The sequence below is a fragment of the Streptomyces sp. NPDC006140 genome (assembly GCF_040628815.1).
Classification (GTDB): domain Bacteria; phylum Actinomycetota; class Actinomycetes; order Streptomycetales; family Streptomycetaceae; genus Streptomyces.
In genome coordinates, this window is record NZ_JBEXTS010000007.1 from 1 (window position 1) to 57,671 (window position 57,671).

At 70.1% G+C, this 57,671-nt stretch carries 42 protein-coding genes and 3 pseudogenes (1 of these 45 running past the window's edge); 30 read left to right on the forward strand and 15 right to left on the reverse strand.

Annotation, left to right across the window (positions count from 1 at the left end):
- Positions 1 to 204 precede the first annotated feature (204 nt).
- A pseudogene (locus tag ABZ386_RS19410) lies at positions 205 to 369 on the forward strand (pirin family protein); the annotation flags it as partial.
- 470 nt (positions 370 to 839) lie between these two features.
- Here the strand turns inward: ABZ386_RS19410 and ABZ386_RS19415 are convergent.
- From ABZ386_RS19415 to ABZ386_RS19425, 3 genes are all read right to left on the reverse strand, one after another.
- Positions 840 to 1,187, reverse strand: a complete 348-nt coding sequence (locus ABZ386_RS19415; protein WP_356620134.1) for a DUF4333 domain-containing protein — start codon at positions 1,185 to 1,187, stop codon at positions 840 to 842.
- Positions 1,188 to 1,319: 132 nt separating this feature from the next.
- Positions 1,320 to 2,021 (reverse strand): response regulator transcription factor, encoded by a 702-nt coding sequence (locus ABZ386_RS19420; RefSeq protein WP_355719957.1) that lies wholly within the window; start codon positions 2,019 to 2,021, stop codon positions 1,320 to 1,322.
- The gene (locus ABZ386_RS19425) at positions 2,018 to 3,214 is read right to left on the reverse strand and encodes a histidine kinase (protein WP_356504879.1); all 1,197 of its coding nucleotides are present in this window, start codon (positions 3,212 to 3,214) and stop codon (positions 2,018 to 2,020) included. Before ABZ386_RS19425 ends, ABZ386_RS19420 begins: the two co-directional genes overlap by 4 nt.
- A gap of 27 nt (positions 3,215 to 3,241) precedes the next feature.
- Here ABZ386_RS19425 and ABZ386_RS19430 point away from each other — a divergent pair, with 27 nt between their 5' ends.
- From ABZ386_RS19430 to ABZ386_RS19460, 7 genes and pseudogenes are all read left to right on the forward strand, one after another.
- Positions 3,242 to 3,430: a hypothetical protein gene (locus ABZ386_RS19430; RefSeq protein ID WP_356620130.1), complete on the forward strand. Its 189-nt coding sequence runs from the start codon at positions 3,242 to 3,244 to the stop codon at positions 3,428 to 3,430.
- A gap of 37 nt (positions 3,431 to 3,467) precedes the next feature.
- A pseudogene (locus ABZ386_RS19435) lies at positions 3,468 to 4,112 on the forward strand (ABC transporter ATP-binding protein); the annotation flags it as partial.
- 128 nt (positions 4,113 to 4,240) lie between these two features.
- Entirely contained in the window at positions 4,241 to 6,283 is a 2,043-nt protein-coding gene (locus tag ABZ386_RS19440; RefSeq protein ID WP_358965301.1) for an FtsX-like permease family protein, read from the forward strand.
- Positions 6,284 to 6,353: 70 nt separating this feature from the next.
- Positions 6,354 to 7,364 (forward strand): YdcF family protein, encoded by a 1,011-nt coding sequence (locus tag ABZ386_RS19445; protein ID WP_358965303.1) that lies wholly within the window; start codon positions 6,354 to 6,356, stop codon positions 7,362 to 7,364.
- A 228-nt stretch (positions 7,365 to 7,592) separates the two neighbouring features.
- Positions 7,593 to 9,053, forward strand: a complete 1,461-nt coding sequence (locus ABZ386_RS19450) for an alpha/beta fold hydrolase (protein WP_358965305.1) — start codon at positions 7,593 to 7,595, stop codon at positions 9,051 to 9,053.
- A 1,074-nt stretch (positions 9,054 to 10,127) separates the two neighbouring features.
- A pseudogene (locus ABZ386_RS19455) lies at positions 10,128 to 10,316 on the forward strand (hypothetical protein); the annotation flags it as partial.
- A gap of 69 nt (positions 10,317 to 10,385) precedes the next feature.
- Entirely contained in the window at positions 10,386 to 10,775 is a 390-nt protein-coding gene (locus ABZ386_RS19460; RefSeq protein WP_358965525.1) for a hypothetical protein, read from the forward strand.
- Between the two features lie 42 nt (positions 10,776 to 10,817).
- Here the strand turns inward: ABZ386_RS19460 and ABZ386_RS19465 are convergent, their stop codons facing one another.
- The 6 genes from ABZ386_RS19465 to ABZ386_RS19490 form a co-directional block, all read right to left on the reverse strand.
- On the reverse strand, positions 10,818 to 11,606 hold the full coding sequence (locus tag ABZ386_RS19465) for an NPP1 family protein (protein ID WP_351333062.1): 789 nt from the start codon (positions 11,604 to 11,606) through the stop codon (positions 10,818 to 10,820).
- 301 nt (positions 11,607 to 11,907) lie between these two features.
- The gene (locus ABZ386_RS19470) at positions 11,908 to 14,427 is read right to left on the reverse strand and encodes an FtsX-like permease family protein (RefSeq protein ID WP_358965306.1); all 2,520 of its coding nucleotides are present in this window, start codon (positions 14,425 to 14,427) and stop codon (positions 11,908 to 11,910) included.
- The gene (locus tag ABZ386_RS19475; protein WP_358965308.1) at positions 14,427 to 15,251 is read right to left on the reverse strand and encodes an ABC transporter ATP-binding protein; all 825 of its coding nucleotides are present in this window, start codon (positions 15,249 to 15,251) and stop codon (positions 14,427 to 14,429) included. The genes ABZ386_RS19470 and ABZ386_RS19475 overlap by 1 nt, the downstream gene beginning before the upstream one ends.
- A gap of 309 nt (positions 15,252 to 15,560) precedes the next feature.
- Positions 15,561 to 17,162 carry an endo-1,4-beta-xylanase gene (locus ABZ386_RS19480; RefSeq protein WP_358965309.1) on the reverse strand — a complete coding sequence of 534 codons (1,602 nt, stop codon included), beginning with the start codon at positions 17,160 to 17,162 and terminating at the stop codon, positions 15,561 to 15,563.
- A 119-nt stretch (positions 17,163 to 17,281) separates the two neighbouring features.
- The gene (locus tag ABZ386_RS19485) at positions 17,282 to 18,715 is read right to left on the reverse strand and encodes a GH1 family beta-glucosidase (protein ID WP_358965310.1); all 1,434 of its coding nucleotides are present in this window, start codon (positions 18,713 to 18,715) and stop codon (positions 17,282 to 17,284) included.
- A 291-nt stretch (positions 18,716 to 19,006) separates the two neighbouring features.
- Positions 19,007 to 19,657, reverse strand: a complete 651-nt coding sequence (locus ABZ386_RS19490; RefSeq protein ID WP_358965311.1) for a TetR/AcrR family transcriptional regulator — start codon at positions 19,655 to 19,657, stop codon at positions 19,007 to 19,009.
- Between the two features lie 267 nt (positions 19,658 to 19,924).
- On the opposite strand from ABZ386_RS19490, the gene ABZ386_RS19495 reads away from it, so the two are divergent.
- The 7 genes from ABZ386_RS19495 (at position 19,925) to ABZ386_RS19525 (ending at position 31,250) form a co-directional block, all read left to right on the forward strand.
- Complete coding sequence (locus ABZ386_RS19495) at positions 19,925 to 21,199, forward strand: extracellular solute-binding protein (RefSeq protein WP_358965313.1); 1,275 nt, start codon at positions 19,925 to 19,927, stop codon at positions 21,197 to 21,199.
- 71 nt (positions 21,200 to 21,270) lie between these two features.
- Entirely contained in the window at positions 21,271 to 22,350 is a 1,080-nt protein-coding gene (locus tag ABZ386_RS19500) for a sugar ABC transporter permease (protein WP_358965315.1), read from the forward strand.
- Positions 22,347 to 23,261: a carbohydrate ABC transporter permease gene (locus ABZ386_RS19505; RefSeq protein ID WP_358965316.1), complete on the forward strand. Its 915-nt coding sequence runs from the start codon at positions 22,347 to 22,349 to the stop codon at positions 23,259 to 23,261. The genes ABZ386_RS19500 and ABZ386_RS19505 overlap by 4 nt, the downstream gene beginning before the upstream one ends.
- A 130-nt stretch (positions 23,262 to 23,391) precedes the next feature.
- On the forward strand, positions 23,392 to 25,227 hold the full coding sequence (locus ABZ386_RS19510; RefSeq protein ID WP_358965318.1) for a glycoside hydrolase family 3 N-terminal domain-containing protein: 1,836 nt from the start codon (positions 23,392 to 23,394) through the stop codon (positions 25,225 to 25,227).
- 41 nt (positions 25,228 to 25,268) lie between these two features.
- Positions 25,269 to 27,680 carry a glycoside hydrolase family 3 N-terminal domain-containing protein gene (locus ABZ386_RS19515; protein ID WP_358965319.1) on the forward strand — a complete coding sequence of 804 codons (2,412 nt, stop codon included), beginning with the start codon at positions 25,269 to 25,271 and terminating at the stop codon, positions 27,678 to 27,680.
- Between the two features lie 363 nt (positions 27,681 to 28,043).
- The gene (locus tag ABZ386_RS19520) at positions 28,044 to 30,131 is read left to right on the forward strand and encodes an RICIN domain-containing protein (protein WP_358965511.1); all 2,088 of its coding nucleotides are present in this window, start codon (positions 28,044 to 28,046) and stop codon (positions 30,129 to 30,131) included.
- Positions 30,132 to 30,218: 87 nt separating this feature from the next.
- Positions 30,219 to 31,250: a LacI family DNA-binding transcriptional regulator gene (locus ABZ386_RS19525; protein ID WP_351336148.1), complete on the forward strand. Its 1,032-nt coding sequence runs from the start codon at positions 30,219 to 30,221 to the stop codon at positions 31,248 to 31,250.
- 7 nt (positions 31,251 to 31,257) lie between these two features.
- On the opposite strand, the gene ABZ386_RS19530 is transcribed toward ABZ386_RS19525, so the two are convergent.
- The 5 genes from ABZ386_RS19530 to ABZ386_RS19550 form a co-directional block, all read right to left on the reverse strand.
- The gene (locus tag ABZ386_RS19530; protein ID WP_358965321.1) at positions 31,258 to 33,603 is read right to left on the reverse strand and encodes a glycoside hydrolase family 3 N-terminal domain-containing protein; all 2,346 of its coding nucleotides are present in this window, start codon (positions 33,601 to 33,603) and stop codon (positions 31,258 to 31,260) included.
- A 126-nt stretch (positions 33,604 to 33,729) separates the two neighbouring features.
- Entirely contained in the window at positions 33,730 to 34,560 is an 831-nt protein-coding gene (locus ABZ386_RS19535; RefSeq protein WP_356504916.1) for a carbohydrate ABC transporter permease, read from the reverse strand.
- Entirely contained in the window at positions 34,557 to 35,408 is an 852-nt protein-coding gene (locus tag ABZ386_RS19540) for a sugar ABC transporter permease (protein WP_356505019.1), read from the reverse strand. The genes ABZ386_RS19535 and ABZ386_RS19540 overlap by 4 nt, the downstream gene beginning before the upstream one ends.
- Positions 35,409 to 35,503: 95 nt before the next feature.
- Positions 35,504 to 36,850: an extracellular solute-binding protein gene (locus tag ABZ386_RS19545; protein WP_358965323.1), complete on the reverse strand. Its 1,347-nt coding sequence runs from the start codon at positions 36,848 to 36,850 to the stop codon at positions 35,504 to 35,506.
- A gap of 323 nt (positions 36,851 to 37,173) precedes the next feature.
- A complete protein-coding gene (locus tag ABZ386_RS19550; RefSeq protein ID WP_358965325.1) occupies positions 37,174 to 38,601 on the reverse strand; it encodes an RICIN domain-containing protein in 1,428 nt (475 codons plus the stop codon).
- Positions 38,602 to 39,069: 468 nt separating this feature from the next.
- On the opposite strand from ABZ386_RS19550, the gene ABZ386_RS19555 reads away from it, so the two are divergent.
- The 14 genes from ABZ386_RS19555 (at position 39,070) to aspA (ending at position 56,165) form a co-directional block, all read left to right on the forward strand.
- The gene (locus ABZ386_RS19555; RefSeq protein WP_358965326.1) at positions 39,070 to 41,271 is read left to right on the forward strand and encodes a LuxR C-terminal-related transcriptional regulator; all 2,202 of its coding nucleotides are present in this window, start codon (positions 39,070 to 39,072) and stop codon (positions 41,269 to 41,271) included.
- 364 nt (positions 41,272 to 41,635) lie between these two features.
- Positions 41,636 to 42,382 carry an IclR family transcriptional regulator gene (locus ABZ386_RS19560; protein WP_351336132.1) on the forward strand — a complete coding sequence of 249 codons (747 nt, stop codon included), beginning with the start codon at positions 41,636 to 41,638 and terminating at the stop codon, positions 42,380 to 42,382.
- A gap of 120 nt (positions 42,383 to 42,502) precedes the next feature.
- Positions 42,503 to 43,636, forward strand: coding sequence for an N-methyl-L-tryptophan oxidase (gene solA, locus ABZ386_RS19565; RefSeq protein WP_358965328.1), 1,134 nt, complete (start codon positions 42,503 to 42,505; stop codon positions 43,634 to 43,636).
- Between the two features lie 53 nt (positions 43,637 to 43,689).
- Entirely contained in the window at positions 43,690 to 44,826 is a 1,137-nt protein-coding gene (gene solA, locus ABZ386_RS19570; RefSeq protein WP_358965330.1) for an N-methyl-L-tryptophan oxidase, read from the forward strand.
- A 12-nt stretch (positions 44,827 to 44,838) separates the two neighbouring features.
- Positions 44,839 to 45,810, forward strand: coding sequence for a succinylglutamate desuccinylase/aspartoacylase family protein (locus ABZ386_RS19575; protein ID WP_356674904.1), 972 nt, complete (start codon positions 44,839 to 44,841; stop codon positions 45,808 to 45,810).
- A 112-nt stretch (positions 45,811 to 45,922) separates the two neighbouring features.
- Positions 45,923 to 47,023 (forward strand): ABC transporter substrate-binding protein, encoded by a 1,101-nt coding sequence (locus ABZ386_RS19580; RefSeq protein WP_358965332.1) that lies wholly within the window; start codon positions 45,923 to 45,925, stop codon positions 47,021 to 47,023.
- Positions 47,016 to 48,155: an ABC transporter ATP-binding protein gene (locus tag ABZ386_RS19585; protein ID WP_358965334.1), complete on the forward strand. Its 1,140-nt coding sequence runs from the start codon at positions 47,016 to 47,018 to the stop codon at positions 48,153 to 48,155. The genes ABZ386_RS19580 and ABZ386_RS19585 overlap by 8 nt, the downstream gene beginning before the upstream one ends.
- Before the next feature lie 3 nt (positions 48,156 to 48,158).
- Positions 48,159 to 49,055, forward strand: a complete 897-nt coding sequence (locus tag ABZ386_RS19590; protein WP_356524376.1) for an ABC transporter permease — start codon at positions 48,159 to 48,161, stop codon at positions 49,053 to 49,055.
- Positions 49,052 to 49,918, forward strand: coding sequence for an ABC transporter permease (locus ABZ386_RS19595; protein WP_358965336.1), 867 nt, complete (start codon positions 49,052 to 49,054; stop codon positions 49,916 to 49,918). Before ABZ386_RS19590 ends, ABZ386_RS19595 begins: the two co-directional genes overlap by 4 nt.
- On the forward strand, positions 49,915 to 51,270 hold the full coding sequence (locus tag ABZ386_RS19600) for an aminotransferase class III-fold pyridoxal phosphate-dependent enzyme (protein WP_358965338.1): 1,356 nt from the start codon (positions 49,915 to 49,917) through the stop codon (positions 51,268 to 51,270). Before ABZ386_RS19595 ends, ABZ386_RS19600 begins: the two co-directional genes overlap by 4 nt.
- Positions 51,271 to 51,300: 30 nt before the next feature.
- Positions 51,301 to 52,254, forward strand: a complete 954-nt coding sequence (locus tag ABZ386_RS19605) for a M14 family metallopeptidase (RefSeq protein WP_351336107.1) — start codon at positions 51,301 to 51,303, stop codon at positions 52,252 to 52,254.
- On the forward strand, positions 52,251 to 53,705 hold the full coding sequence (locus ABZ386_RS19610; RefSeq protein WP_358965339.1) for an aldehyde dehydrogenase family protein: 1,455 nt from the start codon (positions 52,251 to 52,253) through the stop codon (positions 53,703 to 53,705). The genes ABZ386_RS19605 and ABZ386_RS19610 overlap by 4 nt, the downstream gene beginning before the upstream one ends.
- Entirely contained in the window at positions 53,702 to 54,640 is a 939-nt protein-coding gene (locus ABZ386_RS19615) for an aldo/keto reductase (protein WP_358965341.1), read from the forward strand. The genes ABZ386_RS19610 and ABZ386_RS19615 overlap by 4 nt, the downstream gene beginning before the upstream one ends.
- A gap of 112 nt (positions 54,641 to 54,752) precedes the next feature.
- Positions 54,753 to 56,165: an aspartate ammonia-lyase gene (gene aspA / locus ABZ386_RS19620; RefSeq protein WP_356617548.1), complete on the forward strand. Its 1,413-nt coding sequence runs from the start codon at positions 54,753 to 54,755 to the stop codon at positions 56,163 to 56,165.
- 137 nt (positions 56,166 to 56,302) lie between these two features.
- Here aspA and ABZ386_RS19625 read toward each other — a convergent pair whose 3' ends face one another.
- The gene (locus tag ABZ386_RS19625) at positions 56,303 to 56,860 is read right to left on the reverse strand and encodes a PadR family transcriptional regulator (RefSeq protein WP_358965343.1); all 558 of its coding nucleotides are present in this window, start codon (positions 56,858 to 56,860) and stop codon (positions 56,303 to 56,305) included.
- A 117-nt stretch (positions 56,861 to 56,977) separates the two neighbouring features.
- On the opposite strand from ABZ386_RS19625, the gene ABZ386_RS19630 reads away from it, so the two are divergent.
- Positions 56,978 to 57,671, forward strand: the 5' portion of a protein-coding gene (locus tag ABZ386_RS19630; RefSeq protein WP_351336094.1) for an alkyl sulfatase dimerization domain-containing protein. Its footprint extends 1,253 nt past the window's final position; 694 of the gene's 1,947 nt are visible here — the first part of the coding sequence; it begins with the start codon at positions 56,978 to 56,980; its stop codon lies beyond the right edge, outside the window.

Here is a 57,671-nt window from a genome sequence, read left to right on the forward strand (position 1 = left end):
GACCGATACCGGACCTTGTACGGATGAGGACACTTCGACCACCGCGACCGCGGATGCTCACACTCCTTGAAAAACGACCCCATCCCACGAACCAAGGCATTGGAACTCACGGTGGCAGACTCCTCCAGGACCGATGCTGACAGTTTGCTAACCGTCAGCGGTCCGGAACGCTGCTGACCGGCGCTGAAGCGCGCGGGATTCGCTATGTTCTGGAACTGGATCGGACGCTCGCAGGAGGAGATCGAGCAGGCGCGGCGGGACTGGATGGAAGGCTCCCGGTTCGGGGAGGTGAAGGGGTACGACGGGGCTCCACTGCCCGCACCGGAACTGCCGCCGGTGCCGTTGAAACCACGGGGAAGAGTGCGCTGACCTGCGGAAACGCGCGAGCGTTGCTGGCCGGAGGTCGGAAAGCCGGCTGGCTCAGGCCGGTGCGGTTGGCGATTCCACGGTGTGGCTGTCTGCGGGTGGCTGTGGCAGGACTCTTGCTGACCTGATGCTGACTTCCGAAAGGTGCTGCGCCGGAGAGTGACTAGCAGGTTCTTCGTCTGCTGGTGGTGCACGGCTCGGAGGCCCCCGGGGCATGGTCGCAGAACCACGGTTCGAAGGGGCGGCTCCGGCGCACAGTGGCTGTGAGTGCGTATCCGCCACGCCGCGCTCGCCGACCTCGCGTACGGCGCGGCCATCCTCGACGAGCTGCTCGCGAAGGACACCGACCGCACGGGTGGACGGCGACCGTCCGGACCTCGACACGCTGCTCGGCCTGCTCGGCACGTTCACCGGCGCGCTCGAGGTCGGCCCGGCCGCCCGGGGCTTCGGCCTGAAGTGCCAGGCGGAGCAACCTAGTCGCCCAGCACCACGTAGTCGTACGAGACTTCGTTGCCCTCGACCTTGGTGACGGCCACCGCGATGTTCTGCTTCTTTCCGTCCTTGGATGTCACCGTGCAGTCGACCGTGGCACGTTGCTGTGCCTTCAGACCTCCGGCGCAGCTGACTGCCCGCGGCTTCTCCTGCACCAGTGGCAGGGCGTAGTGCTCGCGGACCTGCTTCTCGACCTCCGTTCGCGACACGGTGGACGTGGCGTCGACGGTGCTGGTCGACTCGGTGCTCAGCAGTCGGGGTACGGCCACGGCCAGGCCGCCGAGGGCCACGGCGGTGGCGGCGGTCAGCGACACGACGACGTACTTCATGATCTTCTCCTCGGGAGGCGCTCGCTTCAGTGACGCTTCCTGAGGAGACTGGCTCGCCGCGCGGCCCTGACGCTTCGGCCCGCGGGCCGAAGACGGCTGCCCGGGGTCGGCCCGCAGGCCGACCGGGAACGGTCAGGCGGGCGGTGCCTGGCGGTCGCGTACGAGGCCGGTGTCCCAGGCCCAGGCGGCGATCTCGACGCGGTTGCGGACGTTCAGCTTGTCCTTGATGTTGGCCAGGTGGGTCTTGACGGTGCCCAGGGACAGGTAGAGCTCGTCGCAGATCTCCTGGTTGGTGCGGCCCACCGCGAGCAGGCGCACGACGTCCGTTTCCCGCTCGGAGAGCGGATGCGGGGTGGTCGGCGCGGGCTGTTGTCCGGCGAGGTGCTTGAGGAGGCGGACGGTGACGGCGGGGGAGACCAGGGCGTCCCCGCGGGCGGCGGACCGTACGGCCTCGATCAGGAGGGTGGATCCGGCGTCCTTCAACAAGAAGCCACAGGCTCCGTTGCGCAGGGCGGTGTAGGCGTAGTCGTCCTGGTCGAAGGTGGTCACGACGACGACGCGCATCGGGTCGGTGACGCCCGGTCCGGCCAGGGCGCGGGTGACTTCCAGGCCGTCCAGCTTGGGCATGCGGATGTCGACGAGGCACACGTCGGGGCGCAGCCGGCGGGCGAGCTCGACGCACTCGGCGCCGTCGGCCGCCTCGCCGATGACCTCCAGGTCGGGCTGGGTGCCCAGGATCAGCCGGAAGCCGGTGCGGACCATCTCCTGGTCGTCCGCGATCAGCACGCGTGTGCGGGCACCGCCCGCCCCGTTCGTAGCGTCGGAGCCGTTCATGCGGGTGATCCTTCCACAGTCGAAAGGACCGGGAAGGCGGCGCTCACGCTCCAGCCGCCGTCCGCTGTCCGGCCGCTGGTAAGAGAGCCTTCCACGGCTTCGACGCGTTCGCGCAGGCCCACCAGGCCGAAGCCGCCCCGGCCGCCTGCCGGGGCGGTGGCGCGGGCCGTCGGTGTCGTGTTGCGCACCTCCACCCGCAGCCGGTGGCGGTCGCCCTGCTGGTGGAGGTCGAGGCGGACGGCCACGTCGGCACCCGGGGCGTGGCGACGTACGTTCGTCAGCGCCTCCTGCACCACGCGGTGGACGGAGGTCTCCACCTCCGGTGCCAGCCGGACCCCGCGCACCGCGTCCCCGACGTCCAGCCTCGCCTCGGTGCCGTGTCCGGCGAACGCGCCGACCAGGCGGTCCAGCTCGGTCAGCAGCTCGCCCGGGCGCGCGGCCTCGTGGTCCTCCTCGCGCAGCACCCGCACCAGGCGGCGCATGGAGTCCAGGGTCTCCCCGCCGGCTCGTGAGATGCCTTCCAGCAGGGGTTTGACCTGTTCCGGCGAGCTCTCCTGGATCATCAGTGCGGCATTGGCGTGGACGATGATGCCGGTGACGTGGTGGGCGACGAAGTCGTGCAGGTCGCGGGCGAGTTCCAGGCGTTCGTTGTGGCGTACGGCGTCCATGGCCCGGGCCCGGCGGGCGTCCAGCAGACGCAGGTAGCAGGCCAGGCCGACGGCCCCGCCGACGGCGAAGGTCAGGAAGAAGGAGAATTCGAGGAACTCACGTGCCGGGCCCCCGCGAACCGGCTGGACGATCACCGCGGCGCCCAGCGCCGCCGACAGCGCCACGGCGGTGGCCGGCCGCTGCACCCGGCGTGCGGTCCGGGTGAGCAACGCGAGCAGGGCGACCGTTTCCAGCAGGCCCCACGTACCGCTGGAGAGCGGGGCATACGCCCACAGGCCCGCGGTCAGGGCCAGGGAGGCCAGCGCGGCGGCGCCGGCACGCCATTCGGGACTCGGCCGGTGGCTGGGGAAGAGCAGCGTGGCGGCGGCAAGCGGGCCGGCGACAAGGGGCAGCCAGCTCGACCACCGGTGCTGCGGGTCGTAGTAGGCCGTCACGTCGAGCAGCCACACCAGGGCCAGGCCCCCGCAGAGCGAGACCGTGATGGCGTGCCGGATTGCCGGGGAGAGCGGAGTATCGGGTTCCACGCCGGAAAGGGTACGGATGGACGGCCGATGCGCGGGTCGGCCTGCGGGCCGATGCCGGCGGCCCGCTACCGGCCCGGCGGCCGAGGACGAGACCGGTGGTGCGGCGGGATCGTCGACGGCATGCAGATCCTCACCGTTCTCGACTTGGCCCTGGCGGCGCTCGCCGGGCTGTGCTTCGTCCTGTGCGCCCTCGTCACCACGGAGGCGGCCCGATGAACTCCTACGGTACGGTCGCCGGCACGCTGCTCCCGTCCTGGCGGGAATCGGTCTGACCAAGTCCTACGGCCTGACGCGCGCCCTGGCCGGTGTCGACGTGTCTGTCCCGGCGGGCGAGTCACTGGCGATCATGGGCCCGTCCGGTTCGGGGAAGTCCACCCTGCTGCACTGCCTCGCCGGCATCGAACGCCCTGACGAGGGACAGGTGCTGCTGGCCGGGGAGCGCGTGGACCAGTTGGGCGAGCCGGAGCGCAGTGAGCTGCGCCGCACCCGTTTCGGCTTCGTCTTCCAGTCCGGCCAGCTGCTGCCGGAGCTGCCCGCGGACGAAAACGTGGCCCTGCCGTTGATGCTGGGCGGCATGCCGCGCCGCCAGGCGGTCGCGAAGGCGCGGGAGTGGTTCGCGCCGCTGGGCCTGGCGGGCAAGGAGGACCGGCGGCCGGGGCAGCTGTCCGGCGGGCAGGCACAGCGCGTGGCCATCGCACGGGCGCTGGTCGGCGGCCCGCAGGTGATCTTCGCCGACGAGCCGACGGGCGCGCTGGACCAGTCCACGGGCATGGAGGTCATCGGCATGCTGGCCGAGATCACCCGCAGTCAGGGTGCGGCGCTCGTCGTGGTCACGCACGACGCGAACGTCGCGGGCTACTGCGACCGCACCGTCCGGGTCCGCGACGGCCGTCTGACCGAGAACCGCCGGATGTACGAGGAGGCCGCGGTCGGCGACGTGACCGCCCACGCCGCCGAGGCGGCGGGCCTCGCCGTCTGGCGCACGGCCGGACAGCCGTGCGGTGACGCGGACGCGAGGTACAAGCGATGAGGGCACTGAGTCCGACCAGGGCACGCAGCTCGATGAGGGCACTGGACCGCACCACCTGGACCCTGACCTGGCGCCTGACCCGCGCCGGCGGCCGCACCGGGCTGCTCGCCACCGGCCTGGCCGTCGCGGCGGCCGCCATCAGCACCGCCCTCCTGCTCCTCTGCGTCGCCACCAACCTCGGTTTCCAGCAGCGCGCCGACCGCATCGACTGGCGCAACCCCGTACGCTCCTCGGCCCCGGTCGCCGTCGAGGCGGTCGGCACCACCTTCAGCGGCGGCACCCCCGTCACTGTCGTCGATCTCGCACAACTGCCGGGCAGGCAGGCCCCGGCCCCGCCCGGCATGCCCCGTTTCCCCCAGCCGGGCGAGACGTGGGTCTCGCCCGCTCTCGCCGACCTGCTCCACCGCCTTCCCGCCGACCGGCACCCCGTGCCCGGCACCCCGGCCGGCACACTGGGCCGCGAGGCGCTCGCCCGCCCCGGCGAACTGGTCGCCGTCGTCGGACACAAACCCACCGCCGCCGCCGTCACCACCCCGCGCGCGGACGACCCGCGCCGCCCCGGCGACACCATCACCCCCACCCGGATCGCCGACTTCACCGGACGACCCGTGACTTACGGCATCGGCGGCCAGTACGTGGCCCTCGCCAAGATCGCCACCATCCTCGTCGTGATCCCGCTGCTGGTCCTGGGCGCCTCCTCCGCGCGCCTGTCGGTCTCCCGCCGCGACCAGCGCCTCGCCGCTCTGCGGCTGATCGGCGCCACCCCCGGCCGTATCGCCGGGATGACCGCCGCCGAGGCCGCCCTCACCGGCGCGGCGGGCGCGTTGCTGGGTGCCGTCGGATACGCGCTGCTGCTGCCGGCCGCCGCCCAGGTGCCCGTGGCGGGCGGCACCTGGTACGTCGGCGACCTGTGGGTCGGACTGCCGGTTCTGCTCGCCGTACTCGCCGGTGTCGTCGCCATGGTGGTCGTCAGCGCGCTCGCCGGGCTGCGTCAGGTCGTGGTCGGGCCGCTGGGCGTGGCGCGTCGCTCGCAGGCGCCCCGGATGAGCGTGCTGCGGGCGCTGGTCTTCGTCGCGGTGATCGTCGGCTACGCGTGGTTCACCGAGGAGAGGAAGGACGAGGTCGACGGCATCCTGGTGTTCTTCGCCGTCGTCTTCCTCGCGCTGTCCGTGATCGGCCCGTGGGTGGTCGGCATCCTGGGCCGCATCGTCAGCGCCCGGGCCACGACCCCCGCGACCCTGCTCGCCGGGCGCCGCATGCTGGACGACCCCAAGAGCGCGTGGCGTACGGTCTCCGGGCTCACTCTCGCCGGATTCGTGGCCGGGTTCTTCGCCCTCTTCGGCGTCGCCGCCGGGTCCCCCTGGGGAAGCCCGGACACGCTCGCCGTGGCCGTACCCAAGAGCAAGGTGACCGCGGTCCAGCACGAGGCGCGAGAGCGCCTCAAGGACGCCCGGGTCGACGCCACCGTGGGCAGCGACACCGACTGGGTCGCCGTCGGCGGCGAGAACAGCGTCCAGGTCACGGTCACGGTGCTCGGCGACACCAAGAGCCTGGACCGCGCCCGCACCGCGCTGACGTCCCTCGTGCCCGGCCAGTACCCGGTCACCGGCGCCGACGTCGACTGGTCCGGCAAGCTGTTCGCGCGGGACTTCGCAACCGCCACCCGCGTCGTCCTCGGCGTCACCTTCGTGACCGCGATCGCCTCCGCGGGGATCACCGCGGCCTCCTCCGTCCTGGACCGCCGCCGCACCTACGGCCTGCTCCGGCTGGCCGGCACCCCGCTGCGGATCCTGGACGAGGCCCGCCGCCGGGAGACCCTCATCCCCGTGGCCGTACTGGCGGGCGGTGCCGTCCTCACCGGCCTCTTCACCGCCGCCCCGCTCACCGTCCTCGGCGGCTCCTCCTCCCTCGACCTCGGGGGCGTCGCCCTGCTCGCCGCGTGCTTCGGCCTCGGCGTCGCGGGACTGCTGGCGGCGAGCGCCCTCAGCCGCCCCCTGTTGAAGTCGGTCACGGTCCGCTCGGGCCCGCGCGGCGAGTGACCGCCCACCGCCGGGGCACCGGTACCACTGGTGGCCCGTCAACCAACCCACACCTCACCGAAGTTGAGACATGGTGCCTTTCCTCTTCGCGATCGCCGCCGGGTTGACCTTCCTGGTCTACCTCGCCCGGGTACGGCGCGACCCCCGCCGCTTCGGCAACGCCGTGCTGCTCGGCCTGGCTCTCGTGCTGCTGACCCTGGCGCTGCTCGCCCGGATCGCCACCGGCAGCGCGCCCGCGCCGCTCGTCGCGGTGATGACCGTGACCGTCCTGCTGCTCGCCCTCGGTGTGTTCGTCCTCGCCTTCCTCCTCATCGCCAACGGCGTGAAGATGGTCCGCAAGGAAGGCCGACGTCCCGCCAACCTGCTCTCGGGACTGGCAGGGCTGGGCATCCTCGGCTGCGTCGCCCTCACTCTGACCGCCGCCGACACCGACTCCCGGCTGGTCTGGCGGATCGCGGGCGCGGCACTCCCGGTGGCGGCGTACGTCTCGTACCTCTTCCTCTCCTTCCTCGTCTACGCCTTCCTCTACACGCGGATGAGAGTCGATCAGGACGTGGACTTCGTCGTCGTCCTCGGCTCCGGCCTGATCGGCGGGTCCCGGGTGCCGCCGCTGTTGGCGAGCAGGCTGGACCGGGCGCGTGCGGTGTACGAGCGGCAGGCCGCGCGGGGTGTTCCCCCGCTGCTGATCACCTCCGGCGGGCAGGGCCCCGACGAGGACCTGCCCGAAGCCCACGCGATGGCCGCCCACCTCATCGCGCACGGCGTCCCCGGGGCCCACGTCGTACGCGAGGACCGCTCACGCACCACCGAGGAGAACCTGTGCTTCAGCAAGGCGATCATGCAGGCACGCAAGCCGGACCACCGGTGCGTCATCGTGACGAACAACTTCCACGTCTTCCGCGCCGCCCTCACGGCTCGGCGCACCGGCCTCGACGGCCATGTCATCGGCTCACCCACCGCCGCCTACTTCTGGCCCAGCGCGACGATCCGGGAGTTCGCCGCGATCTTCCTGCACCACAGGAAGGCCAATCTCACGGTGTGCGCTCTGCTTGCCGTGCTCGGCGTTCTGCTGTCGTCCTGACATCGCAGCCGCCGCCGAGTGCTCGGGAGGCCGAAGAGCGAAGCGTGACAGCTCGGCCTGTCGGCCGATGGGCGGTGCGGGGAATCGGCTCGGGGGCCGAGGCGGGAGGGGCGGGCGGGGCGGGATCGTCGGGGGCATGCAGATCCTCACCGTTCTCGACTTCTCCCTGGCGACACTCGCCGGGCTGTGTTTCGTTCTGTGCGCCGTCGTCAGCGTGGCGGTGGCCCGATGAGCGCGGGGACGCGGGCCGTGACCCGCAAGTCCGTCGCCCTGACCGTCCTCGCGGCCGCCGTGTGCGCCGGCTGCCTCCCCGGAGCCGTGACCGCACGGCCGGGGCCGGAGAAACCAGCAGCCGAGGCCATCTCCTGGGGCCCGTGCGACCGTCCTGACATGCCGGTCCAGAAGGGGGTCCAGTGCGGCAATATCAGGGTTCCCGTCGACTGGGCCGAGCCGCAGTCAGGCACCGTGACGCTGCGGGCCTACCGCTTCAAGGCAGCCGGGCCGTCGAAGAGCAAGGGAACCATCCTCAACTTCCCGGCAGGTCCTGGCCAGACGGGTGACATCGCCTTCGCCTCTCTGCGCAGGCACCTGCCCGGCTACGACCTGATCGCGCTCGACCCGCGCGGCGTGGGTCAAAGCGGCCCGCTGAACTGCGCGACCGACAAGATCCTCAAGATTCCCTACGTCCCCCCGACGGACCCGGGGAAGTTCCGTGCGCTGAAGAAGAACCAGCGCTCGTTCTGGTCGACGTGCGCCACCACCCCCGTTGGCCTGAAGAACCACCTGGACGCCTACAGCAACGCCAGGGACGCCGAAGCCCTCCGCAAAGCCATGCACCTGGACAAGATCAACCTCTACGGGTTCTCGTACGGCACGCTGACCGCGGAACGCTACCTCGGCCTGTACGGAGACCACGTCAACGGCTCCGTCCTCGAAGGCGTGATGAACCCCGCGCAGTCGCGGCGGCAGTTCGTCACCAGCGCGGCCCGCGGCATCGAGGCGATCTTCGACCGGTTCCGCAACTGGTGTGCCGACGAGGCGGCCTGCGCGCTCCACGGCAAGGACGTGGCATCCGTGTTCAGGAAGGCACAGAAGAAGGCCGACGCGGGGCACATCCCCGGCTCGCTGATGACGACGCCCTGGTCGTCCGTGGCGGTCACCCGGTACTTCGAGCTCACGGCCCCGCACAGCTTCAAGGACGCCGCCGACGGCCTCAAGAAGCTGTCGGAGGGCAAGAACCCTATGCCCGGCGACGAGGAAACGGGCCAGGACCAGATGCCGAAGACCTTCCCCTACACGGATCCGATCGTCTGCCCCGACTTCGACCTGTCCGTCAAGAACGTCGACCAGGCTCGACGCGACCTGAAGGCCACCCGCAAGGCGGCCCCCGTCCTCGGATTCTCGACGAACAGCAACAACTACACGTCGATCTGCCTCGCCGGCCCCCGGCCCGCCAAGGGCTCCGGTAAGCCGGTCGCGTCGCGTAGCGCCCACCCCACCATGCTGCTGAGCAACACGCTCGACCCGGCCACCCCCATCGCCTGGGCCAACAGCGTGGCACGCCAGTTCGGGCACAAGGCCGTTCAGGTGCGAACCGACCAGGTCGGCCACGGCGGCGGCCTGGAGAGCCCGGAGACAAGGCGCAAGGTGGTGACCTACCTGGATCAGGTCAACCGGAGCGGACGGTAACCCATCCCGGGCAAGGCGCCTCAGCCGAGGAGGAGCAGGTGAGGAACAGGCCCTGCCGGACGCGTTCGATCTCCTCCTCCTGAAACGGCGGCGTGCCGGTCGGCGGGCTCACCCTCCGGCCGGCATCCTGATCGCCCGACGTCGGGAGAGGCACGATCGCCCCGATGCGGCAGAGGCGGCCCCGAGCGCCGACGGCCGACTGGCCGCGGTCTGCCGCTCCGGGCGCGCACCGCAGCTCTGGGACACCGCCCGCCGCCGCACCCTGCCCGGCGCCTGGGAACAGGCCCACGACAGCTGCGCCGACGATGGCTCACAGCTGGTGTTCGACGGCAGCGGGAGCCGGTTCGCCGCCGTCACCGGCACCGGGGCTCGCGTCTGGGACACCCGGTCGGGCCGCCAGGTGGCCGGACTCGACGGCCGGGGCGTGCGGTCCGCCTCCTTCAGCGGGGACGGGAGCTTCCTGGCGACGGCCGACGGCCAGGAGATACGCGTCTGGCGGCTCACGCCCCCCGGCGCCCCCGTGTTCCGGCACTCCCTGGACAACCAGCACCTGTACGGCGCCCCGGCCTGGGACCCCGACCGCCCCGTCCTGCGCTACCTCGAAGGCGGCACCGTCCACGCCCTCGACCTCGCCGCGGCCGTCACCTCCGCATGGCGCGACCGTCTCCTGGACGACGTGCGGCTGAGCCCCGACGGCCGGACCTACGCCAACGCCGAGCGGTCCGGCACCCGCTACCTGTTCCAGCTGCGCGCCACCGGTGACGGCCACCCGCTGCACACCCTGCCGCCGGTGCCCGTCCCTGTCTCCCGCGACCCCTCCGCGCCGGTCGCACCGGGGGACACCGTGCCCCTGATGGCGTTCAGCTCCGACGGCAGGGTGTTCGCGTACGGCGTCTCCGCGCCCGGTCGGGACGCCGACGCCCGGCGGTTCACGGTCTGGGACCTGCACCGGGACCGCACCCGGAGCACGCTGGACCTGGCAGGCCCAGCGGTCGTATCCATCACTCTCGGACCCGGCGGCGGCACCCTGTACGCCGCCCGCGTCCCGCCCGTCGGCAAGCTGAGCGACGAGGTGTGGGACACCGACCACCAACGCAGGACGGCGGTGCTCACCGGCCTGGCCAGCAGCCTGGCGGTCCGCCCCGACGGGCGGTTGCTCCTCGGCGACGGTCGCGTCGCGCGCCTGCCGTCGGGACGGGTCGGGGACACGACCTCGTCCAGGGCGACGAGGTCGGTGCCCTGGCCTTCGCTCCCGACGGCTCCCTGCTCGCGGCCGGCGACCAGACCGGCCGGGTCGCGCTGTGGGACGGCAATCCGCGCCACCGCGCCGGTGTGCTGCGGAACGTGTTCCCCGCCCCGCTCGGCGAGGCCGCGGAAGCCGTCAGCGCACTCGCCCTCAGCCCTGACGGCCGCACCCTGGCAGTCGGCGGCGACGCGGGCAGCGTCCAGCCGTGGGATGTCGCCACCCGGCAACCCCTCGGTGGTCCGCTCACCACGCCCGGCGAGAGCATCGACTCCCTGGCCTTCGCCCCCGACGGCACGACCCTCTACGCGGGCAGCCCGCACGTCCCGCTGCAGCGGTACGTCGTCGATCCCGAGCGGGCGGTCACCGAGGTGTGCGCCCGCACGGGAAGCACCGGCCTGGCCCGGACTCAGTGGCACACCTACGTGCCGGACGCTCCATACCGCCGGATCTGCGGCGACGCGGCGTCGCCCGGATGACCGCGACCGGCCGGGCGGGCCGGCTGCCTGCGCTGGGTTCGCTCAGAGGCCGCGGTGAGGAGTGAACGAGCGGATCTGGGACGGCTTGGCCCGGTTGAGCGTGGTCTCGAAGCGGGCGTCCCGGTCCTGGAGGGGGAAGTTGGCGCTGCCCCAGGTGGCGTTCCACAGCGCGTCGAAGGCCTTGCCGTTGGTGTTCCTCAGCCGGTCCATGGCGACCAGGTTCGGCCGGTCCCAGTCCTTGACGACCTCAGGGGCTTCGCCCGACTTCGCGAAGCGGAAGGCGTGCGTACCCGGCTCGTCCCGGTGGTAGACGATCTTGGCGCGGTTGCCGGAGCGCTCGATCCGGTTGAACGGCTTGGTGTCGTACTGGCCGTGCGCGGAGGCGGACACGTAGGAGGGCTCCTCCGCGCCGCGCGCCTGCCAGACCACGACGGCCTCCCAGTCGTGGCGGTGCCCGGAGAAGCGGCCCTGGTCCTTCTCGAAGTACAGGGCGTACACGTACGCGCACCAGTTGGGGTCGCACGCGGTCCGGACGTAGGTGTTGGCGCTGCCGACGTACCGGCAGTCCCCGCCGGGGTTCCCGGACGGGTTCAGGCCGCCGTTGAGCTGCCCGTCGGGGCCGACGGCCGACGAGGGGAAGCAGCCGTCGCTGTCGTAGTCGAAGAGCGGCTGGTACTTGTCCTGGAAGGCGGAGGCCTGGTACGGCAGGGCGGCCGGGGCCGCGGCGAAGGCACTGCTCGACAGGCCGACGGTCAGCGCGGCGGCGCTGCCCGCGACGATCACGGCCTTGGCGAGGCGGGACGGTCTTCTGCCCTTGACTGCGTGGGACATGGGGGGTGTTCTCCAGTAGCTCGGTCTGTGCGCCGCGCCGGAATCCGCTGCGACGGACCGAGACTGGCAAACGATGACGAGCAGCCGCCGTCCCTTGCGAAAATTGTTTCCGATGCCGATGCTCGGCTTGTTCGGCAGCCCGTCACCGCGCTGCCGTTGACACCGCGGATCGGAGCGAAACGGTTTGTGGGCCGCCGAACTCCGGCAACCGCATTGCCGTAACGGTAGAAGATCTCCAGACACGCCAAGGGCCCGTCCCTGTTCCCTGGAGAACGGGGACGGGGCCCTACAGCGAGCGTCGCTACTCCGCCTTGATCGCCTGCAACATGTTCAGCCGCGCCGCCCGCCGGGCCGGCCACAGCGCGGCCAGGACGCCGACCGTCGCCGCCAGCAGCAGGAAGACCGCCATCCGGCCCCAGGGCAGGACCAGTTCGTACGTCGCCATCTTCGCGCTCAGCAGCTCCCCGGCCGCCCAGCCGAAGAACACACCGAGCCCGATGCCGAGCACTCCGCCGAGGAGGGAGATCACCAGGGACTCCAGGCGGACCATCCGCTTGGTGCCCTGGCGGTCCAGGCCGATCGCCCGGAGCATGCCGATCTCCTGAGAGCGTTCGAAGACCGACATGGCGAGGGTGTTGACCACGCCGAGGACCGCCACGATCACCGCCATGGCCAGCAGGCCGTAGACCATGTTCAGGACCAGCGTGAACGTCTGTGCGCTCTCGTTCGAGATGTCCTGCTTGTCCTGGATCTTGATCGCCGGGTTGGTGCCGAGGGCCTTCACCAACCGGTCCTTCGTCGCGTCGGACGTGCCGTCGGCGGTCTTCACCATCACCTTCATGACGGCCGGGTCCGGCTCGTGCGGGGCGAGGGTCGCGGTGTCGATCATGATGCCGTTGAGCACACTGTTGCCCTCGTAGACCCCGGCGACCGTCAGCTTCTGCTCCTTGCCGTCCTCGTAGGTGGCCGTGAAGCTCGAACCGGACTGCCAGCCACGGCACTTGGCGGTCTCCTGGTCGACGACGACCCGCGTGCCGCCGACCTTGAGGGAGCCATCCTGGACCTTGAGGTCGGTCACGTCCCCGAGCGCGGCGCCGTTGACACCGGTCAGGGGCTCGCTCACGCCGCGGATCTGGGCGAACGCGCTGACCATCGGGCTGGTGGCGGTGACCCCGTCGGTGCGGGCCAGCTTCTTCTCGACCTGCGGCGACAGCAGGTTGCCGTTCGCCATGGACACCGTGTAGTCGGCGCGGATCGCGGACGCCGCCATCTTGTCGATGCCCTGCTGCAGGCTGTTCGCCATCACCGTCATGCCGGTGATGAGGGCGAGCCCGATCATCAGCGCCGCGGCGGTGGCGGCCGTGCGGCGCGGGTTGCGCGCCGCGTTCTCCCGGGCGAGCTTGCCTGCGATGCCGAAGCCGCGCAGGGCCGGTGCCGCGGCGGCGATCAGCGGGCGGGACAGCAGCGGGGTGAGGATGAAGACGCCGATGAGCAGCAGGACGGCGCCCAGCCCCATCGGGGCCTGCCCGCTGTCGTCGTCCATCGTCGTGGCGGCCAGGACGATCGCGACGCCCACCGCCGAGAGCAGCGCGCCCAGCGTGTTGCGCAGCATCAGCGACTTGGCGCTTGCCTGCGCGTGGATGCTGCTCATCGCCGCCACCGGCGGGATCTTCGCGGCCCTACGGCCCGGCAGCCACGCCGCCAGCATGGTCACCAGGATGCCGACCGCGAGGGCGGTGACGACAGTGCCGGGGGAGACGACGAGCGGCCCGTCGGGGATGGTCTCGCCGAACGAGCCCATCAGCAAGCGCAGTCCGGCGCCGATGCCGACGCCCGCGAGCAGACCGGTGACGGCGGCGACCGCACCCACCACGAATGCCTCGATGAGCACCGACCGCGTCACCTGCCGGCGTGAGGCGCCGACCGCGCGCAGCAGCGCCAGCTCCTTGGTGCGCTGGGCGACCAGCATGGTGAAGGTGTTGGCGATGATGAACGTGCCGACGAACAGCGCGATCGCGGCGAAGCCCAGCAGTACGTTCTTCAGGCCGTCCATCGACTGGGCGATCTGCGCCGCCTCCTGCCTGGCGAGCTCCTGACCAGTGGTGGTCTCGACGAGGTCCCTCGGAAGCGCCTTGTCGAGCTCCGCCTTGAGCGCGGCCTGGCTGACGCCCGGCTTCGCCGTGACGTCGATCTGGTCGTAGGTGCCCGGCTTGGCGAGCAGCTTCTGCGCGGTCGCCGTGTCGAAGAGGGTGAGGCTGCCGCCGGCGGCGACGTTGCCGTCGTCGGTGGTGAAGATGCCGCTGATCGTCGGGGTCAGTACGGGGCCGTCGACGGACAGCCGTACGGTGTCGCCGACCTTGTAGCCGGTGCGCTCGGCCGTCTTGGAGTCGATGAGGACCTCGCCCCGGCCCTTCGGGGCGTGCCCGCCGACCAGCGGGTACCGGGCGTCCTTGGCGCCCCAGTAGTTCGCGCCCCGTGACTCGAAGCCGCTGCCGGCAGGCTTGCCGTCCTTGCCGGCGAGGGCGGTGAAGCCGCTGACGACCCCGATGGCCTGCCCGGCCCCGGGCACCCGGGCGCTGTCGTGGAGCACCGCCCGGGTCAGCTCGGGCCGCCGGCCCGCTGCGTCGCTCCGGTACTTCGGCTGTATGGCGACGTCGACCTGGCCGAAGCCCTTGGCGGAACTCTTCTGGTACGCGTCGGAGATGGTGTTGGTGAAGACCAGGGTGCCGGAGACGAACGCGACGCCGAGCATCACGGCGAGGACGGTCATCAGGAGCCGGGCCTTGTGCGCGAGCACGTTGCGCAGGGCGGTACGGAACATCAGCTGGTGCGGCCCTTCGCGTCGAACTCGGGGGTCTGGGGCCGCGCGGCGGAGCCGCTGGTGTTACCGCCCCCAGAAAAACGCAGCATGAAGTCGAGCACGTTGTCCGCCGTCGGCCGGTACATCTCGTCGACGATCCGTCCGTCCGCGAGGAACACCACCCGGTCCGCGTACGACGCCGCCACCGGGTCGTGGGTCACCATCACCACCGTCTGGCCCAACTCCCGTACGGAGTCGCGCAAGAAACCCAGCACCTCGGCGCCGGACCGCGAGTCGAGGTTTCCGGTGGGCTCGTCGCCGAAGACGATCTCGGGCCGGGAGGCCAGCGCGCGGGCCACGGCGACGCGCTGCTGCTGGCCGCCGGAGAGCTGGGAGGGCCGGTGGCCGAGCCGGTCCGCCAGGCCGACCATCCGGATGACGGAGTCCAGCCACTGCTGGTCCGGCTTGCGGCCCGCGATGTCCATCGGGAGGGTGATGTTCTCCAACGCGGTCAGGGTCGGCAGCAGGTTGAACGCCTGGAAGATGAAGCCGATCTTGTCCCGGCGCAGCTTGGTCAGCTGCTTGTCCTTCAGGGAGCCCAGCTCGGTCTCGCCGATGCGCACGGACCCGGAGGAGAACGTGTCGAGGCCGGCCACGCAGTGCATCAGGGTCGACTTGCCGGAGCCGGAGGGGCCCATGATCGCGGTGAACTCGGCCTGCCGGAAGTCGACGGAGACCTGGTCCAGGGCGACCACCTGGGTCTCACCCTGTCCGTAGATCTTCGACAGATCCGTGGCGCGCGCGGCCACGGTGGTGGCCCGGTCGGCGAGGGATGCGGTGGTCACGGGACGGTGCTCCTGCCAGGACGAGGGGGTGTACGAGCTCATCGGGCCGCCTCCGTCGTGACGAGGGCGCACAGGACGAAGCACAGCCCGGCGAGCGCCGCCAGGGTGAGGCGGAGAACAGTGGGGATCTGCATGCTGTCGACGATCCCGCCGCAGCGCGCCGCCCGTCCTCGGCCACCAGGCCGGTACCGGGCGGCCGACATCGGCCTGCAGGCCGACCCCGCGGCGTTTCGGTCGAACGAGAGAGCGCCCGGAGTGTGATCACCCCGGGCGCTTGCTCTTCTGCCACCGGCAGGAACAGCTTCTGTGTCAGTTGACGGTGACGTGTATCGGGTCGGACTCGGTCGAGCCCCCCGCGTTGGTGAGGACCACCTTCAGGCTGTGGGTGCCCGTCGCCACTCCTGACAGGGTCACCTGAGGGGACTGGGCGTTCGGCGTGTTGGCGGTCAACGGCCCCTTGCCGACGACCGCACCGTCGAGCAGGAAGGTGTAGGAGGTGGCGTTCGTGCCCCACCACATGTTCGCCGTGGCGGTGAAGGTGCCGTCCTTGTCCCAGTTGTCGTGGCTGACCACAGGCTTGCCCGGCACCGCATCTGTGACCGTGACGGTCGTCGTGGTGGTGGCGGTGGTGCCGTTCGAGTTGATCAGTTCGGCCCGATACTCATAGGTTCCGTTGGGCTTGTCCGTGAACTCGGTCTCGACCGACTGAGAAGTGCCGCTGACCGTGTCGGGCACCCGCGCGGAGATGAGCGTGTCGTTCTCGTACAGGCGGTAGAAGCTGCCCGGGGTTCCGTGCCAGAGGTTCATCACGACGCTGTAATTGCCGTCGTGGAGGCCGTGCGTCCATCCACTGGTGTTCGTGAGGGTGCCGGCGCCCGGAGCCGAGGTGCCGGCGACGAAGCTCCGCAGGGCGTCCCGGGTGGCGAAGTAGGCTGGCTTGGGGTTGTAGTCCTCGTCGAACATGAGCGGCTTCGCGCCCGGCAGCCAGGTGAAGGCGTGTTTGTCGGTGAAGCCCCAGAAGCTGATGTCCCGGATTCCGGCGGCCAGCGCCTCGGCGACGACGTCGCCGTAGATCTGCGTCTGCTGCTCGACGTCGTAGGTGTGCACGTCGAGTTCGGTGATGGCGACGTCGAGTCCGAGTGCCTGGTAGGAGTTCGCCATCTCGGTGATGACCCCCGGCTCGGGCCCCGCCTGCGTCTCGTGCATCTCGAAACCCACCCCGTGGATGGGCACACCGTCGGCGACCAGGCCGGCAACGAGGTCGTAGAGCTCCTGGCGCTTCGCCGGATAGAACTCCACCAACGACTCGTTGATGAACAGCTTCGCCTCGGGATCGGCGGCGTGCGCGATGCGGAACGTTTCCGCGATGTAGTCCGCGCCGAGGACGTCGTAGAAGTGGTTCTGCACCAGGCCGGTTCCGCCGAAGTTCGAGAACGGCTCGGTCACGACGTCCCACCGGTCCATTTTTCCTGCGTAACGATCCATGATCGTGTCGAAGTGGGTTCTCATGACCGCGCGGAGCTCATCCGGGTCGGTGGTCTCGGTCACGTAGTCAGGGTTGCAGCAGCCTGAGATGAGGCCGTGACCCTTGACCACCATGTCGTTGTCTTCCGCGAAGTCCACGAGCCGGTCAAGGCCCGCGAACTTGAAATCGCCTTTCTCGGGTTGGACGAAGTTCCACTTGAGCTCGTTCTCGGGCGACAGGCTGTTGAACTGTTCCGCGAGGACCTCGCGGAACCGGGGTTCGTCGAGGTAGTTGGGGTTGATCGCCCCGGAACCCATGAGGATTCCCTCGTCCGCGGCGAGTTCGCGGAGGGTGGCGCCTGAGTCGGCTACGGCATCGGCGACCGGGATGACGGCAGTCGCGAGTCCTATGGTGGCGGTGGCGAGCGCCGCAATGGTGCGGTGCATTCTCATCGAATCGCGCCTCGCATTCATGGGTGATGGATGACCTGGGGGTGAAGCGTCGCCATACGGCCCTTCTTCAGGCCCGGTGTTGAGCAGGGTCCAACGAGCCCGGCCCGGTCATCTCACTGATGGGCGAGGACCGGGATGACCTTCGTTGCGCAGAGCTGGGCGAACCAGTGCGCGCTCAGCTTCGGAATGCGCTCCTGGGTGTCGTAGTCGACGCGGACGATGCCGAATCGGGGGCCGTAGCCCTCGGCCCATTCGAAGTTGTCGAGCAGCGACCACACCAGATACCCGACGACGTTCGCGCCTCTCTCCCGAGCCCGATGAGTCGCCGTCACGTGATCGATGAGAAACTGCGTCCGGTCGTGATCGAAGACCGCACGCTGACCGTTGGATTCGCTGACCCCGTCCGCGAACGCCGCGCCGTTCTCCATCACCATGACGGGAAGGTCGGGAAACTCCTTCGACAGGGCGACCAGGTGGTCTTCCAGCCCTCGTGGCTCGATTCCCCAATCCATCGCCGTTCGCCCCAGATCGTCGCGGCGAACGAACTCGATGCGCTCCGAGCCCGGGAAAGGCGTGCCGCCAGTGGCTTCGGTTGCGGGATCGAAGTCCTGCTTCAGGCGTACATGCATGACCTCGTAGTAGTTGACCCCGAGCAGGTCGATCGGCTGATGGCAGATCTCCAGGTCGCCCGGGAGTACGAAGCTCCAGTCGGTGAAGGTACGGGTGTCGTCAAGGAGATCGGCGGGGTAATCCCCGCGGAGCATCGGCCCCGTGAACACGCGGTTGGCCACGGCATCGAAACGGCGTGCGGCCTCGGCGTCCTCCGGGGTCTCGGCTTCGATACGGAAGATGTTCAGCACGACGGAAATCCGAGCGTCGGGGTTCGTCACGGTGCGCCGGAGTGCTGCAACCGCGAGCCCGTGCGAAAGATTCAGATGGTGCGCGGCCTTCAGCGCATCCGCGTGACTCTTCACGCCGGGTGCGAACACCCCGCTGCCGTACCCGGCGAACGAGTTGTTCCACGGCTCGTTGTGCGTCGACCAGATGGCGACCCGGTCTCCGAGGGCCGCGCCCACGATCTGCGCGTACCTCTCGAAGGCGAACGCGGTCTCGCGCCCCCGCCAGCCGCCGTAGCGATCCTCCAGCGCTTGGGGGAGATCCCAGTGGTTGAGCGTCACGATCGGCTTGATCCCGCGTGCGAGCAGGCCGTCGACGAGCCGCGAGTAGAACGCCAGTCCCTCCGGGTTGACCGCGCCCTCGCCCGTGGGCATCACCCGCGGCCAGGAGATGGAGAACCGGTAGGCGTCGAGGTTGAGGGAGGCCATCAGGTCGAGATCGGACTCGACGTGGTGGTAGTGGTCCGCGGCGACATCACCAGTCGCACCGTGGGCGGTCTTCCCCGGGGTGTGGCTGAAGGTGTCCCAGATGGACGGCCCTCGTCCGCCCTCCCTTGCGCCACCCTCGATCTGATAAGCGGCGGTCGCGGCGCCGAGGACGAAGTCCGGCGGGAACGTCAGGTGCCCGGAGTCGATCGAGTTGCCGTACATGGATCAGCCTCTCTGGTGACGTGGCGCCAAAACCTATCAGCTGAAATGTAATCGGCACAGGGGCAGCGCGAACTCCGTCGCCTCGTGGACAGAGGGCCCTTGATCGTGTGCCAGAGGGTGTTGGGGAGCGCAGTGATCGACGAAGCGTGACGCCGGCCGATGGAAAGGCGGGGCGTTGGAGACCGCCTGCAGGCGGAGACGCATGAGGTTCTTCGGCGCCCCTTGCGGGACTCCGGGCTCGACGTCGCCTTCATGCCCGCGTTCGTCGATCACGACCGGTTCGAGCAGAACTCAGTCGGAGTCGTCGCCATCCTGCCGATCAGAGCCTTCAGAGGCCGATTGCTGTGACCAGTGCGCCCGGGCAGCCGCCACGAGGCGCCAATAGGCGTCGACTGCGGCGACGACGTCGATGTCGTCCCGATACCGCCGCTGCAGCTGCAGCCCGTCCTGTACGGCGATCCCGAGGGTGGCGATCATCTCCGGGCTCACTCCCATCGGGGCGTTCTCGGAAGCCTCGGGGCCGGGATCGAGCGTCTGCGTCTGGGCCGAGCGGTAGTGCTCGACGAAGTACTTGTGCGCCGGGTGATCGCGGTAGATCGCCTCGGCGGCCAGGATGATGTACAGGGACGTCAGCCCCTCGTGTTCCGCGGAGTGGCGCGCGACCTCTTTCGACCGGGTCGGCACGTCGGTGGCCTGGAGCTCCGACAGATACTCGGCGACTGACGAGTCACGCAGGTTGAGCACTTCGACCAGGAGTTCTTCCTTGTCGGCGAAGTGGTGGAGGACCCCTGTCTGCGTGAGGCCCATCCGCCTCGCGAGCTCACGCATCGACGAGTGCGTGTACCCGGCCTCGGCAAAGAGCTCGGCTGCAGCGGCGATGATCTCCCGGCGGCGCTGGAGCCCTTTGCGATAGGGGCCGCGAGGCCCGTTGCGTTCCGCCATCCCCTCAAGATACCGGGGCGTGACGTCGTGACCGACCCGGGCGAGGGCGAGACGACGAGAACCGGACGAAAACTTGTCAGGTGAACTGTATTGCGGGATACTCGCCGCCACCGCGACATCCGGGACGACACCCCAGCCGGGGAAGCTGCAGCGTGAAACGACCTTCGGGCGAAAGGCTCTCGTGCACCTCGCGGGAGCGCACAGCGGCCGGGCCGCCTGCCATGTCGCCGCGGAACCGAGGCGCGCCGCCTGGACAAAGGAGTACAGATGCGATTCCCCCGAAGGTCCCTCGCTGTGCTTGCGGCGGTCGCGCTGACCGCCCTCGCCGCTGGGTGCGGAGCCGGCGACGAGGGCAGCGCCGACGGCAAGATCACTCTCAACATCTCGACGTTCAGCGAATGGGGATACGGCGACCTGCTGAAGGAGTACCAGAAGCTCCACCCGGAGATCACGGTCAAGCACAACCGCTTCGCCACGAGCGACGAGGCCAAGGAGCAGTTCCAGACCGCCCTCGGCGCCGGCTCGGGCCTCGCCGATGTCGTCGGTGTGGACAACAGCTGGATGCCGCAGATCCGCAAGTACCCGGACAACTTCGTGGACCTCTCCTCACCGAAGGTCGAGGGCCGTTGGAAGGACTGGACCACCAAGCTCGCCACCACGGACGACGGAAAGCTGCTCGGGTACGCGACGGACATAGGCCCGCAGACCATCGCCTACCGCGCCGACCTGTTCAAGGCGGCCGGGCTGCCGACCGACCGCAAGGCGGTCGCCGAACTCTTCGGGGGCGACGACGCGACGTGGGACGACTTCTTCGCCGTCGGAGAGAAGTTCATGGCCGCCAAGACCGGCCCGGCGTTCTACGACGCGTCGGCCTCGGTCGCGACCAGCTGGGCCGACCAGTACGAAGTGCTCTGGGAAGACCCCAAGACCGACGACATCATCGCGGGTGAGAACAAGGATCTCCGGAACATCTACGACACGGTGACGTCGCACGAGGACTTGTCGGCTCACCTGGCGCGGTTCAGCGAGGACTGGGTGAGCGCCTTCCAGAAGGACAAGTTCGCGGTCATGCTCGCACCGTCGTGGATGCTCGGCGTCATCAAGGGCAACGCGGCCGGGGTCAAGGGATGGGATGTCGCCGACGTCTACCCCAACGGCGGTGTCAACAGCGGCGGGTCGTACCTCACCGTGCCGACCCAGTCGAAGCACCCCAAGGAGGCGCAGGCGCTCGCGGAGTGGCTGACCGCCCCCGAGCAGCAGCTGAAGGCGTTCAAGGCGACGGGCAACTTCCCCAGCCAGGTCAAGGCCCAGAACAGCCCCGAGCTGCAGAAGGTGACCGACCCCTTCTTCCACGACGCGCCCGTGGGGAAGTTCCTCACCGCCCGTGCTTCCGCCATCAAGACGATCCCGTACAAGGGTGAGAACTACTTCGCGATCACAGCGGCGTTCAACGACGCGATCAATCGTGTCTCCGTCGACAAGACCCACTCCGCGAAGGAGTCGTGGGACATGTTCGTCGACGGGCTGGACGCGCTGAAGTGAGCAGCGCGTCCGCCAACCCGGGGGCGCCCGTCGCGGCGGGCGTCCCCGAGTCACCACCGAAGGAAGAGCCCATGGCCCATCCGGCAGTGAGCGCGTCGACCCGTGCGGACGCCTCCCCTCCACGACCTCCTTCCCGCTGGCGTCAGCGTCTGGGTCGCTGGGACATGAAGGCGTCGCCGTACGCCTACATCTCACCGTTCTTCATCCTGTTCGGGATCGTCGGCCTCTTCCCGCTGCTGTACACCGCCTACGTCTCGCTGCACGACTGGGACCTCATCGGCGGTCAGGGCGACTTCGTGGGGCTGGACAACTTCACCTTCGTCCTGGAACAGCCGGTCTTCTGGGACTCCATGGGCAACACCGTCAGCATCTTCCTGCTGTCGACTGTCCCCCAGGTCGCCCTCGCGCTCGTACTGGCCAGCCTCCTGCACGCGAACATCCGCGCGCGCACCTTCTGGCGCATGGGGGTGCTGCTGCCGTACGTCATCGCGCCGGTCGCCGTGTCGCTCATCTTCTCGCGCATGTTCGCGGATCAGTCCGGCCTGGTCAACGCGCTGCTTGAGCAACTGGGGATGGACCCGATCGGCTGGCATCGAGACAGCCTGCCGGCGCACATCGTCATCGCCAACATGGTCAACTTCCGGTGGACCGGCTTCAACACGCTCGTGCTGCTGGCCGCCATGCAGGCGATCTCCCGTGACCTGTACGAAGCGGCGATCCTCGACGGCGCGGGCCGGGTACGGCAGTTCTTCTCCGTCACGGTGCCCTCCGTACGCCCGACGATCATCTTCGTCGTGATCACGTCCACGATCGGCGGCCTGCAGATCTTCGACGAGCCACGCCTGTACGACACACAGGGGCTCGGTGGCAGCTCGGGGCAGTGGAAAACGATCACTCTGTACCTGTACGAACTCGGCTGGAACCAGCAGCGGCTGGGCCGCGCCGCGGCGGTGGCGTGGCTGCTCTTCCTGCTGATCATCGTGTTCGCAGTGGTCAGCAACTGGCTGTCGCGCCGCATCGCCTCCGGCGACGACCCGGTGACTGTCCCCCGAAAGGCGCGCCGCGCCGCCCGGCGAGACGCACGCCGGGCGGCAGCCCCTGCGCCCGCCTCCTCCGCACCGTCCGGTGACACGCCCGGGAGCAGCACGTGACCACTCCTTCCGTCCCGTACATCGAGCAGACATCCGGCCGAGGCGCCGCCCGAGCGGCGCGCCGCCGTCGCGACCGGGACCACGGTGCCGTGCGCCGGCCCGGACGGATGACCTACGTCATCCTTACCGTGGTCGCGCTGATTTCGATCTTCCCGCTCTACTACACACTCCTGCTCGCGTCCTCGACATCGGCGGAGGTCGCGCAGAACCCGATCCCCTCGCCCATCCCGGGCGGGCATCTGGGCGACAACCTCGTACGCGTCTTTGATTCGGACATCGATCTGCCGCGCGCGCTCTGGAATTCCGTCGTCGTCTCGGTGACGACGGCGCTCGCGGTCGTGTTCCTGTCCACGCTGGCGGGCTTCGCCTTCGCGAAGCTCCGGTTCAAAGGGCGGGCCGGTCTGCTCGCCTTCGTCGTGGCCACCATGGCCGTCCCGACACAGCTGGGCGTCGTGCCGCTGTTCATCGTCATGCGCGAGCTGGGACTGACGGGCAGCCTGTGGGCAGTGATCATCCCCGGCGTCGCGTCCGCCTTCGGAGTGTTCTGGATGACCCAGTATCTTCAGGCGGCCCTGCCCTACGAGCTCATCGAAGCCGCCCGCATCGACGGCGCCTCGACCTTCCGGATCTTCCGGTCCATCGTCCTGCCTGCCGCCAGGCCCGCGGCCGCGATGCTGGGCCTGTTCACCTTCATCGGAGCCTGGACCAACTTCTTCTGGCCGTCGATCGTCCTCGGCACGACCAACCCGACACTGCCCGTCGCGCTGCAACTGCTGCAAGCCGGGTTCTTCAAGGACATCCCCCTCATCATGACCGGCGTGCTGGTGTCGGTGGTGCCGCTGCTGGCGCTGTTCGCCGTCCTCGGCAAGCAACTCGTCGCCGGCGTCATGCAGGGAGCCATCAAGGGATGACGCCGCTCGCCGCAGCGCCCGTCCGGACCGTATCGCGCCGCGGTGCGCTGCCACTGCGTCCCAGCCCCGACCATGCGGAGGCCCGTGCCGAGGCCCCGGAGACGAACCTGAGAGGAACCACCGACCCCCCATGCACGCGACGACCGCACCGCACAGCACCGGATTCCGCGATCTCAACGGCAACGGCCGCATGGACCCGTACGAGGACCCACGGCTCGGCCCCGAGGAACGCACCGAGGACCTGCTGTCCCGGCTCTCGCTCGAAGAAAAGGTCGGTCTGCTCTTCCACACGGTCATCGAGATCGGCCCGGACGGCACGGTCCTCGAAGAGCCCGGCGCGATCAGCAAGTCGCCCACCAGCGAGGTGATCATCGGCAGGGCGATGAACCACTTCAACGTGCACCGCATCGATGACGCCCGGTCGGCCGCACGATGGAACAACGCGATCCAACGGCTCGCGGAGAAGACTCCGCACGGCATCCCGGTGACGATATCCACCGACCCGCGACACGGGTTCCTGGAGAACGTGGGGGCGTCGTTCACCGCGGGCCCGTTCTCGCAGTGGCCCGACGGGCTCGGCCTCGCGGCGCTGCGGGACCCGGACGTCGTACGGGAGTTCGCACGCCGGGCGCGCGACGAGTACCGCGCTGTGGGGATCCGCATGGCGCTGCACCCCCAGGTGGACCTCGCCAGCGAGCCCAGGTGGGCACGCCAGCTCCAGACCTTCGGCGCCGACACCGATCTCGTGGTGGCGTACACACGCGCGTATCTGGAGGGGTTCCAGGGCCCGACCCTGGACTCGACGAGCGTCGCCTGCGTCACCAAGCACTTCCCCGGCGCCGGCGCGCAGTTGGACGGCGAGGACGCGCACTTCCCGTACGGTCGCGAGCAGGTCTACCCGGGCGGGGCGTTCGGCGAGCACCTTCGACCGTTCGTGGCCGCCATCGAGCACGACACCGCCGCGATCATGCCCTACTACGGGATGCCGGTCGGGCTCGACATCGACGGAGAACCGATCGAGGAGGTCGGGTTCGGGTACAACAGGCAGATCCTCACCGGGCTGCTGCGAGAGCGGCTCGGGTACGACGGCCTGATCATCACGGACTGGGAGCTGGTGAACGACAACCTCGTCGGAGACCAGGTCCTGCCCGCCCGCGCGTGGGGAGTCGAGGAGCTCGACGCCCGCCGGCGCCTGGTCAAGATCCTCAACGCCGGCGCGGACCAGTTCGGCGGCGAACAGTGCACCGACCTGCTGCTCGAGCTGGTACGGGACGGCGTCGTCGCGGAGAGCAGAATCGACGAGTCGGCGCGCCGCGTCCTGCTGGTCAAGTTCCGGCTCGGCCTCTTCGACGACCCTTTCGTCGACGAGGATGCCGCCGGGGCCGTCGTGGGCAACGCCGAGACCCGGCGGATCGCGCTGGAAACGCAGTCCCGATCGGTCACCGTGCTCAAGAACGCCGTCGTCCATGGCGAGCCGCTGCTCCCCCTCGACCGGAACGCGCGCGTGTACGCGGAGGGTGTCGATCCGGACGCCCTCGCCCGGGCCGTCACCCCCGCGGCCACCCCGCAGGAGGCGGACCTGGCCATCGTGCGCATCGACGCACCCTTCGAGCCACGGGACGACCTGTTCCTGGAGTCGTACTTCCACCAGGGGTCTCTCGAACTGCCCCCCGGCCTGGTGCACCGACTGCGCATGATCGCCCAGCAGGCCCCGCTCATCGTGGACGTCGCCCTGGACCGCCCCGCCATCCTCACCCCGCTCATCGACGCGCTCGCCGGCCTCACCGTCACCTTCGGCGTCTCGGACGACGCACTGCTCGCCGCACTCACCGGCCGCATCGCCCCCCGGGGCAGACTCCCCGTCGAGTTGCCGCGCTCGATGCAGGCCGTGCGGGAGTCCGCGCCCGACGTGCCGGCGAACACCGCGGATCCGCTGTTCCCCCTGGGATCGGGGCTCGACATCTGATGACCGGTTCAGAGCAGGAATTCGTACCGAAGGAACAGGCCATGACCGACGCACGTTCCCGCGCTGCCGAGTTGCTCGGTCGGATGACCATGCGGGAGAAGGTCGCCCAACTGACGTCGCTCACACCGACGATGCTCTTCGACGCGAAGGGCATCCGCCCGGATGTCGCCGCGGCCAAGCTCGCGAACGGCATCGGCTACATCGAGCCGCACCTGGGCGGCTTCCCGACCGACGCGGCCGAACTCGCCCGGCTCAACAACGCGGTGCAGCGCCACCTCGTGCAGAACACCCGCCTCGGCATTCCGGCGATCATGCACATCGAGGCGCTCAACGGCGTCAACGCTCCCACCTTCACTTCCTTCCCCACGGCGATCGGTCTCGCGGCCACGTGGGACACCGCCGGGGTGGGCGAGATGGCCGCACTGATGCGCCGGCAGATGCGATCCGTGGGCCTGCACCACGCCCTCTCCCCGCTGCTCGACGTCGCCCGCGACGCGCGATGGGGCCGCGTACACGAGACCTACGGCGAGGATCCGTACCTGGTCAGCGCGCTCGGGGTGTCCTTCGTACGCGATCTGCAGGGCGAGTCGCTCGTGGACGGCGTCATCGCCACCGGCAAGCACTTCCTCGGGTACGCCATGAGCGAGGGCGGTCTCAACATGGCGACCGTACCGATGGGAGCGCGCGAGCTGCGGGAGGTGTACGCGCGCCCCTTCGCCGCCGCCATCCAGCTCGCGGGCCTCGGCTCGATCATGAACTCGCTCGCCGACTGGGACGGAGTGCCCGCTGCCGCCGACCCCCGCCTGTTCCGTGAGATGCTGCGCGACCAGCTCGGCTTCGACGGCACCGTCGTGTCGGACTGGCTCTCGATCGAAAACCTCGTGACACATCACCGCGCCGCGCGCGACGCACGTGAGGCGGCCGTGCTGGGCCTGCGGGCCGGGATCGATGTGGAGCTGCCCGAGCCGTTCGGCTACGGGGACAGCCTCATCGAGGCCGTCCGCGTCGGCGAGATCCCGGAAACGACCGTCGACGAGTCGGTGCTGCGGGTGCTGACCCACAAGTTCCAGCTGGGCCTGTTCGAGAACCCGTACGTGGAGACCGACCCCGTCGCCATCATGTCCCTGGCGCATGAGGGACGCGACCTCTCCCTGCGCCTGGCGCGCGAGTCCGTCACCCTGCTCAAGAACGCCGGCGGGGTGCTCCCGCTCGGCGGCGCTCCACGCATCGCCGTCATCGGGCCGCACGCCGACCGGATCGGCGCGGCCTTCGCCCCCTACACCTTCCCCTCCTCCATCGCGCTCACCCGGGCATTGCTGAACGGCGCGACCAGCTCGATGGTCGGCGTCGACGACATCGACACCTTCGGCCCCGACGACGCCTATGTGCGGCAGGAGATCGGGGACCTGCTCGCGATGGACGAGGACGAGTTCGCCCACACGCGGTACGGCGCCGTCTCCCTCGCGGACGCCCTGCGCGCCGCGCTGCCCGACGCGGAGATCCTCGTCGCCGCAGGATGCGGCATCACGGACGGGGCCGAGGAGATGCGCGCCGCCGTCGAGGCCGCGCGTGACGCCGACATCGTGGTCCTGGCGCTCGGCGGCCTGGCCCGGTGGTTCTTCAGCGAACGGACGGAGGGCGAGGGCGCGGACACCGCCGATGTGCGACTGCCGGAGGTACAGCGCCGGCTTGTGCACGAGATCGCCGCGCTCGACAAGGCAACCGTCGGCGTGATCTTCTCCGGCCGTCCCGTCGCCCTCGGTGACGTCGAGCCCGAGCTCGACGCGATCCTTCTCGGCTACTACGGCTCGCAGTTCGGCACACGCGCGGTGGCGGACATCCTGACCGGCGTCGCCGAGCCGCAGGGACGCCTGCCCTACACGATCCCCCGCTCCAGCGGACAGGTCCCCATCCACTCCGGCCAGCGGTTCGGCAGCGGGTACCGCCGCCGCGAAGGCGACCCGCACGGCGGGTACGTGGACGAGTCCGCGGCACCGCTCTATCCGTTCGGCCACGGCCTGACGTACACACGTTTCGTCTACTCCGACCTCAATCCGAGCAGCACAACGGTCGCACCCGACGGCACGGTCGACATCACCGTCACCGTCGAGAACGCCGGCGACCGCCCGGGCGTGGAGCTCGTCCAGCTCTACGTCGAGGACGATGCCCCCGGTATCTCGCGGCCGGCACTCCAACTCGCGGGGTTCCACCGGCTGGAACTTCAGCCAGGAGGTAAGGCGACGGTGACGTTCGCATTGGAGCTTCCTCTGTTGGCCTACCTGTCCCCGGACGACAGGTGGGTCGTGGACCCGGGACCGATGTGGATCTCCGTCGGCTCGTCGTCGAGCGACCTTCCCGTGCGCACCCGTCTGGACGTCGTCGGTGACACCGCCGACGTCACACAGCGGAGGGTCTACCTGACCCACTCCACCCACGACGCCGGACTGCTCTGAACGAGAATGCCCTCCGCCGGCCATCGGGCGGGTCTGCGCCGAAGGCGGCCTTGCAGGCGTGGCTGAGAGGGGTGGTCATCGCCGGACACCGCGTGCCCTGCGGGCCGCCCGGACGCGTCTTGTACGCCGGGGCATGACCACCAGTCACGAAAGTCTTTCGGAAACGGGCTCGTGACATGGCGGCGCCGCGTCCCAATACTGCCCGGAAGGCAATTGCCGAACGTCGCCACGTTCGAAGGAAACGCAATGAGAAAACCACAGGCCCGGAGGGCTCTCTCGGCAGCGACAGCCATGGGCGTCGGCGTGGCATTCGCCGTCGCCTCCGCCGGGAGTGCGGCGGCCTATCAGCCGACCCCGTCGAATATGTACGTGGCGGGCAATCCCGCCGCGTGCAACAAGAATCCCTGCGTCCTCTACCCGAAGTCGGCGCAGCTTCCGAGCGGCCGGATCGTGGCGACGTTCGAGAACAGCCAGACCGACCCGGTGGGGCAGACGCTCCCCGTCTACAAGAGCGACGACGACGGCACGACCTGGCAGAAGCTGGCCGATGTGAAACCTCCGGCCGCACTGTCCAGCGACCCGCAGTACGCCAAGTACACGAGCAACTGGACCAACGCGTACCCGTACACGCTCCCGCAGGACGTCGGTGATCTGAAGGCCGGCACGCTGCTGCTCGCGAGCATCGTCTCGGGCGACGACTCCTACTACCGGGAGCAGAAGGCCGCCGACCCGACGTGGACGCCGACCGGTGACGGCGACCGCAAGGACGTCGCGCTCGCCCTGTACGCCAGCACTGATGACGGCGCGACCTGGAGCTTCGAGAACATCATCGCCGCCGGCGGGTGGCAGGGCGGCAGCGCGGGAAGCATCGGACGGGTGTCCCGGGCCAACACCGCGGCACAGGTCGACCCGATATGGGAGCCGCACCTGCTGGCCCGGGGCGGCAAGCTGATCGCCTACTACTCCGACGAGAACGACTACCTCGGTTACGACACCGCCACCGGCGTGCCGACCCTGGACCCGGACAACGCGACGGCGGCGGACTCCGGCGGCCAGGTCCTCGTGCACCGGACCTGGGACGGCACCAGCACGTCCTGGAGCCGGCCGGTCGTCGACGTGCCCGGCCTCACCGTGGACCGGGGCAACGGCAAGACGGAGATCGGCGGCGGACGCCCCGGCATGACAACGGTCGCGCCGACCACCGACGGCAAGTGGATCATGACGTACGAGTACTGGGGAGGCGGCACCGACGTCCGGTACAAGATCGCGGACGATCCGCTGAAGTTCTACGCGGCCGCCGACCACCCGATCACCGACCTGCCGGTACCGGCGGGGGGCCACACGCTCGCCACCGGCGGCAGCCCGGTGCTGCTGCCGATGCCGGACGGGCGGATCGTGTACAACGCCGCCGGCAGCGGCAACGTGTGGGTGAACGAGTCCGGCCGCAGCGACGGCACCTGGAAGGAGTACCAGACGACGCTGCCCGCCGGGTACAGCCGCAACCTGCAGTACGTCGAGGGCACCGGGCGCGTCCTCGTCCTCCAGGCCTCCTGGAGCGGCAACAGCGTCGGGCCCGTGCGCTACGGCGAGGTCGACCTCGGCCACTCCGACGGCGCCTACTACACCCTGGTCAACCGCCTGACCGGGCAGGCCCTCGCCCCCGACGCCGGCAAGACGCAGGACGCGAACCTCACCGGCGACGTCCCCGACCTCGTCCTCAGACCCCGAAACGCGGCCGACGACACCCAGCGCTGGCACCTGACGGACAAGGGCTCCGACGTGACCCTGCTCAACAAGGCCGGCGGCCGCGCGGCCGGCATCTGGACCGGCAGCGCGACCGCCGGGCAGCGCCTCGCCCAGTGGGTCGACGACAACGCCACCGACAAGCGGTGGACCCTCGTGCCCTCGACCGACGGGTACTACAAGGTCCGGTCGGTGCGGAACACCAGCCTGTACATGACGGGCGCGACGCAGAACGGCCCCGTCGACGTGGAACCGGCGATCGACGCGTCCGCGAACCCCGCGGCGGACGACGCGCAGGAATGGCAGCTCGTGCAGGAGCCGGCGGCGAAGAACCCCTTCACGCTGAAGGGCGCCAACTCTGCCCGCTGCCTCGACGTGCCGAACGGACAGACGGGCGTGCAGGTCCAGATCTGGGACTGCGTCGGCAACCAGAACCAGACGATCACCGCGACCGACGCGGGCGAGCTGCGCGTCCTCGGCAACTGCCTCGCCGCGGCCGGTGACGGCACCACCCCCGGCACCCAGCTGATCCTGTGGCCCTGCAACGGCAAGTCCAGCCAGAAGTGGTGGCTGCGCCTCGACGGGTCCGTCGTCAACCGCTCCAACGGCCTCGCCATCGACGTCGCCGGCTGGGCGACGGCCAACGGGTCGAAGGCGCAGCTGTGGACGGCTCTCGGCAACGCCACCCAGAGGTGGAGCCGGAACTGAGTCCGGGCCACCGGGCGCCGGAGGGTTGTCCCTCCGGCGCCCGGTGCTGTTGGCTTGCGGCGGGATTCCAGGTCGAGGACGAGGGACGTGACCGTACAGGACAAGGGGCAGCTGGACGCGCAGTACGGGCTGCTGACCGATATCGCACAGGAGGCGGGCGTGTCGCTCAGCACCGTCTCCAAGGTGGTGCACCGGCGCCGCGACGTCGGCGCGGCGACCCGCGCCCGGGTCGAGGAGCTGCTGGCGCGCCACGGATACGTCCGCCCGTGGGAACGCGACCACAGGGAGCCGCGGCAGATCATCACCGTCTTCCGGGACCTGTCGGGCCCGTACACCCTGGAGGTCGTACGCGGCATCGTGGACGCGGCGGGCGAGCTCGGCGTGGACGTGGTGACCGGCACCACCGGCCGGCGTTCCATCTCGCAGTGGCTCGAGGAATGTGTGGCGCTCGGCGCGGCCGGGCTGATCATCGTGATCTCGATGCTGGCGGAGGAGGACCAGCGGCGCATCGTCGAGCAGCGGCTGCCGGTGGTGCTGGTGGACCCGCTCAGCGCGCCGTCGCCGGAGATCCCGAGCATCGGCGTGACCAACTGGAGCGGGGCCCGGGACGCCGTGCAGCACCTGCTCGGCCTGGGACACACCCGGATCGGCATGGTCGCGGGCCGCTCCCACTCGCTGGCGGGGGCGGCCCGCCTGCACGGTTACCGGGCCGCGCTGGAGGAGGCCGGGATCGGCTACGACCCGGCGATCGTGCGCTCCACCGACTTCGACTACGACGAGGCGCTCGCCGCCACCCTGCAGATGCTGCGCACCGAGCAGCCGCCGACGGCCGTCTTCGCGGCCAGCGACGCGCAGGCGCTCGGCGTGCTGGAGGCGGCCCGCCAGCAGGGCCTGCGCGTCCCCGAGGAGCTGTCGGTGATGTCGTTCGACGACACGCTGGTGGCGGCCATGGCCAGCCCCCCGCTGAGCGCGGTGCGCCAGCCGTTCGAGGAACTGGGGCGCGAGGCGACCCGGGTGCTGTTGCAGACGGCCGAGGGCCGCCCACCGGCGTCCCCGCGCATCGAACTGGCGACGAAGCTGGTGCTGCGGACCTCGACGTCCGTGGCCCGCAGCACCTGAAGGGCGGTCACTCCCGCTCGACGCTCACCGGCACACCGTGCTGCCGTACGGCCGTCAGATCCCGCACAGCACCGACGAGTTCCACCTTCGCCTCGGCCGGGGTGTCCCGGCTGGACGAACCGGCGTACAGCAGGATCTCGCCCGGCTCGACGATCCGGTGGCCCTCCAGACCCGTGAAGGCCAAGCGGTCGGTGTGGACGTCGAAGCGGACGGTCGCCTGCTCGCCGGGCCCCAACTCGACCTTGGCGAACGCCAGCAGTGCCCGCACCGGGCGGGTGACCTGGGCGACCGGGTCGGTGAAGTACAGCTGGACCGTCTCGGCGCCGGGCACCTCGCCGGTGTTCCGCACCCGGACCCTCACGCCGAACCGCCCGTCGGTCGGCACCTGTTCGCGGTCGACGGCCAGGTGGCCGATCTCGAACGCCGAGTACGACAGCCCATGCCCGAAGGGGAAGGCGGGCGTCGGGTCGAGGTTGGACAGCCAGCTCTGCCGGTCGCCGAGCGGCGGGTGGAGGTACGTGTACGGCTGCCCGGCGGGCGAGGCGGGAATCTGCACGGGCAGCTTGCCGCTGAAGTTCGCGGCGCCGGAGAGGAGTTCGGCGACCGCCCGGCCGCCCTCCTCTCCCGGCAGGAAGACCTGCACCATGGCCGCCGCGGCGTGCGCGAACCGCCCCACGGCGTACGGCCGGCCGCTGTTGACGACGAGGACGACGGGCCTGCCGGTGGCGAGCACCGCCTCGACCAGCTCCTCCTGCACGCCCGGCAGCCGCAGGTCCTCCACGTCGCAGCCCTCGCCGGAGGTGCCGATGCCGAACATGCCGGGCTTGTCGCCGACGACCAGGACGGTCAGGTCGGCGGCGGCGCTCGCCCGGGCGGCGGCCGGGATGCCGGAGCGGTCCTCCTCGCGGACCGGACAGCCCGGCATGAACTCCCATTCCACCCCCGGCAGTTCGGCGGCGAGCGCGGTCCGCAGCGATACGGCCTCGACGCCGTTGCCCAGGTCGTCGCGGTCGGAGAGGACGTGGTTGGGGAAGCTGTAGCAGCCGAACATGGTACGGACGTCGTCGGCGCACGGGCCGATCAGGGCGATCCGGCCACGGGACGGCAGCGGCAGGACGCCGTCGTTGGACAGCAGGACGGCGCTCGACCGCGCCACGGCGTGGGCGAGTTCGCGGTTCTCCGGCTTGTCCAGATCGAGGGCACCGGCGCGCAGGGCGGGCGGCTCGGGGTCCCAGTCGGGGTCCAGCAGCCCGAGCGCCACCTTCTGCCGCAGCACCCGGCGCACCGCCCGGTCGACATCGGCCTCGTCGGCCTCCCCCCTGCGCACGGCGTCGACCAGCGCCGCGCCGAAGCCGCGCTGGTCCGGCAGTTCGACGTCCAGGCCGGCCGTCAGCGCGAGGGCCCCGGCGGCGGGCAGGTCGGCCGCGACCCGGTGGGCGTTCACCAGGAACGGCAGCGACCAGTAGTCGGAGACGACGGTGCCCTCGAAACCCCACTGCTCGCGCAGCACCCCGGTCAGCAGCCACCGGCTCGCGGCCGGGGCCTCGCCGTCGATCTCGGCGTAACTGTTCATGACGGACCCCACCCCGGCGGCCACCAGCCGCTCGAACGGCGGCAGGATCACGTCGTACAGCTCCCGGCGGCCGATGCGGGCGGGCGCGTGGTTGCGGCCGCCCATGGACACGGAGTAGCCCGCGAAGTGCTTCAGGGTGGCGTACACCCCGGCGCTCTGCACGCCGAGGACGTACGCCTCGCCCATCTCGCCGACCAGGTACGGGTCCTCGCCGAAGGTCTCCTCGCAGCGGCCCCACCGGTAGTCACGGATGACGTCGACGACGGGGGCGAGGCCCTGGTGGACCCCGGCCGCGGCCAGGTCCGCGCCGATGGCCGCGCCGAGTCGGCGGATCAGGGCCGGGTCGAAGGTGGCCGCCATGCCCAGCGAGGTCGGGTAGATGGTGGCGCCGTAGGCGGTGAAGCCGGTCAGGCACTCGTCGTGCGCCATGGCGGGGATGCGGAACCTGCTCTGCGCCATGATCTGCCGCTGCCGCTCGGCCAGCAGCCGGGCGTGCTCCAGGGCGGGCCGGGGCACGGTGCCGTAGGGGCGGGTGAGCTGGCCGAGGCCGTGGCGGGCGGTGACGTCGAGGTCGCCGACGCGGTCGAAGAGGCTGGTGCCGGGCGCCACGTCCGGGCCGGCCGGTTCGACGTCCTCCCAGGTGCTGCTCAGCTGCGCGACCTTCTCCTGAAGGGTCAGGCGGGCCAGCAGTGCCTCGACGCGTTCGTCCGCCGGGAGGCCGGGGTCGGCCCACGGGTCTGCCGGTGTGAGGCCGGTGGGGTCCGGGGTGGTGGTCGTCATGCACGACTCCTCGTGGGATTGCTCGGGCGTGGGAGTGCTGCTTTGGAGGGCATGCCGAGGAAGGCCGGCGCGCCCAGGGCACCGGCCGACTCCTCGGATGACATGCGTTGGTCGGGGCGGAATGAGTTACTTGGAGAAGCCCGCGGTCAGTCCGGCGACCAGTTGCCGCCTGGCGAGGACGAACACCACCAGCATGGGAAGGGTGGACAGGACGACCGCGGCCATGGTCGCGGGCACGTCGATGCCGAACTGGCCCCGGAACAGCGTCAGGGCGAGCGGCAGCACCGCCTTGTCCTGGCTCTGGGTGAGGATCAGCGGGAAGAGGAAGCCGTTCCACACCTGCAGGCCGTCGTACACCGCGACCGTCACGAGTGCGGGGCGGGCCATCGGCGCCGCCAGCGAGACCAGCATCCGCCAGTCGCCGGCGCCGTCCACGACCATCGCCTCGAACAGCGATCGGGGCACGTCCCGCAGAAAGCTGACCAGGATCATCACCGTGACCGGCAGCGCGAACGCCGCCGAGGGCAGCACGATCGCGGCCAGGCTGTCGTACATGTGCATGCGGATGATCAGCAGGTACACCGGGATGATCACCGCCTGCAGCGGGATCGCCAGGCCCAGCAGGTACAGCCGGAACGACAGCCGGGACCAGGGATTGGCGTACCGGACGATCGAGAACGCGGCCATCAGCGCGGCGACGACCGTGACCGCGACGGTCGCCACGGTGACGACGACGCTGTTGAGCAGGTAGGTCGTGAAGTCACTGGCGAGGACGGTCGTGTAGTTGGCCAGGCTCGGGTGACCGGGCGGGGCGAGCGGGCTTTCGGCGGTGAAGTCGGTACGGCCGCGCAGGCTGGTCACCACCAGCCAGTACACGGGCCCGACCACCAGCGCGGTCCACAGCAGCGCGGCCCCGCCGGTGACGGTGCGGCGCAGGGTCGTGACGGCGGTCCTCACATGCCCTCCTGCTGGCTGTCCATCCGGGTGAAGCCGGACAGGCGGGTGGTCAGCAGCGACAGCCCGAGGCCGAACACCACCAGCAGCGTGGCGATCGCGCTGGCCCGGCCCATGTCGTGGGCCTGGAACCCCGTGATGTACATGGCCAGCGGCAGCACCCGCGTCGCCGTACCGGGGCCGCCGGTGCCGCCCGACAGGACGAAGATCAGGTCGAAGTAGGTCAGCGAGCCCACCAGCATCAGCGTGCTCGACGTGACGAACGTGTACTTCAGCTGCGGCAGGGTGATCCGCAGGAAACGGGTCACGGGTCCGGCGCCGTCGATCGCGGCGGCCTCGTACAGCGAGACCGGGATCTGCCGGAGCCCGGCCTGGTAGAGCAGGGCGTGGAACGGTACGAACTGCCAGGCGATCACGAAGATCACCGTGTAGAGCGCCAGGTCGGGCGAGCCGAGCAGCGGCCGCGCCAGCCAGTGCAGCCCGGGAGTGGCGCCGATGCCGAAGGACGGGTCTAGCAGGGCCTGCCAGGTCAGGCCGATCGCCACGGCGGACAGCAGCAGCGGCAGGAACCACAGCACGGCGAAGAACGCGCGCAGCCGTCCCCGGGGAGCCTGGAAGACACCGAGCGCCAGGGCGAGCGGCGTCTGGAGCAGCCAGCTGACCAGCATCACCTTGAGGGTCAGCCACAGCGCCTGCCAGGTGGCGCCGTCGCTCAGCACCCCCGCCCAGTTCGCGAACCCGGCCCAGCCGAGGGAGCCGAGCCCGTCCCAGCGGGCGAGGCTCAGCGCCAGCACGCCGACCAGCGGGACCAGGCCGAACAGGCCGAACAGGAGCAGGGCCGGCGCGGCCATCAGCAGGCCGCCGAAGCGGCGGCGACCGGGACGGGCCGTGCCCGGCCGCGCCTTGGCGGGCGCGACCGGACGCGGCGTACGGACCACGGCGGCCATTACTTCGCCGCCTCGCTCATGTTCGTACCGAACGCCTCGGGCCTGATCTGCCGCAGGAACGACTTGTCCACATTGGTGAGCAGCGGATCGGCCAGGTCGGAGGGCAGGGCCTGGTCCCAGGAGAGCTGGAAGCCCGGCGCGTTCTGCACCAGGCCGTAGACGAAGGTCAGCCACCCCTTGTCGGACGACGTGACCGTGGCGAGCTTCGGCTCCAGGCCGTTCACCGGGGGCACGCTGCCCGCCGCGAGGTAGGCGTCGACCTGGGAGCTGTTCATGACGTACTTCTTCAGGTACGTAAGTGCGGCCTGCTTGTTCTTGCCGGCCGCGTTCAGCGACAGGAAGTTCGAGGGATTGCCGACGATGTTCTTCGGGTCGCCCTTGCCTCCGGGCAGCGACGGGAAGGCGACATAGCCGAGGTCCTTCTTCGCGAAGTCCGGCGCGGCCTTGACCAGATTGGCGTACTCCCAGGTGCCCATCAGCTCCATACCGGCCTTGCCGGTGTACAGCAGGGCCGTGGAGGCGCCCTGGTCGTAGTTCACGGAGGACGCGTTGTCGCCGAAGGCACCCGCCTTCGCGAGTTCCTGCAGGCGGGCGTTGGCCTGAGTGACCGCCGGGTCCTTCCACGCCGAGCCGTCACCCGAGGCGATCTTCTCGAAGACCTGCGAGCCGCCCACGCGGTCCAGCAGGTACTCCAGGTACATCAGCGTCGGCCACTTCGAGTTCGCCGCGAGGGAGATCGGGGTGACGCCGTCGGCCTTCAGCTTCTTCACGGCCGCCAGCAGGTCCTCGTACGTCTTCGGCGGCGCGACACCCGCGTCCTTCAGAACCTTCTTGTTGTAGAAGAGGACGACCGGGGCCAGACCGTTGGCGGGCACGCCGTAGACCTTGCCGCCGAAGGTGGCGCTCTTCAGCACGCTGGGCGTGAACCGCTTGGTGTCCACCTGAGCGTCCGTGAGGGCGTCGACCTTGCCCGCCTTGACGTAGTCGTTCAGGGCGCCGCCGCCCCAGTTGAAGAACAGATCGGGGGCCTGATTCGCGCCGAAGGCCACGCGCAGCTTCTGCTTGTAGTCGTCGTTGGCGAACAGCCTCAGGGTGATCTTCTGATCCGGGTGGTCCTTGTTGTAGGCGTCCACGGACTGCTTGAGGATCGTCTGGTCCGTCAGCGCCCACATCGTCAGGCCCTTCGACGACGCCTCCCCGGCCGAACCGGCCGGCCCGGACGTCCCGCACGCGGCGAGGCCCAGGGCCACCGCCAGGGTGACCGCGGCCGCCGCCGCGCGTCGCGTTCCCGGACGTCCGACGGTACGGGAACTGCCTGAATTTCCGAGGACCGGGAATCCGTGCATGCTCTGCCTCTCTTCTCTCGGCATGCCGTATTTCATGCGCCAGGCAGATAGGCGGCTCGCACGAAACGCTTTCGGATGCCTTCACCGCGGACGGCCTGCCTGCTGGAGCGGGACACTGGCACGGCATTCACGGCCGGGACAAGGAGGTGAAATCGCTCGGTTACGAAACTCTTTCGGAAGTCGTGACGTCACGTACTGCCGGTAGTCACCGGCACGGTCAGGCTCCGTGCCTCGGAGTCGGCCACGTCTCCCGCGCAACAGGGCACATGGGGGAGGGGGTGGCCCGCCGGACGTCCGCAGGCCACCCCGGTGTGGTGTCGGAATCAGCTCGCGCGTCTGAACTGCTGGTTGGTTCCGGTCCCACAGGTCCACTGGATGAGCTTGGCGCCGTCGGCGGTGGAGGCGCCCTCGATGTCCAGGCACTTGCCGCTCAGCCGGGAGACGAGGCGGACGTAGCCGTCGCCGGCGTCCTGGAGCTGCCACTGCTGGTTGGCGCCGGTGGTGCAGGGCCACTGGATGATCTTGTTGCCATTGGCGGTGGAGTTGTCGGCCACGTCCATGCACTTCCCGCTGTGCCGGGCCATGAGCTGGACGTATCCGCTGCCCATGTCCTTGAACCAGAACGCCTGGTTCATGCCGCCGTTACAGGTGTACTGGGTGAACTGGACGCCGTCGTCCAGCGACTTGCTGGGCATGTCGATGCACTTGCCGCTGTGGCGGGCGGTGAGGGTCTCCCACGGGCCGCCGACGCCATCCACCTTGCCGGTGGCGGTGTCGACGGTGATCTGCGGGTACCAGTCCATGGTCATGGTGGTACTGGTGGGGAACTCAAGCGGCAGCCATACGTACTTGGACGCGTTCACGTTCTGGCCGAAGGAATTGCCCCAGCGGTCACCCATGTAGAGGTACTCGGTGCCCGCGGTGCCCTGGACCGGCAGGACGAACGTGGTCTGGGAACCGTACGCGGTGGAGTCACCGACGTTCTGCAGGGCGCTCCATGTGCCGGTGATGCTGGTGGCGGTGGCGTACTTCTGCTGGTTCGGGTTCCAGCCGGTGGCGCCGGAAGTGAGCAGGAAGTAGACGCCGTTGCGCTTGAACATCGCGGGGGCCTCCCGCAGTTGCCCCTGCCACAGCAGCTGTACGCGGCTGTCGACGTTGAGATAGTCGGGGGTCAGGCGGTAGATGTGCAGGTCCCGGTTCTCGTTGGCGGCGGAGATCATGTAGCCGGTGCCGTCGTCGTCGACGTAGGCGGTGATGTCGCGGGACATGTAGCCCAGGGGGCGGAAGCTGCCCCGGTAATCGTAGTCGCCGTCGACGGTGTCCGAGACGGCGACGGCGGCACGGGCCTGGGTGTAGTCGGTGGCCAGTTCCTTGTGCATCCACATCACGAACTTGCCGGTGGCCGCGTTGTATATGACCTTGGGCCGCTCGATGTTGGCGGACGCCAGCTCCGGGTCGGATGCCTGGGTCAGAACGTGGCGTCTGAATTCCCAGGTCTTGAGGTCGGTCGAGCGGTAGGCCGACACATATCTGAAGGAGTTGTCCTCGTTGCGGTTCTCACCGAACCAGTAGTAATAGGACCCGACCTTGATCACGCCGCCGCCGTGGGCGTGCACGATGGCACCGGTGGTGTCGGTGAACTGGGTTCCGTTCGGGATGCCGACGGTCGCCGCGTGGGCGGTGCTCGTCAGGAGGGCCTGCGGCAGGAGAGCCGCCAGCGCGGCCAGAACAAGGAGCCAGACGCGGCGCATGGGGTGTTACCTCCACTTCGGCGCCCGGCCGCGTGACGGAACCAACAATCTCCATCAGGACCGAGCAAAAGTTGGCCAAATCCAACACTGCGGCACATGAGACGCCTGATGGGAGTTGCCTGTCAATGGGGTGAACATGGCCGATTCCATGCGCTGCTTCGCACTGGGGGAGGGAGCGGCGACATCGACAGTGCTCAGAGGTTCCATTTGAGCCTGTTCTTCTATAGACATATGTCCTGGTCTGCGGCCTGGACATGTTCACCGTGGTGACAGCTGGGCCGGGCAGGCGTCGGTGGGCCGCGACGCGGTCCGGGCAACGGGTGCGGCGTCTGTGTCGGCCCCTGGGCTCAGGCCGTGTCTGTCTTCCCGCTTCGGAGGAAAGAGTTGGGTGGCGATGTGACGGGTCGGATCACCGCCACTGGCGGGCTGCCTGTGCCGTTCACGACGTTCGTGGGACGGCGGCACGAGGTGGCCGAAACTCGTAGCCTGTTGGGCTCGGCACGGCTGCTGACCCTGACCGGGGTGGGCGGCGTGGGCAAGACGCGGCTGGCGCTCGAGGTGGCTGCGGCGTCCAGCAAGCTCTTCACGGGCGGCGTGTGGCTGGTGGATCTGGCCGCGGTCGGAGATCCGTCGGAGGTCGGGGGCGCGGTCGCGCGGGCGCTCGGGATACCGGAGTCGGGCGCCAGGCCGGTGGTCGCCCAGGTGATCGGGTATCTGTCCGGGCGCCGGGCACTGCTGGTGCTGGACAACTGCGAGCACGTGGCCGACGCCTGCGCGGAGCTGGCGCAGGCGCTGCTGTCCTCGGGTCCCGAGGTGCACATCGTCGCGACCAGTAGACAGACGCTGGGCCTGACCGGTGAGCACATCCTCGCCGTGTCTCCCCTGCCGCAGGAGGAGGCGGTCGAACTGCTGCGGCAGCGGGCCGTTGCCGTGCGCCCGGACTTTCAGGTCACCGACACCAACCGGGCGGCCGTGCGTCGCCTGTGCGACGACCTCGACGGGGTGCCGCTGGCGATCGAGCTGGTCGCGTCGCGGCTGCGCACCCTCACGGTCGAAGACGTGGCAGAGCGGCTGGCCGACCGGTTCGCGCTGCTGACCGGCGGCAGCCGGACCGCCCTGCCGCGTCAGCGCACGCTGCGGGCGACGGTCGACTGGAGCTGGGACCTGTGCACTCGCGACGAGCGGCTGCTGTGGAGCCGGCTGTCGGTCTTCTCGGGAGGCTTCACCCTGTCCGCCGCCGAAGGCGTCTGCGAGGGCGAAGGAATAGGCCCGGGCGCGGTGCTGGACCTGCTGGACCGGCTGATCGCTCAGTCCGTGGTCCTGCCCACCGAGGCGGAGGGGCAGACTCGCTACCGGATGCTGGAGACCATCCGGCAGTACGGGCGGGAGCGGCTCGCGGAATCCGGGGAAGAGGAGCGGCTGCTGCTGCGTCACCGCGACTTCTTCCTCGCTTTCGCACAGCGCATCGACAGCCACTGGCTGGGTCCGGGCCAGGCGGAAGCCCTGGCCCGACTGCGCGCCGAGCACGCGAACCTGCTCGCGGCCCTGGAGTGCGATGCGGATCCCCAGGTGAGGCTCGCGCTGGTGTCGGCCCTCCGCTTCTACTGGTGGGCCGGCGGTCTCCTGGCCGAGGGGAGACGCCAGTACGACCGTGCGCTCGCGGCAGCACCCGAGCCCACCGCGGTCCGCGCGCGGGCGCTGCCGAAGGCCGCCTGGGTGGCGCTCCTGCAGGGCGACCTCACGGTGGCCGACAGCTGGCTGGACGAGGCGGAGACACTGGTCAGCCGGTTCGACGAGCCGATGGTCCGTGTCGAGATCGAGGGCTTTCGCGGCGTGCGAGCGCAGTACCGGGGGCGGCTTCGGCAGGCCCTGGCCGGTTTCGAGGGTGCCGTGGCCGGCTGCCGGGCCCTGGGCGACGACCGCGCGGCGACGGCGTGGATGCTCGGCCTGGCTCAGCTTCAGGCCTATCTCAGAGATCCCCGGGCGGTGAAGACGGGCAGTGCGGCGGTCGCCGCGGCCGAGGCGCAGGGGGAGTGCTGGAATCGCGCGCAGACCCTGAAGGCGCTCGGCTACGAGGCGTGGACGCGCGGTGACCTCGATGCTGCCGTGGCGCTGATGCATACCGCACTCGAATGCCTGCGGGGCCTCGACGACCACGTGGCGGTCGGGCTGACGCTGGAGCATCTCGCCTGGGCGACCGCCTCCGGCGGAGAGCACCTGCGGGCCGCACGGCTGCTGGGGGCCGCCGGCGCTCTGTGGCGCAGTGCCGGGACGGCACTCCACGCTTTCGATCCCCAGATGGCCGACGACCACAGGAGGTGCGAGGAACAGGTCGTCGAGGCTTTGGGGCGGCCCGTGTACGTCGACGCGCTCGCCGAGGGGGCCGACTTCGACACTCCTGCCAAGGCCATCGAGTACACCCTGGACTCCGGCGCCGAGCCCGTCGGCGACGCCGTACGGGCCGCCGCCGAGCACGCGCTCACCCGCCGCGAGAGGGAGGTGGCGGCCCTGGTGGCCCAGGGGATGAGCAACAAGCAGATCGCCGTCGCCATCGGACGTTCCCCGCGTACGGCCGAGTACCACATCAAGAACGTGCTGGCGAAGCTCGACTTCGAGAGCCGGTCCCAGATCGCTGCCTGGTGGACGGCCACCTCGGGGCCGACCCCGTAGAACTCTCGTAGCCGCGTCGCAGGGGCCTCGCAGCGGCCCGAAGAGGCTTTCAGCCGGACCCCGTAGCCGCTCGGCAGGAACCTCGTAGTCGCCCGCCGACAACCCAGTGGCTCCCCCTGCGAACCTCGTAGAAATACGAGTAGTGCCGACCGGCCTCCATGTCGATGCTTTGTGGCGTGACATTCATCCAGTTGTCGCGAGACGTTCCTGCTGCGGCCCTCGGGCCTCAGTCGGGAAATGCGTCGCTGCCGCTCTTGAATTCTGCGGTAACGGGCCTTGTGGGTCCGGACATGGTGTCTGCTCGAAGGAATTCCATCGTTGTGCGTATGAATCTCAGCGAAATCGACGGGGGCAGCAAATGGAAATGAAGAGCGTGACCCGGTCGCTGCGGATCCTCGAGGCGGTGGCGCATCACCAGCCGGTGACGGTGGGGGAGCTCACCAAACTGTTCGGGCTCCCCAAGTCGACGGTGCAACGCTCGTTGGCCACTCTGAACGAGGCGGGGTGGCTGCGGGCGAACCGCAAGGACACGACGCGCTGGGAGATCGGCGCCCGGGCCCTGGTCGTCCGGCCGGCGGCGCTCCAGGGGTCGAGTCTGTGCGCGGCCGCGCGGGAGCCGATGATCCGGCTGCGGGACGCCGTGAACGAGACCATCCACCTGTCGGTGCCGGACGGGCTGCGGTACATGGTGGTCGTGGACCGGGTGGACTGCACGCACGCGGTCCGGACCTTCCACGCCATCGGCGACACGTCGCCGATGCACGCCACCGCCACCGGCCGTGCCGTCCTCGCCCACCTGTCGCAGGAGGACGTGGACGAGACCGTCGAACACGGGCTGGAGCGCTTCGGTGAGGCGACACCGGTCGATCCGGAACAGTTGCGTGCCGAGCTGGTGCGGGTGCGGGCCGACGGCTATTCGGTCAACCGTAACCAGTACCTGCCGGAGGTGTGCGCCGTGGCCGCGCCGATCCTCGACGAGGACGGCACACCGCTCGCGACGGTCGCCGTCTCGATGCCCAGTACACGCTACGACGCGGAACGCCTCCCCGAACTGGGGCGGTTGGTCGCTGACACGGCCCGGGAGATCGCCGACTCCCACGCCAGGTACTAGGGGGCTTCCGCACCCCCTGGCAGAAGTGATCCTCGGGCCACGGCTGCCCTATGCCGTGGAACCCCACAGTCCGTATGGCCGGGCGCCCAGCATCCTCGTCCGGAAACGAAAGGAAGACCCGTGTCCGCCAAGAAGCGCGTCGCCGTCATCGGCGTCGGAACGATGGGCAGCCAGGCCGCTTGGCGGCTGGCGGCCCGGGGCGCCGAAGTCGTCGCCTACGACCGGTTCGCACCCGGTCATGACCGCAGTGCCGCCGGCGGCGAGACGCGCATCTTCCGCAGCGCGCACTTCGAGGACTCCCGGTACGTCCCGCTGCTCAAGCACGCCGACGCCCTGTGGGAACAGCTGCAGCGGGAGACCGGCCGTGAGCTGCGCCGTCTGACCGGATGCCTGCTGATGGGGCCGACCGAGCACCACCAGATGGCGACCGTCCTGCAGTCCATCGCCGAGCACGGTCTCGACCACGAGGTGCTCGACCGCGAGGCGATGGCCGAGCGCTTCCCGCAGTACCGACTGGAGGACGGGGACGCCGCCGTGCTCGACCGTCGCGCCGGCTTCATCCGGCCCGAGCTGACCGTCCAGACCGCGGCCCGCCGTGCAGAACAGCTGGGCGCCCGCATCCACCGCTACACACCGGTCCGGGAGATGACCCCCGTCGGGAGCGGTGTGGAGATCCGCACCGATTCCGGAAGCGAGCGCTTCGACGCAGCCGTCGTCACCGTCGGACCCTGGGTGAACGACCTGCTCCCGGACCTGCCGTGGGAGGTGGACATCCGGCGCCTGATCAGCGCCTGGTACGTGCCCACCACCGACGCCTGGTTCGGCGAGGAGCGCCCCGCGTTCATCCGCACTTCCCCCACCCACTGCTACGGACTGCCCTCCCCGGACGGCGTCTCCGTCAAGATCGGGCTCAACAAGGAGCTGCACAGCCCGGCGGACGACCCGAACGCGCTGGATCGCACCGTCCGTCCGGAGGAGCTGGACGTCTTCACCGAGCTGGTCCGCCGCCACCTGCCGGATCTGCACCCGGACCCCACCCGGCTGTCCGTCTACATGGAGGGCTACACCGAGAGCAGTCGCCCGCTGGTCGGCCCGCTGCCCGGCGCCGAGAACGTCGTCCTGCTCGCCGGCTTCTCCGGTCACGGATTCAAGCTCTCGCCCGCCTTCGGCGACATCGCCGCCGACCTGGCGCTGGAAGGCACCTCGCCCCGGCCCATCGATTTCGTCTCCACCGTCGGCCGCACCACGGCCTGAACCGCCCCCGACCACCAACCGGCACATCCGGCACATCCGGCAAGGAGAACCACATGGCCACGAGGAAACGTGTCGCCGTCGTCGGTACGGGCACGGTGGGCAGCCAGGCCGCCTGGCGGCTGGCGGCCCGGGGCGCCGAGGTCGTCGCCTACGACCGCTTCGCCCCCGGCCATGACCGCGGTGCCGCCGGCGGCGAGACCCGGGTCTTCCGCAGTGTGCAGACCGACGACAGCCGTTACGTGCCGCTCGTCCGGCACGCCGACGCCCTCTGGCAGCAGTTGCAGGCGGAGACCGGCAGGGGGCTGCGCAAGCTGACGGGATGCCTGTTCATGGGACCGGCCGACGACCCCGACATGCGTACCGTCCTGGACGTCATCGCCGAGCACGGACTCGACCACGAGGTGATCGACGCCGACGCGATGGCCAAGCGGTTCCCCCAGTTCCGGGTCGACGACGATGACCTGACGGTCCTCGATCCCCGCGCGGGCTTCATCCGTCCGGAGCTGACGGTGCAGACCGCGGCCCGCCGTGCCGAGGAGCTGGGCGCCCGGATCCGCCGCTACACCCCGGTGCGTGAGGTCCGTCCCGTGGCCCGGGGAGGTGTGGAGATCCGCACGGACGCCGACACCGAGCGCTTCGACGCCGCGGTCGTCACACCGGGGCCGTGGGTGGGTGACCTGCTTCCGGACCTGCCGTGGCAGGTGAGCGTCCACCGGGCGATCAGCGCCTGGTTCCTGCCCGACGGCGACCACCGGGCCGGCGAGGAGCGCCCGGGCTTCCTGCGCAGGGGCGCTCACCACTTCTACGGGCTCCCGTCCCCGGACGGTCTCTCCGTCAAGCTCGGCCTGCCCCAGGCCCATCACCAGCCCGTGGACGACCCGAACCGGCTGGAGAGGACCGTCGCCCCCGAGGAACTGGAGACCTTCACCGAGATCGTGGGCCGCTACCTGCCCGGCCTGAACCCCGACCCGGTGCGGCTCTCCGTCTTCATGGAGGGCTACACCGGCAGCACCCGCCCGCTGGTCGGCCCCCTGCCCGGCTGCGACGACATCGTCCTGCTGGCCGGATTCTCGGGCCAGGGCTTCAAAGTCTCGCCCGCCATGGGCGACATCGCCGCGGACCTCGCCCTGGAGGGCCGCACCGACCAGCCGATCGACTTCATCAGCACGCTCGGCCGCGCCACCGCCTGAATGAGGAACGACATGACACTCACCATCGGCCCGCTCAGCGCTGAGCCCGGCCGCAAGACCCGGGGCACCGTCCCGGTGGACCTCGGCTCCACGGTCGTGGGCATTCCCCTGATCCTCGTCAACGGCGCCCGCCCCGGACCCCGTGTGGTGCTGACCGGCGGCGTGCACGGCGGCGAGTTCGTCGGCACCGATGCCGCCGCACGCCTCGGCGGACTCCTGGAGCCGGAGGAGATCACCGGCCAGGTGGTCATCTGTCCGGTCGCCAACCCCCCGGCCGTGTACGACGGCCGCCTGGGCAAGTCCCCGCTGGACGACGTCAACATCAACCGCGTCTTCCCCGGCGACCCCGCAGGAGGGCTCACCGAGCGGCTGGCGGCCTGGCTCTTCGAGAAGGTGATCAGCGGCGCCGACGCCTACGCGGACCTGCACAGCGGCGGCATCGACGAGACCCTGCTCGACTTCGTCGGCTACCGCCTGACCTCGGACGAGGAACTGGATGCCAGGACACAGGCCATGGCCCACGCCGTCGGCTACGAACGCGTCCTGCTGGGCCGCACCGCCCAGGGCGGCAACAGCCACGCCGCGGCCGCCCGGCAGGGCATCCCCGCCATCCTGATCGAGACCGGTCAGCTCGGTGACCGGGATCCCGAGCAAACGCGGACCCTGCTCGACGGGCTGTACCGGCTGCTGCACCACCTCGGCGTCGTCGAGAAGCCCCAGCACGTCGCGGCGGTGACCGTCCAGCCGCGTGAGTGGGTCTGGACCGGCCACGTCGCCTCCCCTGCCGCCGGCCTGTGGTACCCGGACGCGGCCACCGGCGACGAGGTGACCGAGGGGCAGACCATCGGCCGCGTCATCGACCCGGCCGACGGCAGCGAACACAAGGTCGCCGCCAACGCCACGGGCAAGATCCTCTACGGCATGAACGGACTCACCGTGGCCACGGGAGCGGAACTCGCCGCCATCGCCATGCCCCACGACTGACCGGCGCCCCCACGCCCCGCCGGCATCCCACACCCCCCTCCTGACGCCCCCCTTCGCCTCTCCTCCTCCCCGCACAACCGGTCCCCACGCGTCAACACCCAGGAGATTTGTCATGAATGATCCCATGATCGGTCGCAGATCGCTCCTCCGCGGAGCCAGCGGCCTCGCCGCTCTCGCCGCTCTCCCCTCCCTCTCCGCCTGTGGCACCGGCACCAGCCGCGCCGCGTCCGGCGGCAAGGGCGGCAGCAAGACCGTCATCGTCCGCGACAGCGGCGGTGCCTTCGGCGAGGCCCTGCAGAAGGCGGTCTACACACCGTTCACCCAGGAGACCGGCATCAACGTCCAGGTCACCAACCTTCAGGGCACCCAGATGCTGGCCCAGATCAAACAGGGTCGCCCCCAGTTCGACCTCATCAACAACTCGATGATGGACCACGCCAAGTTCGTGGGGCAGGACGCACTGGAGACGCTGGACCTCGACCGGATCAAGAGTCTGAAGAGCGCGAAGCTCCCCGAGCACCTGGTCACCGACCATTCCGTCGCGGCCAGCTTCTACGCCCAGTGCATGGCGTACCGCACCGACGCCTTCGGGGGCAGGAAGCCTCAGTCGTGGGCGGACTTCTGGGACACCAAGGCGTTCAAGGGCGCCCGCTCGATGTGCAACCCGGAAGCCGACCTGCCCGAGCTGGAGTTCGCGCTCATGGCAGACGGCGTTCCGATGGACAAGCTGTACCCCCTCGACGTGGACCGCGCCTTCAAGGTGCTGACCCGGCTGCGGTCCGACGTCAAGAAGTTCTGGGACAGCGGCCCGCTCCCCGGCATGCTCCTCAGCCGCCAGGAGGTGACGATGTCCACCGTCTGGCACGGCCGGCTCGCCGACCTGCTGAAGCAGGGTGTACCCGTCGCGGCCCAGCTCAACGGCGCCCGCCGCCAGTACCAGGGCTTCGGCATCGCCAAGGGCGCGGCCCACGTCGACGCCGCCTACCAGCTCATCGACTACTCGCTGCGCCCCGAGGTCCTCGCCAACCTGGCCACGGCGTACCCGACCAACCCGGCTTCCCCGGTGGCGTACACCAAGCTCACCGATGAGGTGCGGAACACGCTCGCGGGTGCGCCGCAGTACTACGACAAGGGCTTCGACGCGGACCTCGACTGGTGGATCAAGAACGAAGCCGCCGTCACCAAGCGCTGGTTGGAGTGGGCTCGTGGCTGAATTCGGTGTCGCCGCACCGACCGTCGCGGTGGCCGGCGGCAAGCCGGCCACCGCGACCGGCAAAGCGCTGTCGGTAGTGGCCCTGCGCAAGACGTACGGGGACGTCGTCGCTGTCGACGAGGCGTCCATGGAGATCGCGGCGGGGGAGTTCGTCACCTTCCTCGGCGCCTCGGGGTCGGGCAAGACCACGACCCTCATGATGATCGCCGGGTTCTGCGAGCCGGACTCCGGCACCATCACCGTCGGGGACCGCGACGTCACGCGGCTCGCCCCACAGAAGCGGAACCTCGGCTTCGTCTTCCAGCAGTACCTGCTCTTCCCGCACATGACCGTGAGCGAGAACGTCGCCTTCCCGCTCACCCTGCGCGGCGTGCCGAAGGACCAGGTCCGCCGGCGGGTGGGGGAGACCCTGGAGATCGCCGGCCTGTCCGGGTTCGGCGGCCGTCGCCCCCGCGAGCTGTCCGGCGGGCAGCAGCAGCGCGTCGCCCTGTGCCGCGCGCTGGTCTACCGCCCGCCGGTCATCCTCATGGACGAGCCGCTCGGCGCGCTGGACAAGAAGCTGCGCGACCAGCTCCAGGTCGAGATCAAGTCCATCCAGCAGGAACTCGGCCTGACCGTCATCTATGTGACGCATGATCAGGAAGAGGCGCTGGTCATGTCCGACCGCATCGCGGTGATGCGCAACGGCCTGATCGAGCAGTTCGACACACCCCGGGAACTCTTCGAGCGTCCGAAGACCCCGTTCGTCGCGGACTTCCTCGGCGCGGCCAACTTCCTGCCCGGCCGCGTGCTGCAGAACACCGACGCGCACACCGTGGTCCGCCTCGACCAGTGCGGCGGCCTGCTCAAGGCACGACGTCACGACCTGGCCTCCGGCACCCCGGTCAAGGTCGCCGTCCAGCCGGGCCGACTGCGGGCCTGTGCCCCGGACGACGGTTTCTGCGCCGGCACGGTCGAGACCGCCACGTACGTCGGCACCCTGGTCCGCGCGGGCGTGCGGATCGACGGCGGTGACGCGCCGCTGCTGCGGCTGGAGGTACCGGCCGGCCGTGGACCCGTCGCCGGCGAGCGCGTCGGGATCACCGCCGACCCGGAGGACGTCAACCTCTTCCCCGTCGAACAGGGCGGGTGAGCCATGGCCGCCACCCTGACCGTGAAGGCCCCCGCACGGCCGCGCAAGCTGCTGGCCTCCCGCAGGACCCGAGTCGGCATCCTCTACGCGCTGCCGGTCGTCGTCTACTTGCTGGTGCTGTTCGTCTACCCGATCCTCAGCACGCTCTTCCTCAGCCTGAAGAATCCCGACGGATCACTGACGCTGCACTGGTACGCCGACGCGCTCACGGGCGTCAACCTGTCCGTGCTGCTCACCACCCTGCGGATCTCCGCGGAGACGGCGCTGTTCGCCCTCGTCTTCGGGTTCGTCCTGGCCAACGCGATCTCCCGGCTGAAGCCCCTGTGGGCCGGCCTGGCCATGCTGATCGTCGTCGTCCCGCACTTCATCAGCGCCCTGGTGCGCACCTACGGCTGGATCATCATGCTCGGCGACAAGGGCCTGGTGAACGAGGCCATGGCCCACCTGTGGGTCCCCGGGGCGCCGTACCAGCTGCTCTACAACGAGATCGGCGTGGTCATCGGCACCACCTCTGTGATGCTGCCGTACACCGTGCTGCTGCTGTACGGCGTGATGCGCGGTGTGGACCGGCGGCTGCTCGCCGCGGCGGCCAGCATGGGCGCGGGACGCGTGACCATCTTCCGCCGGGTCTACCTGCCGCTGGTCGCCCCCGGACTGGCCAGTGCCGGACTGCTCAGCTTCATCCTGTCGCTGGGCTACTACATCACCCCGGCCCTGATGGGCGGCCCCGACCAGACGATGATCGCCTCCCTGATCAACCAGCAGGTGACAAAGGAGAACCAGTGGAACGGGGCGGCCGCTGAAGGCGTCATCCTGCTGTTGCTCACCTTCGCCGGACTGCTGCTGGTCAAGATCGTCAGCTCCCTCGGCGCCAGCCGGAAGAAGAGGAGCGCGCCATGATGCAGTTGCGCAGCACCCTCGCCGGGCGGATCGCCCTGACCGCCGCGGCCACCGTGATCCTGCTGTTCCTGGCCCTGCCGATCGTCGTCATCGTCGTCACCTCCTTCAGCGACAACGCCTTCGCCGCGTTCCCGCCCGACGCGTGGACGCTGCACTGGTACCAGGCGCTGTTCGCCGACGGCAGCAAGTGGCCGGCCGCGCTGTCCCTGAGCGCACTCGTCGCCTGCCTCAGCACCGTCTTCTCGCTGATCATCGGGGTGACCGCGGCGACCGCGCTGACCCGCAGCGAACTGCCGCTGCGCTCCGCGGTCTACGCCCTGGTCCTCGGACCGCTGCTCATCCCGAACATCGTCACCGCCCTCGGCCTGTTCCTGCTGTTCGAGCCCGCCTCGATGCTGGGCAGCCCGATCGCCATCGCCCTCGGGCACACCGTCCTGGCATCGCCGATCGCGGTGTTGATCCTGGTGGCCACGCTGCGAGGGATCGACGAACGGCTGGAGGACGCCGCGGCCAGCATGGGCGCGGACCGGCTGACCATCGCCCGGCGGATCACCTTCCCCCTCGCCGCCCCCGGCATGATCGCGGCAGCGATCTTCTCCTTCATCACCAGCTTCGACGAGTTCTACATCTCCCAGTTCCTGTCCTCGGTCGACACCGTCACCCTGCCGGTGCAGATCTACAACTCCCTGACCTTCGACATCGACCCCAGCGTGACCGCGGTCAGCGCGATCCTCATCGCCTTCGCGATCATCGCCCTCGCCCTCGTGGCCCTGGTGCGCTGGCTCGGCTCCGGACGGCAGGAGTCCCTGCTCTCCGTCGAGAACACGGCAGGGATCGCCGCCCCTGGAGACGAGGCCGTATGACCACCACCGCTCAGCGGCACCTGCTGCTGAACATGACCGCCAACGGATCGCTCGCCAAGCCCGGCAAGGACCTCTTCGTCGTGCGCCACGGCGAGGGCCCCTACGTCGACGACGCGGCCGGCAACCGCTACATCGACGGCCTGTCCGGGCTGTACTGCTGCCAGATCGGCTACTCCTACGCCGACGAGATCGCCGAAGCGGCCCAGAAGCAACTCCGCGAACTCTGCTACAGCCCCCTGTGGTCGGAGTCCGCGCACCCCACCGGCCTGGCCCTCGCCGAGCGCCTCGCCGCCCTGGCCCCCGACGGCATCGAGCACGTCTTCTTCAGCGGCGGCGGCGCCGAGGCGGTGGAGACCGCCTGGAAGATCGCCCGCAGGTACCACACCCTGCGCGGCGAGGCGGGCCGGACCAAGGCCATCGCCCGGCGCGGCGCCTACCACGGCCTCACCCTCGGCGCGCTGTCCTTCACCGACGACCCGGGCCTCACCGAGCCGTACGGGCCGCCCGCCGTGGAGACCCACTTCATCGCCAACACCAACCGGACCGCCCTGCAACAGCCCCTCGACGAGGCGACCTTCACCGAGTACCTGCTCGCCGACGTGGAGGCCACGGTCCTCGCCGCGGGACCGGAGAGCATCGCGATGCTCATAGTGGAACCGGTGCAGAACCGGGGCGGCTGCATCACCCCGCCCGAGGGCTACTGGCAGGGGCTGCGCCGACTGGCCGACCAGTACGGCTTCCTGCTCGTCGCCGACGAGGTCATCACCGCCTTCGGACGGATCGGCGAGTGGTTCGGCGGCGAGTGCTACGGCGCCCGCCCGGACATCGTCACCGTCGCCAAGGGCATCACCGCCGGCTACGCCCCGATGGGCGCGACCCTGGTCTCCGACCGCGTCGCCGAGGTGATCAACCGGCCCGGCGAGGTCCTCAACCACGGCTACACCTTCAGCGGCCACCCGCTGAGCGCGGCCATCGCCCTGCGCAGCCTGGACATCATGCAGCGGGACCGGATCCTGGAGAACGTCCGCCGCCACCAGGACCACCTGGCCCAGCGCATGTGCTCCCTCGGGGAACTGCCGATCGTGGGCGACGTCCGCGGTGCGGGCTACTTCTACGCCGTCGAGCTTGTCGGCGACCTCGACGGCGGCGGCTTCAGCGACACCGCCCGCGCCGCGCTCGTCGCCGACCTGATCCCGCGCCGGCTGCGCGAGGCCGGGCTGCTCGCCCGCGTCTACAACCGCGCCGCCCCGCTGGTCCAGATCGCGCCCCCGCTGATCAGCGACCGCGCGCTGCTGGACCGTATCGCCGACATCATCGCGGACACCCTCGACGAGGCCTCCGCCCGCCTGTGATCCACGCATTCGCGTACTGAAAGGAACGACATGTACTCCATCGGCCCCCTGGCCGTCGCCCCCGGCGAGCGCGCCCAGGGCCTCATCCCCGTCGGCACCAGCACCTACGGTGTGGAGCTCGGCATCCCGCTGATCGTCGTCAACGGCACCGAGGACGGCCCGGTCCTGTGCGTGGACGCCGGTGTGCACGGCGACGAGTACGACGGCCAGGAGGCCATCCGCCGTGTCCTCGCCGCGATCGACCCGGCCGGCCTGCGCGGCACCCTCGTCGGCATCCCCTGCATGAACACCCCCGCCTTCGAGGCGGCGGCCCGCACCAGCGGCCTGGACCACCTGAACCTCAACCGGATCTTCCCGGGTGACGCGGACGGCTCGTACTCGCTGCGCCTGGCCGCCACCTTCGTCGAGCAGGTCGTGCCCGCCGTCGACGCCCTGGTCGACCTGCACACGGGCGGCACCTTCGGCGAGATCGCCCCGCTCGTCATCCTCCAGGGCGGCTACGAGGACCTGGCGACCGACCTCGCCCTCGCGGCCGGGCACGAGCTGGTCTGGAAGGGCGGCAAGTGGGGCGGCACGGTCCGCCACCCCACCCTCGCGGCCGGCAAACCCGCCATCACCATCGAGGCGGGCGGCGGCACCTACCGCGAGCAGAACGTCGCCCTGCACGTCCACTCCATCCGCAACATCATGCGGCAGTTGGGGATGATCGACGGCGAGGCGGAGCTGCGCGACAGCTACACGACCGTCTCCGGCACCTTCGCCCGGTCCGCAGCGGGCGGGTTCTTCCTCGGCCACGCCGAGCCCGGCGAGACCTGCAAGGAAGGCGACCTGATCGCCCACATCACCGACCACTACGGCAACACGCTGGAGGAGGTCCGCGCCCCGCAGGACGGCATCGTGCTCTGGGTGCGCCGGATCCGCACGGTACGGCCCGGTGACGAAGTCGTCATCTTCGGCGAGGTGCAGGGAGAGATCCAGCCATGAGCATTGACACCCAGTTGCTTCTCGTCGACGGCAAGCAGGTCCCGGCCGCCGACGGCCGTACCTTCACCGTCCTGGACCCGTCCGACGGCACGGCCATCACCCAGGTGGCGCTGGCCGGACCGGCGGACGTGGATCAGGCGGTGGCCGCGGCCAGGGCGGCGTTCACGGCGCCCGAGTGGGCCCGGATGCGCGCCGCCGACCGGGGGCGCGTGCTGAACCGGATCGCCGAGGCCATCCGCCACCAAGGCGAGGGGCTGGCCCGTCTGGAGAGCCAGGACGTCGGCAAGCCGCTGAGCCAGGCCAAGGCCGATGTCGAGGCCGCGGCCCGCTACTTCGAGTTCTACGCGGGCGCCGCGGACAAGCTCGGCGGCACCACGATCCCCCTCGGCCCCGGCCTGGTCGACTACACCGTGCGTGAGCCGATCGGCGTCTCGGGCCAGATCATCCCGTTCAACTACCCGCTGCAGAACACCGCGCGGGGTTCCGCCCCGGCCTTGGCGGCGGGCTGCACAGTGGTGCTCAAGCCGTCGCCCGAGGCGCCGCTGACCCCGCTGGAGATCGGCAGGATCGCCCTGGAGTGCGGCCTCCCGCCGGGCGTGCTGAACGTGGTCCCGGGTGACGGCGAGACCGGCGCGGCCCTCGCCGGGCACCCCGGCATCGACCAGGTCACCTTCACCGGCTCGGTGCCGACCGGCATCAAGGTCGCCCAGGCCGCCGCCGCCAACGTCGTGCCCTCGGTCACGGAGTTGGGCGGCAAGTCCCCCTTCGTGGTCTTCGCGGACGCCGACTTCGACCTGGCGCTGAAGGCCGTCCTGGGCGCGTCGTTCAGCAACGCCGGCCAGATGTGCTCGGCCGGGACACGGCTGCTGCTCCAGCGCGGAGCCGAGGAGTTCCTCGACCGGCTGGTGGACAGGATCGCCGGTCTGCGGGTCGGGCCGGGTCTCACGGACCCGGACATCGGACCGCTGGTCGCCGCCCGGCAGCGCGACCGCGTCCTCGGCTACCTCGAACTGGCCCGGCGGGAAGGCGCCGTGGCCCGGGTCGGCGGAGGCGCCCCGTCCGCGCCCGAACTGGCCGACGGCTACTACATCGAGCCGACCGTCCTCACCGGCCTGACCAACCAGGCCCGTTGCGCCCGCGAGGAGATCTTCGGCCCCGTCGTCACCGTCATCGACTTCGACGACGCGGACGAGGCGCTGGAGATCGCCAACGACAGCCCGTACGGCCTGGCCTCCTACGTCTGGACCCGCGACATCGACAAGGCGATGCGCCTGGCCGCGGGCGTCCGGGCCGGACAGGTCTACGTCAACGCCACCGGCGTCGGCACCGGTGTCGAGCTGCCCTTCGGCGGCTACAAGCACAGTGGCTGGGGACGCGAGAAGGGCCTCGAAGCCCTGGACAGCTACACGCAGATCAAGAACGTCTGCATCGGATTCGGGAGCCGGTCATGAGGTATCGCACCCTGGGCGAACGAGGCCCGACCGTCTCCGTCGTCGGCGTCGGCGGCAACAACTTCGGCTCCCGCCTGGACGAGGAGGGCACCAAGGCCGTCGTCCACGCCGCCCTCGACGCCGGGATCACCCTGTTCGACACGGCCGACATGTACGGCGGGTTCGGTGAGCGGGGCGGGTCGCGCGGCGACGGTGAACGCCTCCTCGGTGCCGCCCTCAAGGGCCGCCGCGACGACGTCGTCCTCGCCACCAAGTTCGGCATGGAGATGGGCCCCGAGGCCGACCTCCACGGCCCGCGTGGCGCCCGCCCCTACATCCGGTACGCCGTCGAGGCCTCCCTGCGCCGGCTCGGCACCGACCGGATCGACCTGTACCAGTACCACGAGCCGGACGGCGTCACCCCCCTGGAGGAGACGATCGCCGCGCTCCAGGAACTCGTGGCCGAGGGCAAGATCCGGTACATCGGCTGCTCCAACCTCCCGGCCGAGCAGCTCACCGACGCCTTCGTGTCCACGCAGGCCCGCTACCACCTGCTCGACCGTGGCGCGGAAGCCGATCTGATCCCGGCCTGCCTGAGTCACGGCCTGGGCCTCCTGCCGTACTACCCGCTGGCCAACGGCCTGCTCAGCGGCAAGTACCGGCGGGGCGAGGAACCCCCGCCCGGCAGCCGGCTGTCCTGGCGGCAGGGCTGGCTCACCGACGCGGCCCTGGACCGCGTCGAGGCGCTCACCGCGTACGGCGCCGAGCGCGGACTCACCCTCCTCCAGGTCGCCGTCGGCGCACTGGCCGCGCTCCCCGCCGTCGGATCCGTGATCTGCGGCGCCATGACCCCCGCCCAGGTGACCGCCAACGCGGCGGCGGCCGACTGGACACCCGACCCGTCCGACCTGGCCGCACTCGACGCGATCGTCACCCCCGGCGAACGTGTCGTCTGACCTGCCGGGGTTCCCGGTGAGTCGAGCCGATCAACCCGCGTTCGAGCGAGAGATTCCCCGTCATCTCCGAGTCTCCGCGACCGAACCCGTCCGGAGAGAAGGTCAGCACGTCATGATCGCCGCAGCTCACCGCAGTGAGCACGACCTGCTCGGCGACCGTAAGGTGCCTGCCGAGGCGTACTGGGGCGTCCACACGCTGCGCGCCACGGAGAACTTCCCCATCACCGGCACGCCGATCTCCGCCTACCCGCACCTGGTCGACGCCCTGGCCGCCGTGAAGGAGGCCGCCGCCCTCGCGAACGAGGAACTGGGCCTGCTGGACCCGGAGAAGGCCGCAGCCATCGTCGCCGCCTGCCGGGAGATCCGCGAGGGCAAGCTGCACGACCAGTTCGTGGTCGACGTCATCCAGGGCGGGGCCGGCACCTCCACCAACATGAACGCCAACGAGGTGATCGCCAACCGTGCGCTGGAGCTGCTCGGTCATGAGAAGGGGCAGTACCGGTACGTGCACCCCAATGAGGACGTGAACCTCGGACAGTCCACGAACGACGTCTATCCGACAGCCGTCAAGGTCGCGACCGTGTTCGCGGTGTGCGGCCTGCTCAAGGCGATGTCCGTCCTCCAGGACAGGTTCGCGGCCAAGGCGGTCGAGTTCCGCGATGTACTGAAGATGGGCCGTACACAGTTGCAGGACGCGGTGCCGATGACGCTGGGACAGGAGTTCTCGGCATACGCGGTGATGCTGGAGGAGGACCGCAGCCGCCTCGCCGAGGCAGTAGAGCTCATTCACGAGATCAATCTCGGCGCCACCGCGATCGGGACAGGGCTGAACGCCCCAGTCGGGTACGCCGAGTCGGCCCGCCGTCACCTCGCCGAGATCACCGGCCTGCCGCTGGTGACAGCAGCCAACCTGGTCGAGGCAACTCAGGACTGCGGGGCGTTCGTCCAGATGTCCGGCGTCCTCAAACGCATCGCCGTCAAGCTCTCCAAGACCTGCAACGACCTGCGCCTGCTGTCCTCCGGCCCGCGCGCGGGGCTCGGCGAGATCAACCTGCCGCCGGTGCAGGCAGGTTCGTCGATCATGCCGGGCAAGGTCAATCCGGTGATCCCGGAGGTCGTCAACCAGGTGGCCTTCGAGGTGATCGGCAACGACGTCGCCATCACCATGGCCGCGGAGGCCGGGCAACTCCAGCTCAACGCCTTCGAGCCGGTCATCCTGCACTCGCTGTCGGAGAGCATCATGCACCTGAGGAACGCGTGCGTGACGCTGGCCGAGCGGTGTGTGTCCGGCATCACCGCCAACACCGAATCGCTGCGCCGGACGGTGGAGAACTCCATCGGTCTGGTCACCGCTCTGAACCCGCACATCGGATACACGGCGGCGACCGACATCGCCAAGGAGGCGCTCGCCAGCGGCCGGGGGGTGGCGGAACTCGTCCTGGAGAAGGGTCTGTTGCCCGCCGAGACCCTCGCCGGGCTGCTGCGGCCGGAGGCCGTCGCGGGCGACCGTCGGGTGCCGGCCTGACGGTACCTGACGCACGGTTCCCCGAGCTTTCCCGAACACGGTCCACGGCTACGTCGCCAAGTGGCAGTCCGACGGCATCTTCGCCCAGCTCGACCGACCTGCTCGTCAGGCTATCCGGGTATCGAATGAGAGCCCGATCACCGTTTGCTCACCGCCTGCGCGGGCGCCGCGATGCCCTGCTCGCCGTCCAGGATCTCGTGGAGCCAGGCGCGTTCGGCGCGGCTCATGGCGCGGGCGGTGAGCAGCATGCCGCGGCGGTACGGGTCGGCGACCTCCTCCGCGCGCAGCGGACGGTCGCCGTCGTAGAAGAAGCTCGCGGGCGTCTCGAGGAACTCCAGGCGTCGGTGCAGCACCGCGTGCTGCTCTTCCACATCGGGCAGCAGGGACAAGAACGCCAGGATCGTGAAGAAGCGGGCGTGGTCGGTGATCTCGTGCTGGGCGGGGTCGCGCAGGCGCCGCAGCAGCTCGTCGCGGCCCGCGTCGGTCAGGGTCAGCACGTACCTCTGGGCGGCTACCGCGCCCGGCTCGATGTGCCGGGTCAGCAGGCCGCGTTTCACCATGCGGTTGATCGCCGGGTAGAGGCTGCCGTCACTGACCGGCCGAGTGTGACCAGACAGTTGTTCGACCCGTCGGCGCAGCTCATAGCCGTGCAACGGCCCCTGAGCGAGGTGTCCCAGGATCAATAGCTCCAACACGCCACCATCGTCGCATGGTGCGTCGAGCTACCACGTATCGAGGTGCTACGGTCACATCATCCCAGATACCTTGTTTCGAGGTATCCAGTTGCCTGGTGAAACAGAAGAGAGAGAACGATGGCGCAGTTGCCCGACCCGATCGCCGACAGTGCGGCACGTGGGGCCGGCTCGACCACGACCGGACGGCACGCTGCCGCGGTAGCCGGACTGCCGTGGGAGGACCGGCGGGCGTTCGAGGATGTGCGGCGTGGCCGGATCGCCTCCATCGAGCCCCCGGTCGTCAGGGACTCCACGGGCAGGGTGGTCTTCGACCTGACGACGTACGACTTCGTCGACGGCCAGGCGCCGGCAACGGTGCATCCCAGCCTGTGGCGCATCGCTCAGCTGCACCGCAACCACGGCCTCTTCGAGGTCACCGAGGGCGTCTACCAGGTCCGCGGCTACGACGCCGCGAACATGACCGTGGTGGCCGGCGAGCGGGGGTATGTGGTCATCGACCCGCTCACCTGTGTCGAGAGCTCCGCGGCCGCCCTGGACCTGGTCCGCCGCCACCTCGGCGACCGCCCGGTCACCGCCGTCGTACACACGCACTGTCACATCGACCACTTCGGCGGCGTCAAGGGAGTCGTCGACGAGGCGGACGTCCGGGCCGGGCGTGTTCCGGTGGTGGCTCCCGTCGGCTTCTACGAGCACGCCGTCAGCGAGAACGTCTCCGCCGGTGTCGCGATGGGCCGCCGCTCCGGCTTCATGTTCGGTGGTGCGCTGCCGAAGGGCGCCCGCGGGCATGTCATGAACGGCAGCTGCGCCGCCG

Excerpts from the sequence above, each read along its gene's own strand:
- ABZ386_RS19415 (WP_356620134.1), bottom strand. The coding sequence starts at position 1,187 with ATGAAGTACGTCGTCGTGTCGCTGACCGCCGCCACCGCCGTGGCCCTC.
- ABZ386_RS19420 (WP_355719957.1), bottom strand. The coding sequence starts at position 2,021 with ATGAACGGCTCCGACGCTACGAACGGGGCGGGCGGTGCCCGCACACGC.
- ABZ386_RS19430 (WP_356620130.1), top strand. The coding sequence starts at position 3,242 with ATGCGCGGGTCGGCCTGCGGGCCGATGCCGGCGGCCCGCTACCGGCCC.
- ABZ386_RS19440 (WP_358965301.1), top strand. The coding sequence starts at position 4,241 with ATGAGGGCACTGAGTCCGACCAGGGCACGCAGCTCGATGAGGGCACTG.
- ABZ386_RS19445 (WP_358965303.1), top strand. The coding sequence starts at position 6,354 with ATGGTGCCTTTCCTCTTCGCGATCGCCGCCGGGTTGACCTTCCTGGTC.
- ABZ386_RS19450 (WP_358965305.1), top strand. The coding sequence starts at position 7,593 with ATGAGCGCGGGGACGCGGGCCGTGACCCGCAAGTCCGTCGCCCTGACC.
- ABZ386_RS19465 (WP_351333062.1), bottom strand. The coding sequence starts at position 11,606 with ATGTCCCACGCAGTCAAGGGCAGAAGACCGTCCCGCCTCGCCAAGGCC.
- ABZ386_RS19470 (WP_358965306.1), bottom strand. The coding sequence starts at position 14,427 with ATGTTCCGTACCGCCCTGCGCAACGTGCTCGCGCACAAGGCCCGGCTC.
- ABZ386_RS19480 (WP_358965309.1), bottom strand. The coding sequence starts at position 17,162 with ATGCACCGCACCATTGCGGCGCTCGCCACCGCCACCATAGGACTCGCG.
- ABZ386_RS19485 (WP_358965310.1), bottom strand. The coding sequence starts at position 18,715 with ATGTACGGCAACTCGATCGACTCCGGGCACCTGACGTTCCCGCCGGAC.
- ABZ386_RS19490 (WP_358965311.1), bottom strand. The coding sequence starts at position 19,657 with ATGGCGGAACGCAACGGGCCTCGCGGCCCCTATCGCAAAGGGCTCCAG.
- ABZ386_RS19495 (WP_358965313.1), top strand. The coding sequence starts at position 19,925 with ATGCGATTCCCCCGAAGGTCCCTCGCTGTGCTTGCGGCGGTCGCGCTG.
- ABZ386_RS19500 (WP_358965315.1), top strand. The coding sequence starts at position 21,271 with ATGGCCCATCCGGCAGTGAGCGCGTCGACCCGTGCGGACGCCTCCCCT.
- ABZ386_RS19510 (WP_358965318.1), top strand. The coding sequence starts at position 23,392 with ATGCACGCGACGACCGCACCGCACAGCACCGGATTCCGCGATCTCAAC.
- ABZ386_RS19515 (WP_358965319.1), top strand. The coding sequence starts at position 25,269 with ATGACCGACGCACGTTCCCGCGCTGCCGAGTTGCTCGGTCGGATGACC.
- ABZ386_RS19520 (WP_358965511.1), top strand. The coding sequence starts at position 28,044 with ATGTACGTGGCGGGCAATCCCGCCGCGTGCAACAAGAATCCCTGCGTC.
- ABZ386_RS19530 (WP_358965321.1), bottom strand. The coding sequence starts at position 33,603 with ATGACGACCACCACCCCGGACCCCACCGGCCTCACACCGGCAGACCCG.
- ABZ386_RS19540 (WP_356505019.1), bottom strand. The coding sequence starts at position 35,408 with ATGGCCGCGCCGGCCCTGCTCCTGTTCGGCCTGTTCGGCCTGGTCCCG.
- ABZ386_RS19545 (WP_358965323.1), bottom strand. The coding sequence starts at position 36,850 with ATGCACGGATTCCCGGTCCTCGGAAATTCAGGCAGTTCCCGTACCGTC.
- ABZ386_RS19550 (WP_358965325.1), bottom strand. The coding sequence starts at position 38,601 with ATGCGCCGCGTCTGGCTCCTTGTTCTGGCCGCGCTGGCGGCTCTCCTG.
- ABZ386_RS19560 (WP_351336132.1), top strand. The coding sequence starts at position 41,636 with ATGAAGAGCGTGACCCGGTCGCTGCGGATCCTCGAGGCGGTGGCGCAT.
- solA (WP_358965330.1), top strand. The coding sequence starts at position 43,690 with ATGGCCACGAGGAAACGTGTCGCCGTCGTCGGTACGGGCACGGTGGGC.
- ABZ386_RS19575 (WP_356674904.1), top strand. The coding sequence starts at position 44,839 with ATGACACTCACCATCGGCCCGCTCAGCGCTGAGCCCGGCCGCAAGACC.
- ABZ386_RS19580 (WP_358965332.1), top strand. The coding sequence starts at position 45,923 with ATGAATGATCCCATGATCGGTCGCAGATCGCTCCTCCGCGGAGCCAGC.
- ABZ386_RS19590 (WP_356524376.1), top strand. The coding sequence starts at position 48,159 with ATGGCCGCCACCCTGACCGTGAAGGCCCCCGCACGGCCGCGCAAGCTG.
- ABZ386_RS19595 (WP_358965336.1), top strand. The coding sequence starts at position 49,052 with ATGATGCAGTTGCGCAGCACCCTCGCCGGGCGGATCGCCCTGACCGCC.
- ABZ386_RS19600 (WP_358965338.1), top strand. The coding sequence starts at position 49,915 with ATGACCACCACCGCTCAGCGGCACCTGCTGCTGAACATGACCGCCAAC.
- ABZ386_RS19605 (WP_351336107.1), top strand. The coding sequence starts at position 51,301 with ATGTACTCCATCGGCCCCCTGGCCGTCGCCCCCGGCGAGCGCGCCCAG.
- ABZ386_RS19610 (WP_358965339.1), top strand. The coding sequence starts at position 52,251 with ATGAGCATTGACACCCAGTTGCTTCTCGTCGACGGCAAGCAGGTCCCG.
- ABZ386_RS19615 (WP_358965341.1), top strand. The coding sequence starts at position 53,702 with ATGAGGTATCGCACCCTGGGCGAACGAGGCCCGACCGTCTCCGTCGTC.
- aspA (WP_356617548.1), top strand. The coding sequence starts at position 54,753 with ATGATCGCCGCAGCTCACCGCAGTGAGCACGACCTGCTCGGCGACCGT.